Genomic DNA, 57,671 nt, shown 5'->3' with positions numbered 1-57,671 from the left:
GCGGTAGAGGAAGTAAATGGCATAATCCGCACCAATACCTACAGCCATGGCCGAGATGAGAGAGTTCGGAATATTGAGCGGAATGTCGAGCCATCCCATCACGCCAAAGATCGCAAGAATTGAGAACAGAAGTGGTGTAAGAACAATCAGTCCCGCTGAAATCGAACGGAAAACCAATGCTGAAATAAAGAATACGGCAAATGAAATTTGTAGAATGTTCATGAGCTTGCCGTGAACCATTGTTTCAGTTAAGGCAATGGTCTGCGTCACATCACCACCAAAACTTACTACAGCCTTATCACCCAATTGACCCGCCATATAGGTTTTTAGCGACTCAAGGATTTCTTTAATGCGATGATTACTGCCTGTTTTCAGAAGAACAGTGATCTTGGCATAACGCTGAGTGGTATCAATGTATGAATCAAAATCAGTCGGCTCACCAGACATTGAATACAACAGCAGATACTGAGCAACGACATCTTTGGTTGCAGGAACCTGAAATGCCTGTGGCTGATCAGCATTCATTGCCTGATTCATTCGTTTGATATAGTCCACGATAGAGATGGTTTTACCGACCTCTGGAATTGAGTTTGCGAACTTTTCTGTATTATCAATCGCTTTTAGGATTTCAGGGTTTTCAATACCATCACGAACCTTCGTATCAACCATAATATAAAGGCTGTTTGTGCCACCAAGAGACTGATTCAAGAATCTGTCGTCTTGCTGCATTGGTAAGTCGCGAGCGAAGAAATTACGGCTATCGTTGTCTACCACAATACGGCTCGTGCCAATAGCCAGAAAGACGCCCATTGCCGCAATCGCAGTCATTAACATCATTCGTGGACGAACTGATAAAATGACATCACCAATACGGTTTGGAATCCAATCCCAGATCGGCAAGCCTTTGCGTTTGACCTTCACAACCGAAGGCGGTGGCAACATTGAGCGAAGTGCCGGAATAAAAGTCATCTCAATCACCAGCGTACTGATGATCCCGATTCCTGTAAAAATACCGAATGAACGAATCGTTGGAATATTGAAAGTCAACAATGAGAAGAAACCAGCCGCTGCAATACCACCAGCCAATACCATAACTGGACCCACACGAACCAAAGACTGCACTACAGCTTCGCTATTGGCAGCTTTAGGTTCCATCCCTTGAGCAATCAAACGATCAAAATCTTCATAGTAGCGCTTGAGCAACTGCACAGCGTGCCCTGCCGCAATAGCTAGAATCAGAATCGGCGTAGGCGAGTTAAAGATATCCATTGGCTGTTTGAATAAGCCCATCATGCCCATACCCCATGCCACAGCCAACAAAGCTGTAACGAGTGGCAGAATCAAACCTTGCTTGCTGCGGAATGCTTCAAAGTGCAATAAACCAATCACCAATACAGCAATCGGGAACAAGATGTTGATACGTTTAGAGTAATCTTCAGCTTTATCCAGATACACAGGATTACCACCGACACTGATGGTCATATCTTTAGATTGTTCGCTCTCTACGATTTTGTTGATTGGGCCCATCATCTTTTGGAAGCCCTCTGGACTTTCCTCAAGTTCAAGCAAAATCGCAGCAGTTCGTTGATCTTTAGATACCACTGAATTCATATAGGTTGGATTCAGTGCCAGTAGTTTTTTCAGGTGATCGATATCCTCCTGAGTGACTGAACTACTCGGCAATAGTTTCTTGGCATCGAAGCCTTCTGCATTCGCCTCGATACCTTTTGCTTGACGTGCAGCCAGACTCATCATAGTGGAACGGACCACGCCCGGTGCATTATCCACTTCTTCGGTAATGCGTTTGACTTTCTCCAACACCTGCGGCTGATAAATATCACCCTGCTTTGGAGTAATACCGATCACGACCATATATTTGGAGCCGAATTTCTTTTCAATCAGCTTGGTCGAGGTGATGTACGGATGCCCTTTAGGCGCAAGTGCATCTGGGTCAATAATAATTTTTACACCAGATGCCAGATACGCTAGAGCAAGTGTTAAGAGCATCACCACAGTCAACACAATACGACGATGGCTAAGAATCCAACGTGCGTATTTCTCCATTACTTGTTGAGTCTTACGAGGTGGTTTACTGCTCTCGATAGTTGGTTTATTTTCATTGCCAACCGACTCATAGGCTTCACCCTTTTGAGCCAATGCTTGAAGATTATCAACATCTTTTTTGAACTGAGCGAGTACCATCTTTTTTAGCAGCGCTGGCGGCAATACACCAAAAAAGCTACCTGGTTCTGCCTCAAACACCCATTCAATCCACGTACCTTCCGGATGTGGCTTGAAACGGTAAGTACCAGTGTAGTGAAAGGGTCCTTCCACTACTTTAAACGCATACAATTCGTTCGGTACCAGATGTGTAATTTCACCTTTAAAGGACATTTCACGACCAATAAAGCTAAAACCAATCTCGTACTTACTGCCCACACGCGGAGTACTGTCTAGCAGTTCAGAATGCTTACACGACAATTGCCAACCTGCATCATTGGCCGGGTTTGCAAGGTAGTTAAAAACCTTGTCAATCTCGGCCGGTATGAGGAAAGCATGTTCTATGGTCACCATAGTGGTTCTACCTTCTTGTATTTTTTACGCAGGAATTGGATACATCTGATCAATGGTCTGGGCTACAGCCACGACATTCTCAGCATACATAATTGATGAATGGTCACCAGGCAAATCCACTTGTGTAAACGTTTCTTTGACCAGTTGATCCCAACCTAGACTTTCTCCGAAGTCTTCCTGCTCATCTTTGGCCTTGACCAGTAGAATTGGAAAATCTTCAGGATCTGGGAAATAGGTCTGGAGTGCGATGCCATTCGCCAAATAGGTATCAAAGTAAAGTCGGAAATCTGATGGATCAGCATCTAACGGTAGAACATTGATGGCCTTAGCTTCTTTAAGTACATGATCAAACATTTGATCTGGACTCAATTCACGCAAGTATTGCGCTGGGATCGTTAACTTTTTGCCATAAGGTGCAGCTAAATCACGGGCGAACCAAGACAAAAGCATGGCATCGTCAGCATCTTCAGGCACATTTTCTGGAATTGGAGCACGAGTATCGATCATGACAATACCTGTGACCTGTTGGCCCATTTGACGCAACTGACGACTGATCTCATATGCAATTGCACCACCGAAACACCAGCCACCGAGGAAATAAGGGCCTTGAGGCTGCATCTTTTGCATTTCAGCAATATAGAGCGTCGCCATTTCTTCAATCGCCACTTCCGCAGCATCGGCTTCAATCAGTCCAGGAGACTGAATAGCACGTAAGGTACGGTTCGGATTGAGGTGACGCGAAAGCTCCATATAACAGAAGGTACTGCCACCAATTGGATGGAACAGCCACAGCGGTTGTTCATAAGTTCCACGGCGTAGTTCAATTACAATAGATGGCTTAATTTCTTTATTTTCGCGAATGATTTCACTCAGACTCGCCACAGTGGAATATTGTGCCAACAAAGCAACTGACAGTTCGGTACCGAAAGCCTTTTTAAGATGGTTGACAAGCTTCACAGCTAATAAAGAATGCCCACCTAATTCAAAGAAATCATCGTGTATACCCACTCGCTTGACCGACAAGATCTGTTCAAAGGTAGTACACAATTCGATTTCGATCGGATCACGCGGTGCAACATAATCATTGCTCTGCTCAAAGATCGGCTCAGGAAATGCCTTACGATCCAACTTATTGTTGGCCGTCATTGGAAATTCATCCAATCGGATAAACGCACTTGGCACCATATAAGCTGGAAGATGGATTTGCAGGGTCTTTTTTAAACCAGCAATATCAAGCTCTTGTCCAGTTACATACGCCACCAGTTTCTGGTCGCTGTCAGCTGTGGTCTTAACCAGCACTACCGCATCTGTGATACCGTCGATCTGTTTGAGAACATTCTCGATTTCACCTAGTTCGATACGGAATCCACGAATCTTGACTTGGAAATCTAGACGTCCATGATGAGTCAAGCGTCCATCTGTACGCAGACAGACTTTATCCCCTGTTCGGTAGAGTCGACCGGCATTTGGTAGAGATGGCAATGTTCTAAATTGTGCATCTGTCAATTCAGGTCGATGCCAATAATCAACTGCCAGACCATCACCACCAATCCAAAGCTCACCCATAACGCCTGGCGGAACTAAACGCTGCTGCTCATCAAGGACATAAAGCTGGGTATTCGCCAGTGGTTCACCTAAATCAATATACTTTGCATCGTTGATACGAGCTGCACTAGACCACACTGTAGTTTCAGTCGGGCCATAGACATTCCAGAGACAGCCGACTTTATCCAGCAGTTTTTCTGCAAGAATAGTATCTAGTGCTTCGCCTCCACAGAGTGCAGTCAACCCTCCATTGCCGCCCCACTCGCTATCTAAGAGCATTTTCCAAGAAGCCGGTGTAGCCTGCAAGACATTGATAGACTTAGCATTTAGATAATCTACGAGTTGATTACCATCTTGTGATACTTCACGTGGGCAAACATGCACCACACCGCCGTACATAAGCGGAATGAGTAATTCAAGAATTGAAATATCAAATGCATACGTGGTGATTGCTAACAACTGAGTTTCAGTCGTTACTTGCAATCTATCATTCATAGATAGCAAGAAATTGATGATTGAAGGATGCCCAATACGAACACCTTTAGGCTTACCTGTCGAACCTGATGTGTACATCACATAAGCTATGTCACCAAAGGCAAGCGTCTCGCGCACTTTCTCAAGTGCGACAACACCAGCTTGATTGATATCTAAGCGAGGCACAGAAACGTTAAGAGCATCCATTAACTCGGTTTGAGTCAAGATAACTTTAGGTTCGGCATCTTCAATGATGTTTTGTAGACGTTCAGTTGGGAAGTTAGGATCCAGTGGCACATAAGCTGCCCCTGCCGCCCAGATTCCAAGGATTGCTGCTGGCAATAATGCTGTGCGGTCTAACATGAGACCTACACGATCGCCACGTATAATACCGTGTGCACGCAAATATTCAGCAATACCAGCAATATGTTGACCTAACTCACGGTAGCTAACCGCATGATCGTTCGAGGTCAAAGCATGATGATCACCACGATCATCAATCTGCTTTAAAATCATTGCGAATAGATCATGCTGAGGATAATCAGTCGCCTTTCCACGGAGGGCCTCGAACTGAATGCCATCTTTATAATCAGGTGCGATATTTAACTCAACGATCTTACTTTCTGGATGAGCCACCATCTCAGATAGTACAGCTTGCAGCAGCTGTACCATATTTTCGGCAGACTGCGCAGAAAATAGCTCAGTGTTATATTTCAATACACCAACAAGTTCACCCTGATATTCACCGCCCATTTCTAGCGTAATATCCAACTGTCCTTCTTGCTGACGAACTGGAAAACTTCCTAAAGTTAAATCTTGACCAACCAAAGTAGCTGGGGTCTGGATTGGCAGAAGTAGTTCTTTAAACTCATCCATACCCCCTAGACGTTCCCAGAACATTCCTACCTGAGCCAATGGGTTAATACTGCCATCACGCTTTGGTGAAACAGCCTCAACTACTCTAGAAAAAGCAACTTTTTGATGCTTAAGGCTCTGTCTTAATTGTTCCTGAACTTGCTGGGTAAATTGACGTAAAGTCAAATCAGCATCGATGTCCATCTGGATAGCTATTGTGTTGACGAACTGCCCCAATGCATTACGCAAAGAGCGTTCAAGTCGACCAGCTACAGGTGTGGCAATGACTAGATTATTTTCATTAGAGAGTTTGTGCAGCAGGATATAGAACCCCGATAGCACAAGTCCGAACAATGTGATCTCATAATCTTTCGCCAAGTTTACAAGACCAGATGACACTGATTCAGGTACAAGGAAAGCCAGTGAGCTACCCTTATGCTGCTGTACAGCTGGACGAGGATAATCAAGCGGAATGCTATGCACATGTGGTGCATGCTTCAGTGCATTTTTCCAGAAAAGTAAACTTTCATCAGTATCATCGATTACGCTGCTCTGCTGCTTATCGGCATACTGTGCAAACTCAATTCCGTTTACTGTATCCGATTCTGCAACGAGTCCAAAACGTTTACTAACGTCTCGTAGTAACAGGCCAATTGACCAAAAATCCATGAGCGCATGATGAATCACAACGGCAATCACATAGTGATTTTGTCCACGCTCATAACAATGAACACGCCACAATGGTGGCTGAGTCAGGTCAAATGGCTGCTTGGTATCTTGCTCAACCAATTGCGTCAAATCAGAAGCTTCAATATGACGAGCATCAGAAAAGATGATATTCGGATAGACGCGATCCCAGATGAGTTGCTCAATCCCCTGATCATTGGCAGGCATGCTGACACGCAACAGCGGATAATCATGCATGACCGCTTCCAGAATCTCCATCGGCTTGTTGCCTAATGGTTGATTGACCTTCACATCAAAGGCCACCACCATATTGTAGGCACTGCAAGTTGGTTCAAGACGCTGGATGTACCAAATACCAAGCTGTTCCGCAGAAATCGCATGACGCGACAGAACTTCCGGTTCTAGTCGTGCAAGGTTGTTCATGAAGCAACTCCCTGTTGCAACTCAGAAACAAGATATTCGGCCAACGCATTGATTGTTGGGTAATCCCATAAGAGGGTCGGCTCAAGCTCCAGTTTTGTCAGATCTTCTAAGTCCCCAGATACAGACAAAGCAACGATCGAATCAAGACCATAACTGGTAAATTTTTGATCTGGATCAATCGTCTCAGGCTCTACGCGCATTTCTTTGGCTACTAGCGTACGAATAATTGCGCTCCAGTAAGCTTTATCTTTATTCATGGGGTAATCTCCTCTTTAACCGGTTTGGCATCACGTGGTGCCAGTGCAAAATCGATGACGGATAACATATGGTTAGTTGAAATTCGGTCTAGCAAATCTGCCAATGTACTTTCACGCAATGACGTCATAGGAGGAGCTGTCTGTCCTTCAGCGGCATTTAAGAAAATGATCAGCCATGCACCATCCTGTAAAGCTGGTCTTAGGCCCTGACGGTTAAAGACCCAGAAACCCAACACGGCAATACGAGCAAATAACTCGGCGTAGCTACGAGCAAGACTAAAGCGCAACGTTTCAAGCTCTTTGCTCTGCTCAGAATTTGAGAAGTAATCCTGAATTTTTTGATCCAAAGAACGTTGTTCAACCAGAAGTTGGCCTGCTTGTTCACGTAGCGTAGTGAGTGTCTCAGCAGACAATCCTGCTGTGACATCGGCATCGTTGAGCATTTCGATGATTGTTTCGAGTGATTCCATCACCAAATCACCATCTCGGTTGAAAATCTCAAGCTCGCGGAAATCAATAGCGCCTGTCTCTACCTGCAAGTCAAACAACTGGCGATAACGTGCTTTAGCTTCGGATTGATTGAGATGGTCGGCTTTTTTGCTACGACCTTTATTGGCAGATTTGAGCTGAAAACTCAGACTGTCTAGGCAAACGGTGCTACTACCGTCAAACACACTAACAATCAGATGATCTCTGAATGCTTTCTGATACATTCCATCCGCATACGCATTTCTTAAGAAAAAGCGTGACCCAAGCACTGAAGAAGTGATCTTGGCAAGCGACTCTACATACTCAGGTACTAGTACTTTCACGATTGGTGACCATGTACTGAACTGATTGATACATACGTGCAAACCACGCGCACCAACAAGTGATAACACCTCAGCCGCTAAAAGGTAGGCATAAGCTGTCGCGAGTTGCTCACGTACCAACGGAATACTGATTACTTTTTTGTTATATAACTCGCGTTCAATAGCAAACTCGGTCGCAATGCGTAGCATCGTATCGCCAGCACCTAGAGAGAAGCTACTGCAATATGCACGTGTTACCTGTAGCGTCTTAAGCCCAAGCTCTAGGCCTTGGCCTTCTTCACCGATCAGGGCATCTTTGTGAATTTCAGCATTGTTAAAACCAATACCGCTAATATCTAGACCACGCATACCCACTGTTGGTAGTCGGTTCAGGCTATATGTTCCTTTTGAGGCCATATGACGCTTATCGAGCCAGAATGCGCTTAGGCTACGTGGTCCACGATCGTCCGATGTTTTAGCGATTAGGCTTAAAGAGTCTCCTAAAGTGGCACGGTTAATTGACCATTTTTCGCCATTTAAAACATATTTACTCTCGGTAGATTGCGCTGTCACTTCACTCGATAGCAGGTCAGCGCCATGGGCTTTCTCGCTATAAGCCAGCGCTGGAGCAGCGCCACTCAAAATTCGACTAGCAATGTTCTGGCATTGATTCGCATTACCGCCGATCCAGACAATCACAGACCAAGCATTCGTGCTATAGGTCGAGTTGATAGTTAAATCACGTCGTGCCAGCACGCGATGTAGATATAGCAATTCTTCACCAATTTCCATACGACCTCCAAGCTCTGAAGGTACATAGAAACGGTTCATACCTACCGCATTCAGAAAATCAACAGCACGCTGAGGGTACTGTTCTTTCTCATCACGTTCGATGGCAGCGGACCAAGAAAAATCGTTGTTAGTATCATGTACGGAGCCTAAAATTTGCTCCAGACGAGCAGCAGATTGAAACTGCCGCAAATTGGACGTAAGTGACATGAATTTTCACTCAAATGATTAAAAGGTAAGGGTTTAAAACAAAGCACTTTTCAGACGATTAAAAATCAGCTTGCGCACTTCACGTTCCTTGATCATTGAGTTGAGTAGATTGGAGCTATAACGAATCAGCTGCCCCCGCTGCTCACGATCACGGATGACTTCTAAACCGTTCTTGACATAGTTTCGAGCAATTACCGTTCTACGGTTTGGATGGGTTAAACAGACCAATTGACCGCGTTCGATCTGCTCTTTAATTTTTCTTCTTCTAATTTTGCCGCTCGTGGTCTTATTTATTCGGCCTTGATGCAGTAAAAAGACACCTTCTACAGGCAAGCCAATCTCAGCTGTCACTTGTTCCTTGACCTGAGTTCTAATGGCTTCAAAATTGAGAGTCTTGTCTAGTGACTTCTTCTTGATTTCAAGTACAACCGTAACACCGTCAGAATCAGCAACATTCACTGCTGCAACACAGCCTTTACGAACAGCAGGATGCGCCATTTCAACAGAGCACTCGATATCTTGTGGATAATAGTTCTTGCCACGAATGATAATCACATCCTTAAGACGACCAGTCACATATAGGTCTCCATCTTTGACAAAGCCCATATCCCCCGTTCTTAAGTAATGCAATTGGCTAGGCTGACCCGCTTCATCGACAATAGTCGCGGCAAAAGTTTCCTGATTGACCTCTGGCTTCTGCCAATAGCCAGCTGTCACACTCTCACCTGCCAACCAGATTTCACCAACTTCATGAGCAGCTACTTCTTGATGGGTATGCGGATTGACGATACGGCAATCGATGTGTGCAGAGATCTTGCCACAGCTCACCACTTGTACAGCATTCTGGTCTTGACTGATTTCTACCAAGTGGGCATTTAATTTGTCACGATCAAGTGAAATGGCATTCAGAGGACCGGTTACACCACTGACTAAAAGCGTGACTTCTGCCAAGCCATAACATGGCAAGAAAGTATCTAGCTTCAATTTCGACTGAGTATTAAACTTCTCCATGAAGCGCTGCATAACGTGAGCTTTGATTGGCTCAGCACCATTAAACATTACACGAACGCGACTCAGATCAAGCGCTGCAGCGTCCTCATCAGAGATACGATGCAAGCACAACTCATAAGCAAAGTTTGGCCCACCACTGATCGTGACGCCTTTTTCACTAATGAATTGTAGCCATTTCAACGGTTTTCGAATGAAGTCCAGCGGCGACATAACATAACAAGTCAGTCCCACATAAACGGTCTGTAAAACTGAACCAATTAATCCCATGTCGTGATAAACAGGCAACCATGTCAAGCCAATATCATCCGGCTGCGTACAAAAGGCTTCGGCAATCATGACCTCATTTGCCATAATATTTTTATGGGTAACGATCACCCCTTTAGGCCAACCTGTTGATCCTGAAGTGTACTGAAGGAAACAAACATCATCTTCATCAATAAGCGGAAAATCTTTTTCCACTACATCACGCTGCAATTGGGCATCAACGGCATGTAATATTAAGCTTTCATTTTGAGCCTTTAATGTGATCAGACCTGATAGCTCAAGAATCTTTTTTGTTGTGAGTACTATCTTTGGCTCACAGTCATTCATAATATTCAAAATATTAGAAAAACCATTACGATTAAACGGTAAGCTGACTGGTACTGCGATGATTTTAGCTTTTAGACAAGCAAAGAACGAAACGATAAAGTCTAGACCAGGTTCAAATAGCAATACTGCACGATCGCCACTATTTACAAGGTTTAGTAATATCTGAGCTTGATATTGAACTCGCTCGTTCAGATCTGCATACGTCAAAGCTTGAATACCACCCGACTGGCGCCCCAAATACTCGAAAGCTGTCTTAGCTCCATTTAATTTCGCGTGGGATTCCAAAGTTGCAATGATATTATCCGTACACATTACAGCCATAACTTACTCCGATTAATTATAATTAACCCTTCAAAGAAACCTGTTGTTTCAGAAATTCAACTTCTAGCTGGGGGTTTTAATAAAAATGAATATACTTTTTGTTTAAAATATAAATTCACATTATATTTTATGTTCGGGTGTTTTTTATTACACCTGTAAGTGTTAACAGGTTAGGCAACTTTTATTTAAAATTAAGAGCTTAGTTCTCTTTTATAATCATTTTTATTCAGTTAAAGATTACAAATTCTTGTAATTAATTAAACTTAAAAACCTACCCTAACAAACTCGATTTAGAAAATGTCAAGCCAATATTGTTAAGTTTATCTAAACCACAAAACATATTGAGTTCGAATTTTCATTTTTTCTTAACTTTAGGTTCGTATTTTAGATAAAATTTATGATTTTACTGGTTATATACAATCTAACTAAAAACCACATTTAATTCCAGAACTTTTAGCACCAATAAAAATCTTAATTTAATTATACTTAAGCTTTGATTAAATACTTAAAACTACATATATACATAAGTTGTGAAATTTATCTTACTATCCGACCATAAAAAATAAAAGTAAAATTAGAATTAAATATGTTAAAAAGAACTTTTTTTAATTTTGATAATTATTATATCTCAAATAAAAATTAAATTTAAAAAAAATAATTAAATTATTTATCTTTATTAAAATAAATAATTTTTTAAATTTAATTTAAAATATACATCACAACTATTTAACTTTAATATTATTTTTATTATAAACTTAGTTTTACAATAGTCCTAACATTACAGCACGAATTGCTGCTGAAATTTTATTATTCACATTTAGTTTTTGCATTGAATTACTCAGATGGAAATTTATGGTTCTTTCACTTACTCCAAGAATCTGTGCAATCTCAGCTGACGTTTTACCCTCAGCCGTCCAACGTAGTACCTCTTTTTCTCGGTTCGTTAAATATAGATTAAACTGAGAGAACTCAACATCATTTACAATTTTAGCAATGCTGGAATGCACAGTTTGAGTTAGCCAATACATATTTGTATATTGTGCCTTTTGTTCTTTTTCAGATAATTGGTCGCTGGATCTTGCCAAAGTTAGCATTCCACGTGTCCCAATGAAATCACGACTTGACTGTGCCCAACCAACATTTAAACCATAAGAACGCGCTTCCTCCCAGAAGTCTTTCTCTACTTGTGTATGAGTGTATTGACTTGACCAGACAAGAGGTTTCAGTGAAACCATACAGTGCTGAACAGTTGGGTCGACCTTAACATACTGCTGTTCCACATAGCGTTGCTGCCATGCTTGAGGATAATTATTCAGCATAATTGTTTTTGGTTCAGCAATAGATAATGGTGACTGCATACCATAAGCACAATAATCAAATCCAAGCTTTAATGCTGTCGATTTGACGACTTCAAATAATTGGTATTCATCTTGCACGATCAAAAATGCTGATAATAAATCCTCTTGCCAACTTTCCATTTGCTCTCATTAGACTCCGGCCAAAAATCATTTTTTGTTCAGTTTCATCTTATGAATCCAAGCAATCAAATTGAAGTATAGGCCTTATCTTTTACCCTTATTCCAATAAAGCGCTGCGAGAATCTAAAAGATTTTTAGGTACTAAAATATTTTGAACACCTATTCCTCTTTTATTGATTTCTCAATTGCAGATTTTGAATTCATCATTCAATTAACAACACTTTTAAGCCTAAATGGGTGCAAATTCTTCAGATAAACTAAATTTCTAAAAGCTTTTAAGGTTGTTATATTTCAGGTGCAGATTATGCTTGAAAAAAATTTTTTATAGGATGCATTTTATTCCAAAAAATAATTATTTTTAAATAAACACTAAGACTCCACTACTTATTATCAATGAGATATTTTTATTAATTTAATTTAATAATAACTTCTAACAACACCTAAAATTATGAAATTTTACCATTTATTATATATAGAAACTAAAAGCATCTACAATAATTTAAAAAAATCAAATAATTACACCATAATCTGTATTGCTTATGATTATCCTTTCAATAATGAGAATAGATAATCCATATAAAGTTCATCATCGGTCGTATGATTTCGTAAATTTCAACAAGTTATTTTCGACTAAAGAACTAAAGTTACTCTATTCTCATATAAGTAAATCTTAATATCCAAGCACCCCTCTAATAAGGTCAGCTTAACGATATAGGCCATGGAATTATCTTTAACCTGTTAAATATGACAGTATTTCATTGGCAATAATTTATGTTATTTATCAGTAGAATTCCATTTTAGGTTACTTAAACAGGTAGCATGGTCAGCATACCCACTCACTTTCCAATCTCAGCAGATGGTTTTATTCGGATGAATGAAAACCAGCTTATGAACCACTCTCTCCGACACATCTTATCCATTGTTGAATCAATACAAATCGAAGATTCACAAATTTTTTATTACGGTTTTACTGAATGGGCAACACTAAAGACCCCTGCTTTAAGTACTGGATGGGACTGGGTATTCATTGAGCAAAATGGAGCCGCTAGCTTAAAACGAATTGGCCTGCCGAGAAGCAATATCATGATTGTTGATGTATCTGGTACAGATATTGGATTTGATGTGACTGGATCATTAATCGAGAAGAAAATCGACAGCCTGTTCTGGGAACAGTTCATTTATGCCCAAATCAATACAAGATTAATAAAGTCTAAATTGAGCCCTAATTTCTCCTAGCAACCTGTAAATTTTTACAGTTACCGCCTTCCTAGGTGTTCAGTAAAGTCACATCAAAAATAAGTGGAAGCACTTGTAATGAATATTATTGCTGGATTTCAAAACAATTTTTCAGAAGGCTTATATACCAAATTTAAAAGTTACCGCTACAAGGTGTTTGTTGAACATTTGGGATGGGAGTTAAACTGTCCACATAATGAAGAATTAGATCAATTTGATAAAGTCGATACAGCTTACGTTGTCGCTCAAGACAGAGATTCCAATATTATTGGTTGTGCCAGATTACTACCTACAACTCAACCGTATTTACTGGGTGAAATATTTCCTCAATTAATGAATGGAATGCCTATTCCCTGCTCACCAGAAATTTGGGAACTCTCAAGGTTTTCTGCCGTAGATTTCTCGAATCCACCGACCACAGCGACTCAAGCAATATCATCACCTGTTTCGATTGCCATTCTGCAAGAAGCAATTAACTTTGCAAGAGAACAAGGTGCCAAACAACTTATTACCACCTCTCCTCTTGGGGTAGAGCGGTTACTACGTGCTGCTGGGTTTCGTGCCCATCGTGCAGGCCCACCAATGACGATTGATGGATATGCTATGTTTGCATGCTTGATTGAAGTTTAGTATCTAGCAAATTAGTAACGTATTGAAAAGCTGGGGCGTAAAAATAGAAACGTAGTACTTGAACCTCTTTTTTTTGTTCCAAATATCAGAAGAAGTAGTCGAAAACTAGTTCTCATTGGCTGGCTATAAAATATTTTTAATTATATTTCTTATAATCATTTACTGCCTGAGCTAAGGCCTGAATTCCCTCATCAATTTTATCGGCAGTAATAGATCCAATGCCTAGCCTTAAAAAATGTTGATGTTGATCTGTACTTAGAAAAAATGGCTGACCAGCCTCCACAAACACCCCTACATTAGCTGCGTATTGGGCCAGAACAGTACAATTGATATCACTTTGGGTATCAATCCAACATGCCGAGCCACCATTTAATGAATAAACTTTCCACGTAGGAAAGTAATGATGTATTGCTGTTATTAACTGCTCTCCACGATATTTATGGAGCTGAAATTGTCGGCGTAGCATACCATGGTAATAACCTTGATCAATAAAAAGGGCAAATACTCTTTGATTAAAAACATTGGGGTGCCGAAGCATTAGACGACGCAAATGACGCAATTCATTAATGAGTTCAGGGGCTGCTACGATGTATCCTAAGCGTAAACCTGGTGCTAGAGGCTTAGATAAACTCCCGATATAAACTACTCTCCCATGCCGATCTAAACTTTTTAATGCAGGGATCGTAGTATTTTGAACCAAAACCTGTGCATCGTATTCATCTTCTATAATGATACTGTCTTGCTGCTCCGCCAGTTGTAAAAGCTTTTTACGGCGTGAAGGAGACATAGTGATACCTGTTGGGCATTGTCGCCCTGGCGTCACATAAAAATAATCACAGCCCACAGCATTTGTTAGAGTAACGCCTTCATGATCGACCGCTAATGGCACAATATTTGGTGTATGCAACATAAAAATATTTCGTGCATCAGGATAGCCAGGGTCTTCTATACCAACACTTTGTTGTTCTTTAAGTAGTAGTGCTGCCAACATATACAATGCATGCTGGCTTCCTACCGTAAGTAATATTTGATTTTCTTTGGCCATAATTCCACGGGTCGGTAAAATATGTTGCCGTATTGCATTTATAAGGAAAGTATCATCACCTTGTTGTGTAATATCCCTTGCCCATATCGATGCATCTTTAGCTGATAAAGCTTTAAGAGCACACTCACGCCAAGATGAAGCCGGAAAACTTTCAAAGTCAGGCTGACCATATATAAACGGGTATGGGTAACTCATCCAATCCGCAGGCTTATTAATATGCCTTTGAGCTGATGGGCGAAGACAAAAGCGTGAAACCCATTCTGTAGATTTTGATGTTGTTTTTATCGTTTTGCTTTCACTACTATCAATTTGGAAGCTGGGATGCACAAAATGTCCACTACGTTGCCTAGACTCTAAAATACGTTCAGCTACGAGTTGTTGATATGCAATAGTCACAGTATTACGACCAACTCCAAGTTGATCTGCCAAATAGCGACTTGATGGAATAGCCATACCTGGCTTGAGATAACCTTGTACTAATGCAGTAAACATCATACGGCAAATTCTTCCCTGTAAATTGAGTCCACTTTGCTCAGTCTCTGCAAAGAATACGTTCCATATACTTGGTGCTACTGAGCTTGTTACAAACTGATCTCTTTCCATAGTGCATTTCTCGACCTATTTTGAAGCCAAAATGCTTAACGTGGTGCATTTTGCCTCTGAAGACCTATGATTTACCGAAATCTGGCATCATAAATACAAATGCAAGACCTATTCCAATATATAAAAAATCTAAAAAAAATAATAAATTTTAAATATTTAAATTAATTTAAATCTGGCTCCATCAAAAACTTAAATCTGGTACTACGGCGAATTGCTCTATTTCACTACAGTTTAATCATCAAAATGGATTCGTATGTATTTGGAGTTAAAAAGATGAAACAAACTCAACTTTTGCAACTAATCACTGACTTTTCTACAGCATGGAATAAACACGATGTAGAGCAACTCATGGACTGTATGCATTCTGATTGTTGTTTTGAAACAGTTGCAGGTGATGAGGTATACGGTACACGTATTCAAGGACATGAATCTGTTCGTCAAGCATTTGAAAATACTTTTAAAAGTTTCCCTGATGCACAGTGGCTTAATGGTAAACATTGGTTGAGCGAAGATGCGCTATACGGAATTTCTGAAACTACATTTACAGCATCAACCCCTGAAGGTGGAAAAATTGAAGCCAACATGGTTGATGTTTTCACCTTTAAAGATGGAAAAATTTTAGTCAAAAATGCATTCCGTAAAAATCGCCCTGTGCAAGCAGTCGCTTAAGGAGCCTGCCCATGAATCATTCAGTACAACAATTAACTTCTCTAGACAAAATAGTTGATCCAATATCTGAACCCATTCATCGTGGCTTTAAAATCTACAACGCTAAATTTGATCCGTTGACAGATAAAATCGTAACTGGCAACGAACAATACGCACCAACCTACTGGGTTGCAACGGCTGGAACACCTCCCGATGATGATGGCCCATTATCAGGTGATACAGAGGCCGACATTGTCATTATTGGTGGCGGTTTTACTGGTCTTTCAACTGCTTTAACTCTTGCAGAACAATTTGGCACTGCGCCATTAGTTCTTGAAGCAAATCGTAGTGCATGGGGTTGTACAAGCCGAAATGGTGGACAAGGTCAAAATGCTTCTGGTCGGTTATATCGTTCACAATGGATCGAAAAATGGGGACTAGATATAGCCAAACGTTTAGATGCAGAAATCCGCGAAGGTTTTGATTATTTTAAACATCTGGTAACTGGTATTGAATGTGATGCACAAGATGGTGGGCATTTATATATTGCTCATCGTGCAAAAAAACTGGCTTTTTTAGAAAACGAAGGCAAAGTCATGAAAGATGTGTTTGGTTATAACACTCGTATGCTAAGCCGCGAACAACTTCACGAAGAGTTTGTTGGAGACCAAGAAGCTGCCGGTGCGTTACTCGAACCTGATGGTATTGGTGTACATCCATTAAAATTAGCTTTTGGATATTTAAAAAGAGCGCGTGCTGCCGGCGCGAAAGTACATACCTCAAGTCCTGTATTAGATTGGGAAACACGTAATGGTATTCATTATCTACGTACCCCCCATGGCACAGTCAAAGCTAAACGAGTCGCTGTAGCAACAGGTGGTTATACACCTAATGGTTTGCATCCAAGCTTGTCTGGCAAAATCATGCCAATTTTATCTAATTCTATTGTCACCCGTCCTTTAACAACTGCTGAGCTTAGAGAAGCAGGCCTACATAGTACAACCTTCATTACAGATACTCGCACTCTACGCCACTATTACCGCTTATTACCTGATGGTTCAGTACAGTGTGGCAGCCGAAGTGCTTTAACAGGAGCCGATGCAAATAACCCTGTACATCTAGAGCGTTTAAAAGAAGGACTCTATCGCAAGTTCCCAAGCTTGCGTGGTATACCGATTGCATATTCATGGTGGGGCTGGGTCGATGTCAGTCATGACATGATGCCACGGATTGTACAGCCTAATCCTGATGAAACTATCTATTATGCAATTGGCTATGGCGGCAATGGCGTATCTTTTTCAGCAATGGCAGGACGCCGTCTTGCAGAACGAGTAATGGGCATTCAACGTCCACAATTTGATCTACCTATTTATCAGTCACCATTACCTTCACATTTATTTCGACCTTTTAGACGGTTGGGGCAAGCCTTGTTGTACCGCTGGTATTACTTAAAAGACGAAATGCTTTAAGTGTTATTCAACGATCAGCCTAACGATACGGTTATAAAAATTATGAGGGGAGTCAGCCATGTATGATTCAGATTCAAACCAAGATTTAAAAAGTAGCTTAAAGCCACGCCATGTCCAGATGATGGCGCTTGGTGGTGTCATTGGTATGGGGCTATTTGTAGGTAGCTCAGTAGTGATTCAATCTGCTGGCCCTGCAGCCATTCTTTCATTTCTTATCACGGGTATATTAATCATTTTAGTGATGCGTATGTTGGGGGAGCTAGCCACTGCTTCACCGGTAACAGGCTCCTTCTATGCTTACGCTCGATATGCTTTTCAAGATTCACCATTTTTATCTCGCCTCGCTGGATTTATGACAGGCTGGATGTATTGGTATTTTTGGGTAATCGTGATTGCCCTTGAGGCAATTGTTGGAGCTAAACTTCTCGCTTACTGGTTACCTGATATTCCCCAATGGATCGTGAGTCTGGTTCTGCTCGTTCTATTAACCGCAACCAATTTGTTCTCTGTCAAATCTTTTGGTGAATTTGAGTTTTGGTTTTCATCTATAAAGGTTGCAGCAATTGGGGTATTTATTTTCCTTTGTTCATTATATTTATTTGGTTTCTGGCCAAACCATCAAGCTTCAGGATTAGGTGAATTATTAAAGCATGGTGGCTTTATGCCAAATGGTTGGATTCCTGTGTTATCAGGTGCAGTTGCGGCTACTGGTTTTTATTTTGGTGCTGAAATTGTCACAATTGCTGCAGCAGAAACAAAAAATCCAGAGCAGTCTGTTGCTAAGGCAACTCAATCTGTTATCACTCGTGTGTTGCTCTTTTATGTTTGCTCAATCTTTTTAGTCGTATGCCTTGTGCCGTGGAACAGTCCTGATATCACAACACCTTATGTAAGTGCACTTAAAGTACTCAATATCCCTTTTGTTGCAGACATTATGAATGCTGTCATTTTAGTTGCGGTGCTAAGTTGTCTAAATTCAGGAGTCTATGCTGCAAGCCGTATGTTGTTTGCTTTAACCAAAAATGGTGATGCCCCTCGTGCCTTAACCAAATTGTCTAAAAATGGTGTCCCAGTTCGTGCCATCTTATTCAGCACACTATTTGGTTATATTTCCATTTTAGCTTCGTATTTTTCACCTGAGGGCATCTTTCCTTTCTTGGTCGAGTCTTATGGTACGGTAGCTTTATTTGTTTATATCATCATTGCCCTTTCTCAAATCCGTTTACGTCGTCACCTAGAACGTGTTGCCTCTGAACGAATTAAAGTTCGTATGTGGTGTTTCCCATACCTCAGTTATGTTGCCATTATTGGTATGGTTTGTATCTTTGCCGCAATGTCCCTCATTCCAAGTTTACAAAAAGCGTTCTGGTTCGGTATTGCTAGTGCTGCGATTTTATTCTGCATTTTTATGATTCGTGACTATGTGGAACTACTTAAATTACGTAATCAACACCCCAAGTTAGATAATCTCGTTCCTGCGAAGCATAACAAAATCTAACCTCCTCTCGTTTACATGACCTGTCTTTTAGATAGGTCGTAAATCTCTTTTCAGGAATAAGCACATGTTGTTGAAAGATAAACTCGCTGCTTTTGCAGTGGTGTTCATCTGGGGCATTAACTTTTATTTTATGAAAGTTGGTGTGAGTGAAATTAGCCCCATGATGTTAGGATGTTTACGATATATTTTAGTTCTAGTCCCCGCTCTACTTTTTATTCGTATTCCACAAGTCGGATGGAAATGGCTCTTGGCATATGGGTTTATTAGCAACTTTTCTCAATTTGCTTTTATGTTTAGTGCTATTGCCACAGGTATGCCTACTGGACTAGTTGCTTTAGTTGTTCAATCACAAGCCTTTTTTACAGTGATGATTGCTGTATTTCTTCTCAAGGAGCAAGCATCTTGGAATCAATGGTTAGCGATCGTTATCGCATCATTAGGACTACTACTGATTGCATTAGGTCAACAGCATAGTCATATCCCTTTATTAGGTTTGATACTCGTTTTGTGTTCAGCATTCTCTTGGGCATGTGGAAATATTGTTATAAAAAGAATGGGTTCCATTAATCCAATCGGGTTAGTCGTTTGGGGAAATATTCTTACACCTCTTTGGTTTTTATTATTCGCTATCCAAGATATTGGTTGGCAAGGTGTCATTGTAGACTGGCAAGCCTTAACATGGCGTGGTCTGGGAGCTGCTGCTTTCTTAGCTTATTTCGCAACAATTATTGGATATGGGTTATGGATTTATTTGCTTACACGTTATCCAGCAGCCAAGATTAGTCCACTTTCGTTATGGGTTCCTGTCATTAGTATGATTTTTGCCACTATTTTTTTAGATGAACATTTAAACAACTGGCAATGGTTTGGTTCTATTGTTGTGATGTTAGGTTTAATGGTTCATCTACTTGGACAAAAAATCAAAATGCATTTGATTGGAAAAAAGCCACTTCACCCCTAACACAATATATTTGTATAAAAAGCAATCTCATCTCTGCAACAGCTATATATCGTCATTATCTTAATTTTATAAGCTTACCCTAATAGAGGCCTAAGAAAAACTTAGGCCTATATCCTCCCAAATAGCTCAAGAATGATCTGAAGCATTCGTATTAAGATTTAAATTTTTAGGCTTTGTTTGATGCTTATCTATTACAAAGCTTTGATCACGTGGCATAAATGAAGTTGATATAATCGCAACGATAGCCATAGATCCAATATAAATCATAATTAAATATGGATTACCCTGCCCGATACTTAAAAGTTTCGTTGCAATTAACGGCGCTAAACCACCACCAAGCACACCTGCTAACTGTACCGAAATTGAAATTCCGCTATAACGAATTTCTGCTGGAAATTGACGGGCAAAAAGCTGAGCTTGCGGCGCATACATAATTGGGAATACAACACCAATTGCTAAAACAATGGCTGTCCAGACTAATACCGGATCTTTGGTGTTGAGCATGGTAAAAAATGGATAGCTGTAAAGCGCCAGTATGCATAGACCAAACATAAACATATTGCGTTGGCCAACCTTATCAGACAAATGTCCACACAACGGCGTCATAAATAAAATAACTATTGCACCGCAAATGGTGGCAAACAAAATGTCTTGGCGTGCGATTCCAAGTTGCGAAGTGGTATAAGCCAATGTAAAGGTTGAAGCAATATAGAACCATGCATTTTCGGCAGCACGCGCCAAAATAATGGTGATGAGTTGCTTTGGATGATTTTTAAAAACTTGCAAGGCAGGAACTTTGACTTCTTCGGACTGCTGTTTTACTTTTTCAAAATCTGGTGACTCTGGTACTTTTACCCGAATGTACCAACCCACTGCCAGTAAAATAATGCTGGCAAGAAATGGTAAACGCCAGCCCCAGCTAAACAATGCTTGCTCAGGTAATAACGACACCAGTCCTAATGCAATCGAGGCTAGCATTAAGCCACCACCCGTACTGGCTTGTGGTAAACTTCCCCAAAAACCCTTACCGCCTTCGGGAGCATGTTCAACGGCCATAAGCACCGCACCGCCCCATTCACCACCCATAGCCATACCTTGAATGAATCGTAAGACAACCAAACCAATTGCAGCCCAGTATCCAATTGATTCGTAAGTCGGTAATAAGCCAATGAGTACCGTTGGAATTCCCATGAGCATCAGAGTCAGTAGTAACATCGATTTACGGCCAATCTTGTCACCAAAATGACCAAAGACTAAACCACCAAGTGGACGGCCAATAAAACCAACGGCATAGGTAGCGAATGCCGCAAGTACACCTGTAAGTGGGTCTAAGTTAGGAAAAAATAGCTTGTTAAAAATCAGCGCTGCCGCCGCACCATAGATAAAAAAGTCATACCACTCAATGGTAGTGCCGACCATGCTAGAGATGCCTGCTAATCGATGTGGCGACTTTTTAGGATGTGAACCGTTTCCATGTATTGATTGCATCGTAATATCCTTTTTAGATTTTCTTGTTTTATCTTTTTTATGCTTATGACCAACCCTGACCATAAGCATTTTTAGGTCTCGCTTTATCTCCTTAAGCTTTTTAGAGTTGCGTAATAAGGCTTAGCTCAATTTTTCTAAAATTGGCTCAAATTTCGAATTACGTTCTTGCCACTGTGGTTGTTTGTCTTTATCGACAATGAGAGCACGGACACCTTCAATAAAGTCACCATGCTCAAACCAGATATCCTGTAAATCACGTTCAAGCTGCATACACTGCGGTAAAGAAAGCCCACGCCCTAAATGTTGCAATTTCAAACTGGTTTGTTTGGCTATAAATGAGCGCTGCTGCAAAATACTGAGCATCTTACTTGCCCAAGTCTTTAAGCTTTCATCTTGTTCATTTTCAAGACTTTGCTCAATTTCATCTAAATGCTGATATCCGAAGTGTTTACGAATACCTTCAGCCAATTGTTTGAGTTCACTTTCAGCAGGGCGAGTAATAAATCGGGTAATGATGCGTTCAATTCCCTCTTTACTTAAACTTGGCGCTTCAACCAGAGCATCTTGCAAAGCTTGTAACTGCTCGCTTGGCACATGGTAGTCAATTAAATCGAGATAGAGCGCATCGCTGCTGCTGATCTGCTCGCCCGTAATTGCCATATAAACGCCAATATCATCAAGGCGAGACAGGAAATGCGTTGCGCCAACGTCTGGGAAAAAGCCAATCGCTGTTTCAGGCATGGCAAATCTGGACTTTTCACTGCTCACAACAATGTGACAAGCTTGAGCCAAGCCAAATCCGCCACCTAAAACATAGCCATCAAGCAAGACGATGACTGGCTTTGCATATTCACGCAGTATATCTAGCATTTTATATTCGGCACTAAAGTAGCCTTTGTAATCAGCCGTGCCATTTTTATAACTGTCGTAGAGATAGCGAATATCGCCACCTGCACAGAAGGCTTTTGGGCTATTTGACTTAATTAATACTGCCTGAACAGCAGCATCATTTCGCCACAGTTCCAATTGGGCACCAATACTTTTAATCATGTCTAGCGACAATGCATTGAGATGAGTCACACGGTCTAAGGTAATAATGCCCAACTTACCTTGTTGCTCAATCATTAAGTGATTTTCTGTATTCATTTTATTGATCTCTTACTGATTTTTAAAATTTGGTTTTCGTTTTTCAACGAACGCCTGCATTCCTTCTTTTTGGTCAAATGTTGCAAATATTGAATGGAACATGCGTCTTTCAAAACGCAAGCCTTCAGTCAGATTCACTTCAAAAGCTCGGTTGATGGTTTCTTTAAGCATCATATTTGCTGTTAAAGAGCGTGCCGCAATTTTTTCAGCTGCTTGCAAGGTTTGTTCAAGTAATTCTTCTTTGCTAAACACACGTGCAACTAAACCACTTTGCTCTGCTTCTACAGCGCCCATTTGACGAGCTGTAAAACACATTTCCATTGCTTTGGCTTTACCAATGGCATGGGTTAAGCGTTGTGTACCACCAATACCAGGAATTACACCTAAAGTGACTTCGGGTAAGCCAAACTTGGCGTTTTCAGCACAATAGATAAAGTCACACATGAGCGCCAGTTCACAGCCACCACCTAACGCATAGCCGCTGACTGCTGCAATTAGAGGTTTACGGCGCTGTGCAATACGGTCTGCAAGATGGAAAAAGTCATCAAAATAAATATCAGGAAATGCTAAATCAGCCATTTCTTTAATGTCTGCACCTGCGGCAAAAGCTTTTTCAGAACCTGCCAATACCATGCAGCCAATTTCGCGGTCTTTTTCGAGCTGATCTAATGCCTGATTAATTTCACAAATTAATTCGCTGTTTAAAGCATTGAGCGCTTGAGGGCGATTTAATGTAATCAGTCCAACCCCATTACGCTTTTCTAATAAAATACTTTGCCACTGCATTATTTATTCCTTGTTCTGATTTTATAGACTACGTGCAATCACTAAACGTTGGATATCACTTGTGCCTTCGTAAATTTGACAAATACGCGCATCACGATAAATACGCTCAATTGGGAAATCTCTGAGGTAACCATAGCCACCAAACACTTGTAGTGCGCTCGAGCACACACGCTCAGTCATTTCTGAAGCAAATAACTTAGCCATTGAAGCTTCGTTGAGACACGGTTGACCTGCTTCTTTTAAACGCGCTGCGTAGTGAACCAGTTGTCTCGCTGCTTCAATTTCAGTTGCCATGCTAGCAAGACGAAACGCGATGGTTTGATGCTCAAAAATTGGTTTTCCAAAAGTAATACGCTCTTTGGCATAACGAGTCGCCTCTTCGAGCGCCGCACGTGCTAAACCGACTGCTTGTGCAGCAATACCAATACGTCCACCTTCTAAATTGGCAAGAGCGATTTTCAAGCCCTCACCTTCTTTACCTAGCATCAGGCTTTTATGAACGCGTACATCGGTCAGCGCAATCTGACAGGTATCTGACGCATGCAGACCGAGCTTTTCTTCTACACGAATCACTTCATAGCCCAGTGTTTCGCGTGGGACTAAAAATGCACTAATGCCCTTTTTACCTGCGCTCGGATCGGTCACGGCAAACACGATAATGACACCGGCATTATCACCCGAGGTAATAAACTGCTTAGCACCATTTAAGATGTAATCATCGCCATCTTTCACCGCTCGGGTTTTAATGGCTCCCGCATCCGATCCTGTATGCGGCTCAGTTAGGGCAAAAGCACCGATCATTTCACCTTGTGCCAGAGGTTTTAAAAAGCGCTCTTTTTGCTCGTCGGTACCAAACTTTAAAATAGGCACACAACCAACCGAGTTATGTACACTCATGATGGTCGAGGTTGCACCATCTGCCGCCGCAACTTCTTCGAGTGCCAATACATAGGCTAAGTTACCCGTGTCTGAACCGCCCCATTGCTCTGAAACAAGCATACCCATAAAACCGAGTTGCCCCATTTGAGCCAGAGTCTCTTTTGGGAAAGTTCCGTCTCGGTCCCAATCGCTAGCATGAGGCTTAATTTGTTCTTGGGCGAAACTTTTCGCCATGTCACGGATAAGTAATTGTTCTTCGGTAAATTGCATTATTATTTCCTTTACCCTGCTTTAGCTTGTTGTTTAGCAATTTCTTGATTACGCAATAAAAAGCGCTGAATTTTGCCACTTGGAGTTTTAGGTAATTCACTCACAAATTCAACTAAACGTGGGTAAGCATGAGCAGAAAGTCGTCTTTTAACAAACTGACTAAGTTCTTCAGCAAGTGTTTCTGATGGTTGAGTAGTCGCGGATAAAATCACGAATGCCTTAACCACTTCGGTACGGTCTGGGTCAGGCACACCAATCACTGCTGCTTCAATGACAGCATCATGTTCAAGCAGAGCACTTTCTACATCGAATGGTCCAATCCGATAACCCGATGTGGTGATTACATCATCACTGCGTCCTACAAAGCTCATACTGCCATCGGCATGTAACTCGGCAGTGTCGCCCGTTAAGTAGTAATGACCAACAAAAGGCGATTTACGGCTTTCTTTATAGCCACCAAACCACATCATTGGAGACTGGCTAATATCTACTGCCAAAATTCCTGGTGTGTCTGGCGGAAGTTCTTCACCTTGTTCATTGACAATCGCAACACGATAGCCCGGACTTGGGAAACCTGCTGAACCAGCATGAATTTCATGTTTTAAACCATGATGATTACACACCACCATACCGACTTCAGTTTGCCCATAGTGGTCATAAATTGGAGCATCAAGGACTTGTTTAAACCAGCGAATGACTTCAGGATTCAGCGGCTCACCGGCACTGCTTACTACACGGAACTGACCTTTTAACGGCGCCATTTGAGCTGGATCTGCTGCCATCATCATACGGTAAGCCGTTGGAGCACCTGCCAAGTTGTTAACTTTATAGTCTTTCACAATTTGGCATAGGCTATCTGTGCTAAAACCGCCTTCATAGAACAAAGTAGCATGGCCCAAGAATAACGGCCCCGTAATCGCATAGTACAGACCATACGCCCAACCCGGATCGGCAATATTCCAGAATGAATCTTCTTCTGTTAAACCAATGGCATCTTGCATATATCGCCCAAAGGCAATCAGTGCTTTTAAGGGCACTTCCAATGGTTTTGCAGGTCCTGTAGTGCCTGAAGTAAACATGAGCAGGAAAGGATCTTGGATGCTACGCATCACCAGATCACATTGATCAGACTGCTGTTTCACTTCATTCCAAAAGTTAAAATCACCTGCTTTAAGCGGAGTACCTTGTGCATCGGCCACCGTCACAATTGCAGGACAATTTTCAATTTCATCAAGCTTGCTACGGTTACCCATATCGGTCACCACTAGCTTACTTTGTGCAAGCTGAATGCGGTGTTCAATCGCTTTTGGGCCAAATGCTGTGAATAGAGGTTGATAGACTGCACCAATTCGCCAAGCTGCCAAAATGGTTACAATCAATTCAGGTGTTCTTGGCAATAAGCCGGAAATACGGTCACCCGTTTTCACACCTTGTGCTTTTAAAAAGTTGGCAAATTGACTCGACCATTCTTTTAGCTCACGGAAGGTATATTGTTCTTTACGGCCATCTTTTCCTTGCCAGTACAGCGCGATTTTGTCGCCATCTGCATGTCGATCACAGCATTCATAACAAGCGTTCAGTGCATCGAGTGAACCTGACAACATCTGTTTAGCAGTGCTTTCCAAATCGAAAGCCTGTACAGCATTTTGATAATCCATCATATCTTTTCCCTCAGTCCGGATTTGTTGTTATTCACGACAGGGTTTGATTTATTGGTTTAAAGCCATCCTTTGGCTTTACCGTTATGCCTCTTGTGGCAGGTATTGCTGAATAATGCTCGAAAAATCGAGATTGGCATTACCACGCATACACATTTGCTGATAGAGCTGTTGCACCATGCCACCTAATACCACTGGCTGTTTGACTTGGCCCGCGGCCTCTACAGCAAGTCCTAAATCTTTTAGCATCAACTGAGTCGCAAAGCCGTCTTGATAGCCGCGAGATGCTGGCGCATTTTCATTAATATGCGGCCATGGGTTACATACATCCGAACTCCAGCAACGACCGCTTGAGGTGTTAATGACGCCTGCCAATGCTTGTGGGTCGATGCCTAACTTCACACCAAGCGCCATACCTTCAGCCACCGCGGCCATTGAAATACCTAAAATCAGGTTGTTGCAAATTTTGGCAATTTGGCCTGCACCGACATCACCACAATGAACAATATTTTTGCCCATGTGGCTGAGCACTGGTTTTACTTCGTTAAAGGTTTGATCATCGGCACCTACCATAAAGGTTAAAGTTCCAGCTTGAGCACCAATGGTTCCACCAGAGACTGGTGCATCACAGATTTTAATATTTTTGCTATGCGCAACAGCCGAAATATCTTTGATGGTTTGCGGGTCAATGGTACTGCTATCAATGCATAAGCTGCCTGCTTTTAGCACCTCCAATACACCATTTTCACCCAAGTAAACGTCTTTAACATGCTTTGCTGCAGGCAACATGGTAATGACTACATCAGCTTGTTTCGCTGCTGCCTGAGGGCTGTCGCAGACTATGCCACCTGCCTCGGCGAAGTGCTGAATAGCAACTTCACTGAGGTCATAACCATACACTTTGATTCCGGCTTTTAGTAGGTTATGGGCCATTTTGCCGCCCATATTTCCTAGACCGATAAAGGCGATATTCATCCGTGATCCCCTTAACGTAAACTAATGGTTGTGTTTACACCGCCAACTTCATGGCTATCTTCAAACCAACGGCTAGTAATGGTTTTGGTCTGGGTATAGAACTGGACAGCCTGTTTGCCGTATGGCCCCAAATCGCCGAGTTTAGAACCTCTTGAACCTGTAAAACTAAAGAACGGCACAGGTACAGGAATTGGAATGTTGATACCGACTTGACCAATATCAATTAAGTTTTGGAAAGTACGTGCAATGGCACCGCTTTGTGTGAATAGACCTACACCGTTTCCAAATGGATTAGTATTGATAAGAGCAATCGCTTCATCGAGTGTATCTACACAAATAATCGAAAGTACTGGACCAAAGATTTCTTCTTTATAAATACGCATGTCGGTATTTACGCCACTAAAAATCGTCGCACCGACAAAGTTACCCGACTCATAGCCTTGTACTTGCACATTACGACCATCAAGCAGAAGTTCTGCACCTTGCTCAACACCGCTATTAATTAAATCAAGCACACGCGCTTTAGCACGTTTTGAAATGACTGGGCCAATGTCAGTATTTGGCTCATGGCCTGCGTTTACTTTTAAGGTTTTCGCTTTTTCAACTAACTCTTGAATCCATTGTTTGCTGTCGCCAACCATGACTGCAACAGACAATGCCATACAGCGTTGCCCAGCAGCACCAAAAGCTGCACCCACCAACGCATTTAAGGTTTGCTCTTTATTGGCATCTGGCATGACAACCACATGGTTTTTTGCCCCCATCATTGATTGCACGCGTTTGCCATGTTGCCCTGCAAGATTATAAACATGTGTGCCAACCGCAGTTGAACCCACAAATGAAATCGCTTTAATGTCTTTATGGGTACACAAGCGGTCAACCACTTCTTTGCCACCATGCACAACGTTGAGTACGCCTGCTGGAATACCTGCTTGAATCGCAAGTTCAACCAGCATCATGGTTGATAACGGGTCTTGTTCTGATGGTTTTAAAACAAAGGTGTTGCCGCACACAATTGCCATTGGGAACATCCAAAGTGGAATCATGGCAGGGAAATTAAACGGCGTAATACCAGCACAGACACCCAAAGGTTGCTGCAAAGTATATGTGTCTACGCCACGTGCTACACCTTCGACATATTCGCCCATTTGTAAAGTGCCGATCGAACAGGCATGTTCAACCACTTCTAAACCACGCTGAATATCACCTTCAGCATCGGCCAAAGTTTTGCCTTGTTCAGCAGTCAATACCTGTGCAATTTCCTTCATGTTGGCACGAATTAAGTCTTGTAACTTAAGCATAATGCGCATACGTGCCTGAATTGGGGTTTGACGCCAAGAAGCAAAAGCATCTTGTGCGGCTTGAATAGCAGCATCAACTTCTTGAACTGTAGCAAATGGTACGCGACCAATCACTTCCTGAGTGGCAGGGTTAACAATGTCTTGCCATTCCTGTGTTTTAGATTCGATAAACTGTCCGTTAATAAGTAATTTAGCGGTTTCCAATTCGATTTTTTGGATTGTGTTCATAACCTCTCCGTAGGCCATATTTTTATTGTGTTCAGTTATTAGAAAATACTGATCTATGTATTTTCTTTATTCAGGTTTCATTTGAGACTAACAAAGAAAGCTTTGACCACCAACGCAAATTCATGCACGATTGTTGTGCAAATATGCACAGGGACAATAACAAAAATGAAAGTGGATTGGGATCATCTACAGTTTTTTCTGGTTTTGGCTCGCACTAAAACCTTAACCAATGCTGCACGTATTATTGGTGTCGAGCATAGTACGGTGGCTAGACGAATTCAGGCTCTAGAACTTGCTTTGGGTACGACGTTGTTTAAACGTGAAGCAACAGGCTATGAGCTGACACTCGAAGGCATGGCACTTGTTCCTCGAGTTGAGCAAATGGAACAAGCTTTCTTACAAATTGAAAAACCACATCAACCTTTGCAAGGTCGTGTGCGAATTGGCACACCTGAAGGTTTTGGCACTGCGTTTTTAGCACGTTTACTGGCTGAGTTCTCCATTCAATACCCACTGCTCACCATCGACCTGATTCCAGTGCCCAAAATGATTAAGCTCTCACACCGTGAAGCAGACATTGTCGTGTCGATTGAGCGCCCAACCTCGGGCCCTTATATCATTACCCGCTTGTCAGACTACTGTTTAAAAATTTATGGCAGCCAAAACTATCTAGCGCAAAACCCACCGATTCGCGGTTTAGAAGATTTAACTCAGCATCGCTTTGTAAATTATATTGATGATCTGGTGTATAGCCCTGAGCTGTACTGTTTAGAACGGCTCCCATTAAAGCTGAATGCTAACTTTCGCAGTAGCAGCATTTTGGCCCAGCAAATTGCGGTCAGTGCGGGTGCAGGGCTTGCGATTTTGCCGAAGTTTTTAGCAAACGATAAACCTGAACTCGAAGAGCTATTAGAGCAACAAGTTCGTTTTACCCATACCTTCTGGATGCTGACCTTCGTTGATTTACAGCATGAACCGCGCATTAAACTGGTCTGGGATTATTTACGTAAACAAGCAGATAAATATCAACACTTACTGGTTGATTAGACATCTCAATAAAAAAGCCAATCAATCATGATTGGCTTTTTGGGTAAATCGAGAAAGGATAATTAAAAAACTTCTCGGCCTAGTTTTTTCATACGCGGTTTATAGAATGCATAATAGGTAATGCCCAAAACCACCAACCATACTGGGCTAACATAGAGTGCTTTTAATGTATCTGGCTCTAGTGCCAAAATCACTAAAGTGAACAAGAAAAATGCAATAACCACATACGCCATTAACACGCCACCCGGCATTTTAAAGGTTGATGCAGCGTGAAGCTCAGGACTCAACTTACGGTAACGTAAATAGCATGCCATGATCAGAAGCCATACACTAATGAATAGAATCACACAGAGTGAACTTGCCAAAGTAAATGCTTCCATCGTGTTTGGAACAAAGTACTGAAGCACTGCCCCACCCATAATGAAAATACATGAGAAGATTAAACCATTTGAAGGTACGGCACGTTTTGATAAACGTCCCAATGCACTTGGCGCCTGACCATCTTTCGATAAACCGAACAGCATACGACTGGTTGAAAACACACCGCTGTTCATTGAAGACATCACTGAAGACAGCACCACCAAGTTCATGATGATGGCTGAAACAGGAATACCCGCATTTAAGAACAACTCAACAAATGGGCTTTTATCTGCACGAATGTGATCCCAAGGTGTTACTGACATCACCACAAAGAGTGCCAACACATAGAATAGAATAATACGTACAGGAATCGCGTTAATTGCCTTCGGTAGATTTTTCTCTGGATCTTTGGTTTCAGCAGCTGTTGTACCAATCAGCTCAACACCAATAAAGGCAAATACGGCAATCTGGAAACCTGCCAAAAATCCGCTTACGCCTTTTGGAAATATGCCGCCATGCGACCACACATTACTTACACTCACAACCTCACCATGCGGAGCTTGAAAATGAGTAAGGAGCATATAACCACCGACTCCAATCAGGCCAATAATGGCCAAGATCTTAATGAGTGCGAACCAAAATTCAACTTCACCAAACAACTTCACCGTAAGAAGGTTAAGCCCTAAAATGAATAGTACACAGCCTGTACTAATCATGGCCTGTTGCATGGGTGAGAAACTGGCGCCTTCAGGCAGCCAGAAACTTAAATAGTTAATGACTGCAGACAAGTCAGCAATACCGACCAGTACCCAGCCTAACCAATAAGTCCAGCCTATATAATAGCCAGCCCATGGTCCAATCAAATCATATGCCATATCGACAAATGATTTGTAATGTAAATTGGCAAGCAGTAGTTCGCCCAATGCGCGCATCAGAAAAAAGAACATACCACCAATTATCATGTAGATAACGAGGATTGAAGGACCTGCGAGGGAGATGGTTTTGCCCGAGCCCATAAATAGGCCGGTTCCAATTGCACCGCCAATTGCAATCATTTGTAAGTGGCGATTATTTAATTTCCGTTGTAAATGATCAGGGGAGCTTGCCTCATCGGGATGATGAACCATTGTCATATTAGAAGTCCTTTTTATATTTTGCTTAACTTAAAATCAGCAACCTATAGGGAGAAAAACGAACCGTATATCGTGGGTTGCTGAGTCTATACCTCAGGACAAGATGTTCAAGTATATTTTTTCCTTAATTGATAAATCGTTTGTCCTGTTTTTTTAAGTCACATTATTTATGTACTGCCTTCACGGCAATTTTAATTAATCGATCTGGGTACTCCAGATTAGCCGAAGTTTAGCATGTGATAATGCTATATGTACTTTGCCAACACCCTCCAAATTGCACTTATGAGTTAAAAATAAACAATATTATTCCGATAAAAAATCCAAGAAAAATAAAAAAAGCCAATCATGATTGATTGGCTTTTTAATAAAATTTAATGATCGTTGACGAATTCACGTCCTAGCTTTTTCATACGTGGTTTGTACAACATATGATAGGTAACACCTAAAATGACTAGCCATACTGGACTGACATACAAAGCTTTTAAAGTATCTGGCTCTAGCGCCAAGATAACCAAAGTAAAAAGCATGAATGCCAAAACCACATAACTCATCCAAACGCCACCCGGCATTTTGAAAGTCGATTTTTCATGTAATTCTGGACGTAATTTACGATAGCGTAAATAGCACACCATAATGAGACTCCAGACACTAATGAATAGAATCACACACAGTGAACTTGCCAAAGTAAATGCTTCCATGGTGTTTGGAACAAAGTACTGAAGCACTGCCCCGCCCATAATAAAAATACATGAGAAGATTAAACCATTTGAAGGTACGGCACGTTTTGATAAACGCCCAAATGCACCCGGTGCCTGACCGTCTTTTGATAGACCAAAAAGCATACGGCTAGTTGAAAACACACCGCTGTTCATTGAAGACATTACCGAAGACAGTACCACCAAGTTCATGATGATGGCTGAAACAGGAATACCCGCATTTAAGAACAACTCAACAAACGGGCTTTTATCTGCACGAATGTGATCCCACGGGGTTACTGACATCACAATGAATAGTGCCAACACATAGAACAGAATAATACGTACCGGAATCGCATTAATCGCTTTCGGTAAGTTTTTCTGTGGATCTTTCGTTTCGGCAGCCGTTGTACCTACCAGTTCCACCCCGACAAAAGCAAATACAGCAATCTGGAATCCTGCCAAGAAGCCTTCTGTACCTTTCGGGAATAAACCGCCGTGTGACCAAACATTACTAATGCTTGCAACAGCGCCTTGTGGAGCTTGGAAATGGCTGAAAATCATGTAGCCACCCACTCCGATCAGACCAATAATCGCCAAGATCTTAATCAGTGCAAACCAGAATTCAATTTCACCAAATAGACGTACTGTTAGGAGGTTAAGGCCCATGACAAACAATACACAGCCTGCACTAATCATGGCTTGTTGTGTTGGAGAGAAGCTTGCTCCATCGGGCAACCAGAAGCTCAAATAGTTAATGACCGCTGAAAGGTCCGCAATACCGACCAGCACCCAACCTAACCAATAAGTCCAGCCCAAATAGTAACCGGCCCAAGGACCAATCAGGTCATGAGCCATATCAACAAAAGATTTGTAATGCAGATTTGCAAGGAGTAACTCACCCATTGCACGCATTAAGAAAAAGAACATTCCTCCAATAATCATATAGATCAAAAGGATTGAAGGACCTGCGAGGGAGATTGTTTTACCTGAGCCCATAAATAGGCCGGTTCCAATTGCACCGCCAATAGCAATCAGTTGTAAATGACGGTTAGACAGTTTTCGTTGCAGATGATCAGGAGAATTTTCTGCATCTGAATGACGAGCCGTTGTCATATTAAAATTCCTTTTTGAATTCCTTTGTTAAGATCAGCAACCTATGGCGAAAATTGAACCGTATGCCATAGGTCACTGAATCTGTTCACCAAAAAATGACTGGATAAACCGTATCTATCTTCCTTCTGTTAGATACATCATCATTTTTGGAGTAAAAACGAATTACTTTTGTGCTGCCGTCACGGCAATTTCAATTAACCAATTTGGATTGACCAAATCGGCCTGAATTGTGGCACGCGATGGAGCAACACACCCTTTTAACCAGTCAACCCAAATTGCATTTACGGTTGAAAAGTCAGAAAGATTTTTTAAATAGAGCTGCGCAGAAAGCAAACGAGATTTATCGGTATCAGCAAGTGCCAAAAGTTCATCAATCGTTGCAAGAATTTCACGAGTTTGGCCTGCCACGTCTTGCTCGGTATTTTTAGGTACCTGACCTGACAAATAAACCACTTTGTTAAAAACAGTCACGGCGCTCATGACTTCGTTAGTGTTAATCTTTTGTATATCTGAATTAGACATTCGGATTTCCTTATACCTGATTAATAAATTGAACACGGGCAGTAACAGCACACATCAGTTCATAACCCACCGTACCGGATGAAACTGCGACATCATCTATAGGTAAAACAACGCCTGTACTTGATTGGCCCCAGAGCACCACTTCACTGCCGACTTTGGCACTCTCAATGCCGGTTAAATCGACTGCCAACATATCCATGCTGACACGGCCAATTGTACGAGTGCGCACAGAGTCCACTAAAACAGGCGTACCTGTTGGTGAAATACGTTGATAACCATCGGCATAGCCGCAAGCGACGATCCCAATCGTCATGGGTTGCTCTGCCACAAAGTTTGAGCCATAACCGACGCTTTCATTCGGTTCTAAATGCTGAACGGAAATAATTTCACTGCGTAAGCTCATGGTCGGTTGTAAGCCCCAATCCGCAATACTATGGGTCGGGTAATCTGGTGAGCTGCCATAAAGCATGATGCCGCTACGGGCATAATCTGATTTGAGCTGATCTTGATAGCGCAAAATTGCTGCACTATTGCTTACCGACCTTTCACCCGGTAAATCTTTAATAATTTCTTCAAATGCAGTAATTTGATAATCAATGCCCTGCTGGCCGAAACGATCGCCATCTGCATCTGAAAAATGCATCATGTGCGTAATCTTGGACACATTTGCCAAGTTATTTAAACGTTCCCAAGCTTGAACATAGTGTTGTGGTTTAAAACCAAGACGGTTCATACCACTGTTCATTTTTAGGCAAACATCAAATTGAGCTGGATAAGGATGCTTTTCTACCCACTCGATTTGCGCTTCACTATGAATGGTGAAACTGAGTTGATACTGCACACAATCGAATAAGTCTTGAGGAGAAAAAATCCCTTCGAGCAATAAAATTGGACCTGTCCAACCTAGAGCACGAATTCGTTTTGCTTCATCAAGATCAAGTAAGGCAAAGCCATCTGCTGCTTTAAATGCTTCATAAACACGTTCAATGCCGTGTCCATAAGCATTGGCTTTTACAACGGCAAAGACCTTACTGTTTGGCATGGCCTTACGTACCACCGCCAAGTTATTTTGTAAGGCTTGACGGTGGATCACTGCGGTAATAGGACGAGGCATGATTTACTTTCCTAACGTCCGTTATGCAGCATGTGCGTGTGAATAACGCTGAATTGAAAGGCCATCGGTACTGATATCAGTCTTATGATTCAATACGATGTCACTGATTAATTTTCCTGAACCACATGCCATGGTCCAACCTAAAGTACCGTGACCTGTATTCAAGAACAGATTTTTAAAGCGAGTCGCACCAATAATTGGAGTACTGTCTGGTGTCATTGGACGTAGACCCGTCCAGAAAGACGCCTGTGCCATATCACCGCCCGGGAACAAGTCCTGAGTCACCATTTGCAAGGTTGCACGGCGGTCTTCGTTTAGACCTAAATTGAAACCGCTTAACTCTGCCATTCCACCTACGCGAATACGTTGGTCAAAACGAGTAATCGCAATTTTGTAGGTTTCATCAAGCACTGTAGATTGCGGAGCAAAAGCAGGGTCAACAATAGGAATCGTCAACGAATAACCTTTGACAGGATATACAGGTAACTGTAGATCAAGTGGTTTCAAGAAATCACGTGAATAACTACCAAACGCGAGTACATAACGATCTGCGGTTAAGACCTTACCATTGACCTGAACACCCTTAATTTGATCGCCTTCAACAATCAACTTTTCTACGTTTTGGTTAAACTGGAAGTTAACACCCAACTCTTTAGCAATTTGAGCTAAAGCATTGGTAAATAAATAACAGTCACCTGTCTCGTCATTTGGTAAATGTAAACCACCAACGAGTTTATCTTGTGCATTTGCCAACGCTGGCTCTACACGACCAAGTTCGTTGCCATTTAATAATTCGTAGCTTACGCCGCACTCTTGTAGCACGCTAATATCGCGTTGAACCGCTTCCATTTGTGCTTCTTTACGGAATAACTGCAACGTGCCTTTTGCACGGTTTTCGTAGTTAATGCCCGTATCTTTTCTAAGTTCACGTAAGCAGTCACGGCTGTATTCAGCCACACGCATCATACGTTCTTTGTTTACAGCATAGCTTTGTGGATTACAGTTTTTTAGCATTTGCGCCATCCACTGTAACTGCCACATGCTGCCATCTAAATTAATCGCAAGCGGTGCATGGTGTTGGAACATCCATTTCACAGCTTTAAAAGGAATTCCTGGTGCTGCCCAAGGAGTCGAATACCCAGGCGAAATTTGACCTGCATTACCAAAACTTGTTTCTTCAGCAGGACCTGACTGGCGATCAAGAACAGTGACCTCAGCTCCTTGTTGAGCTAGATAATAGGCACTTGCCACTCCAATAACGCCGCTACCTAAAACAATTACGCGCATTTCCACTCCCTCACGCACACCAGTTTATTTCACTAGTATATTTCTGCTTCAATAGTTTATTTCACTGTTTTTCAGGCTATAATCTAGGTAAATTTATGTTTTTCTCACGAGAATTTTAAAAAAAGAGGAAATATCTATGCGCCCCCTAGATCGTATAGATCGCATGATTCTGGACATTCTGCAGCGTGAAGGACGAATTGCGATTAGTGAATTGGCATCGAGAGTCAACCTATCGACCACCCCCTGTTCAGAGCGTGTAAAGCGTCTCGAACGCGATGGCATTATCATGGGTTATTACGCCCGTTTAAACCCAGCTTACGTAGACCGCAACCTTCTCGTCTTTTTAGAAATTAAGTTATCTGCCAAATCAGGCGATGTATTTGATCAGGTGGCTAGAGACCTCGTTGAGATTCCTGAAGTACTCGAATGTCACCTCATTTCAGGTGAGTTTGACTATCTTGTAAAAGCGCGCTTAAAAGAAATGAGTGCCTACCGCCGCTTATTAGGAGATCTTTTAAAGAAACTCCCCGCTTCAGCATCGTCACATAGTTATGTAGTCATGGAAGAAGTTAAAGAAACTCTATATCTAGATGTGAGTAAGTAAAGCGAGGCCACTATTGAACTCGCTTTACCCACATTTTGAACATTAGAAATATTTTAAAATCGAAATATGTTTATTTTGATGTTTGAACTTCGAGAACCATTTAACAGCAGGATAAAGCGCAAAAGACAGCACAATTGTGATTAACCACAGCATCCACACATGGCTGACCGACAAATAACTTCCATAGTTAGCTCCCCATATACTGAGTGCAAACACATACATCAGTTTCAGCACATATAAATGCAATAAGTAAAAGAACATAGGCACCGAGCCAAACACGACCAAGGGTTTTAAAAATGAATATTGCTGCATACGTTCAAAAGCAACGAGCACAATCAAACCGATCCCAACATTTAGCAAAATAAATAACAAAGAAGGTGGATATTTGGTGACATTAAAAAAGCTCATAAGGCTCAGTTGTAATGACTCAAAATGCTGCCACGGTTGGTCACCATAGACGTTGATAAAACGCAATAAAACAAATAGTCCGATACTTGCTAAACCAAAGCTGAGTAAAGCGCGACCTCTTTGCTTTGCTATATATTTTGAACTAAAGAACTGACCTAGCGCATAGCCCAATAAAATTACCCCTATCCAAGGTAAAACCGGGTAACTTGTACGTAGCTTAATACCCGCAAACTCAAGCCAACCACGTTCATGTAAGACAAACCATATATTCTGTAGGATGCCTTGTGGGAAGTGCACAGAATCGAGTAAGTTGTGTCCAAAAATAATGACTAACGCTACACCAGCAAGCACTGGCAAAGGCAAACTTACACAGCAAGCCAGCACCACCATACTAATACCGATCGCCCAAATCACCTGTAAGTAAATGACTTCAGGTGGAAAAGTCGCTGTCCATGCAAAATTCACAAGGGTAAGCTCTAACACAATTAAAAATAAGCCGCGTTTTAATAGAAAGGCACGCGTTTGTTGTAAGTCCTGTTTTTTGGACTGAAATAAAAATGCAGAAATACCGGTTAAAAGTACAAAAACCGGAGCGCAAATATGTGCCAATAATCGACTGCCAAATAATGCTGGTTCTGTTACTGTTACGTCCATTGGATCGGTAACTTGTTTATGTAAATAGAATGTTTCTCTTACATGGTCGAGCAACATAATCAGGATGACCAAACCACGCAATGCATCAATCGACTGTAAACGTTCAATATTTTTTTCTATAGGCATAGCAGTAATCAACAAAATAATGTAACGTTATACTATTACATTATAGTTCTTTTGTCTTTCATGGCTGATTATTTATGCAACACAAATTAGGATTGTTGTCTTCGTTAGGGTTATCTTTTATATCAACATTCTCTTGGGGTGACGAAACCTCAACAGTACTTGAGACCATACGTGTTCAGGCTGAAAGTACCCAAGAAGGTGTGAGCCAAAATAGCTCGGCGACTAAATTTACTCACGATGTTTTAGATGTCCCTTTTAACCGTGCTTATGTTTCAAAACAAATGATGGAACAACAAGACGTTCAACGAATTGATGACGCATTAAGCTTGGTGAGTGGGGTTTTTCATCAAAACAGTTTTGGTGGCGGCTTTTGGGATAACTATTCCTTCCGTGGTTTTAGTACCGATCCCAACTTAGGTGCTTCCATGATCCGTAACGGTTTGACTGTCAACCGAGGGATTAGTGCGCCAAAAGATGTCGTAAATATTGAATCTTTAGAGTTTTTAAAAGGCCCAATGGCTGCGCTATATGGTCGCGGCGAAACAGGAGGTTTGCTTAATCTCAACAGTAAAAAACCACAGTGGGAAAGCGAAAGCGAAGTTAACCTACGTGCCAATACCCAAGAACAATATCGTATTAGTCTGGAACACACGGCGCCTATTAACGATGAAATAGCCTATCGTATAGCAGTGGCTCACGAAGATAACCAAAGCTTCCGTGATCATGTCAGTAGTGAACGTTGGTTCTTTTCACCACAGCTCACATGGAAAATTTCAGACCAAACACAACTCGACTTTGACAGTGAATTTACAGAGCATAAAGGAACCTTTGACCGTGGTGTCAGCACCGTCAATCACCAGTTTGTGATGGACCCGAAAACCTTTACAGGTGAACCTGACGACGGCGATTTGAAAATAAAAGATTACTTTTACCAATTACGTCTGAGCCACGAATTTAACCCTGACTGGAAGCTAAATAGTGCTGTCAGTTATAAAGACGCCAAAATGGTCGGCTTTGCAACCGAACCTCGCCGTATGCAAGCCGATGGCCGTACGTTAGAGCGTCAACGTCGCTATCGTGATTATACAAGTCAAGATGTGCTGGCTCAGACAGAGTTACTTGGCAAGGTTGATACTTCGTGGGCTCGCCATGAAATTTTACTTTCAACCGAGCTTGGTCAACTCGACTATAAACAAAACCAGCTTCGTCGTAATCACAGTGCTGGCATGCCTAACACAATTGATATTTACCAACCTGAATATGGCAAATATTTACCAAACCTAGCACCGTTTACCGATACCAAAGAACAGCAGCGTTACTTTGCGCTTAATGTACAAGACCAGATCTTTTTTAATGACCAGTGGAGTGTGCTATTTGGTAACCGTTTTGATCAGGTCGAGCAAGACTTTAAAAATCATCTGACGCAGACTGAAAGCAACCAGACACTTCATCAAAATAGTCCGCGTTTCGGAGTAAATTTCAAAGCCTCTGAGCAATGGGCGTTTTATACAAACTATGGCCGCTCATTTGCCATGAATAGTGGTATGAACCGAAACGGTCAGACTTTTGCCCCTGAAAAAGGCGAAAGCTATGAGGTCGGCACCAAATATAAATTGAATGACCAAAGTGTGCTGAGTCTCGCTTTGTTTAAAATGAAAAAACGAAATGTACTTACAACCGACCCAATTGACAGTAACTTTCAAACCGCAGCAGGCGAAGTGAGTAGTAAAGGAATTGAGTTTGACTTAAATAGCCAAATCACTGACCGTTGGTTCGTCAATGCCAACTATAGCTATACCGATGCGCAAATTGAAAAAGACCAAGACTTGCCAAAAGGCGCTCGTCTGAGCAATGTGCCAAAACACCAAGGTGCTGTAAGTACCAATTATGAGTTTCTACAAGAAGGCTCAACAAAAGCAGGTGTAGGTGCCAACCTTACTTATGTGGGCGAACGTAGCGGACATAACCTTGATAATGGCTTTAATTTACCAAGCTATACCCTCGTGAACTTAAATGCTTACTATGCCCCATCGGACCGCTTACGTTATCAGCTGAACGTAAACAATCTGTTTGATAAAACTTACTATGTTTCAAGCTACAGCGATTTATGGATTCAACCAGGTGAGCCACTAAATGCTTCAATTTCGGCACAGTGGAAGTTTTAATTCATCTATAAAATAAAAAAGCCCGAATTATTTCGGGCTTTTTTATTAGAACATGCCATTTTCATTCACAAGCGGTTCAGGCTGCATTTGCCCGATATCCCAAAGTTCAGCAATTTTTCCATTTTCAAAACGGCAAATATGAACCACAGCCACAATGGTAGGTTTGTCATTCATTTGCATTTCAAGTTTCGAATGTACGGCAACCAAAGTCCCATCTTCAATGACATGCTGAACATCAAAGACTTTGTTGGGATTTTCAGCCGCGCTTTCACGCATACCTTCCTTCAACGAAGTTGCATCACTCGCATAATAAGGGTTGTGATGCTTGAAGTTAGGCGCAGTGTAATTGCTGTAGGCTTCATCAACTTCGCCTGCTGCGGCAAGTTCTAAAAACCGTACCGCAATTTGTTTTTGAGATAAGTTCATGAGTATCTCTTACTCTTTTTAGACCTTATTGTAAGAGGTCGTCTTCTTCACTTTCTTCCTCAAAGACATAAGCCATACAGCCCCATCCGTCATATTCGCCCTGAAATTTTTCAGCGATGCTGGCAAACCATTCCTCTAAGTCAACAATGTCTGAATACTCAGGTTCCATATTCACGAAGATGGTGATCACCCATTCGTTTGGCTCAACAGAGTCATCTTGGAAAAGTGAAACTTTTTGTTCTTGGTAAAGTAAATAGAGTGCACATTGCTCTGCATTTTTTTGATCTTGAAATGCAATAGAAAATTCAATTTCATGCAGCTCGGTTAAATCATCCCCATCTTCAGCCATTTGCCAAAGTACATTGCCGTTATCGTCATCTGGAAATTGTTCGTAGTCACGAGTCATAAAGTGATCCTTGTTGTTGTCGCAGTATTAATATTATTCGGACTTAGAATACCCGACTTTTATTGCAGTTTGGGTATATATTCCGTTCCCAATTGCATCAAATTGAATTTTTAATTGTATGTAAATTTTAAAAAGGCACTTGGGATTGAATGACTACATCTGTGCCTTTGAATGGATGCTGAAAAGCCAGATAGGCAGCATGTAAAGCCATACGGCTTAAATGAAAACGTTTAGGTTCAGGATGATATAACTTGTCGCCCATAATTGGATGTCCAATGTGCATCATGTGCACACGCAGCTGATGTGAACGCCCTGTGACTGGTTCAAGTAACACTCGCGTTTGATCTGTTTTCTGGTCATAGGTGAGAGGCTGAAACAAGGTTTTGGCATGCTTACCTAATTCAAAATGTACAATCTGTCTTGGGCGATTTTCCCAGTCAGTAATGAGCGGAACTTCAACACTGCCCTCTTCTGTGACTTGGCCTTGCACCAACGCAATATAATGTTTTTTGACTGTTCTGGCCTGAAACATTTTACTTACCGCAACTTCTGCATCACGGTGCTTGGCAAACATAAGTAAGCCCGACGTCGCCATATCTAAACGATGCGTCACTTTAGCCAAAGGGAACTTTTCTAGCACCCTTAAATAAGCACTGTCATGATGCTCAGGTAAGCGACCCATCACAGACAACAATCCCGCAGGTTTATCAACCACAATTAAATCGTCATCTTCAAATAAAATTGAAAGCGGATCTTGTGGTGGAGCGTAAACAAAGTTGTCGTTTAAAGGCATGGTCGTAGAAACAGCAATGGAGCATGGCGGCAAATCATAAAGAAATTTGAGACCTACCGCAAAACAATCTATAAGCTTTCATCATGTTCCACGTGAAACTCGAAAAATCTTTATCGCTTTTTATTCATTTCAGCTAAAAGATCAAGCTGAATTTCTTGAATATGCGCAAGCCTTTCCCACTGATGCGATAAAAGATGGTCCATTTTTTCATGCAAATGACGAATCTCAAGCTCGGCTTTTAAATTAATTTGATAGTCATGTTGAGAGCGCAAACGATCTTTGGCTTCTTGACGGTTTTGACTCATCATAATAATAGGCGCCTGAATTGCCGCTAAGCATGACAAAACCAGATTAAGCAAAATAAATGGATAAGGGTCGACAGGACGTACCACCATCACCACTGTATTTAGAATAATCCAGCCTATTAAAAAGATGGCAAAGCAAATCAGGAAAGCCCAACTACCACCAAATGTCGCAATCTTATCTGCCAGTTTTTCCCCAAACGTCCATTTTTGATCAAAGTCAGATTCGGTATCTCGGCTAATCAGCTCATGGCGTTGCATGCTGCCAATCACTTCGTTTTCTAAATTAGTTAACTCGCCTTTTTCGGAGCGTAATAGTGATTGAACGTATTTAATTCGATAATCTGCCAGATCTGCTCGGCAAATAAAGCTTGAGTAATTCCAATCTGGATGATCTTGAATAATTTCCTCACTAATGACATTCCGAATGACTTCACCCGAAACCAGATCTTTTAACGGGAAATTCTTTCCGCATACGGCGCATTGGCGACACTGGTTTTTATTCTCCATTTTATACAGCTCGCAATTATGATCATAGGGATATTATATAGGTGATTTCAGGCGACAACATCGCAAATAAAAAGAATGCTTTAACCCAATATTTGTAAAGTTGCTGGCACTATTTTTCGATGTGCAGGAATCACAGGAACCATGTAGAGTCTTCCAAGCCAATTTTTAATATGTACTACTGTGGTTATGGTGAGTACTTGCGTCTTCTCATTCTTATAAACAGATAAAGTCACATTTAAGTGCTTGTCATCGTCTCCAATCACCAACTCATTTTCGGTACGCTGCCGTAAGGTAAAAATTCCAATTCGGTCGCCTGCGACATACTCATTTTCTTTTTTATTCGAATCAATTTGCTTAAAACTTCCTAAGTCTTTAAGCCCAATCTTTGAGGTAATTTTATTACGCATATTCATGCTCCACTCTATCCACGCTGGAGTGTGTTGAAATAACTTAATAAGTTGTTGAAATACGTTCAGGTCGGGCTGACCCAGCACAATACTCCACGAGTCGTGGAAGTAAGCATTGTTCAATTGAGATGAGATTTTACTGTCGCCAGGTAAAGCAGAAAGATAAGGCTTATTCATTAAATTATATTCTTGTAAAGTATCGTTTTTATTATAGAGAATTTTTTAGGGTGTCAAGGGAAAACATCTATGGTTTACTTCAACAATTATAACTTTGTAAGTTAGAACCTTATGCCTATAAACTTTTGATCTATAGCGTCCTAAGCCGAATCGAGACCTTTTGGGTGAGTACACACTAACGTTATACGTTTTGGTGCATGCTACTCTTTTCGATCCCTATCACACCCTTGAGATATAGTTTAGCCAGCACCCTGCGGGATTGTTTTTCTAAGAAAAGCGAATTTTTAATATTTTTGGGAATTTTTACGCCATTATACAAATTTAAAAGAATTTATTCCCATTTAGCCATAATTAGTTATATTTAAATTCCACTTTATTTGTATTTTTCGGTTTATTTTACCAAAGAATTAACTGTTTTGAGCAATTAGGCACCAGACTATAAAAAGAATCTAACGCCAGTAAAGTATGATTTATCTATGTAGAATCTCTTGTGTTTAGGTCACAAGAGAACTCTACTTTTCATTCCAGCTATTTACACTTATTCGTTATATTAAACTTTGGAGATTCGTTGAAACTCACTAAGGTAAAGCTTCTATCGATGAAGTTTTCTGTATCTGCATTAGGAGCATGAAAAAACCACTCTGAAATACCATTATTTTTTAAAATAACCTCAAAGTTAAAATTACTTCCCATATTCTTATCTTGGAAATACACCTCATACTCATTAGGTTTAATTTTCAAAATTTTAGTTACTTTATAAAATGGTTGATCAGGGGTATCAAATGAGAATTTAATGGACTGATTCTTTTGATTAAAACTTACAGAATTAATATTCGTAGAGCTTTCTTTCTTATTCGCCTCCACAGCACACTCATAGATCCATTTCTCTGGTTTATCCTTATAAATATAATAATGATTCCTTGCTTGAAACTTTGAAAAAAACTCATTCACAGTATTAGCAAAAGAAAGACTAGGAAAAACTAATAAAACATATAAGAAAATAATCCTCATCTACAAACACCTACACTCACACTATTCTTAACATTACTTTTAGCTATAGTGAAAAAATATAAATTTTTCATCCTTTTATTTCCTAAATAAGTATCCCATCCAGACCATTCAAAACCAACTGACTTAATTAATGTTTTTCATATTTTTGTCTTGTTCTTTCTACATTATTTTTAGATTTAATTTTTTCGCTTGAATACATTATAAAAACATATTATAAACTATTTCTAACCAAATAATTGGTTTTTTGGAACTTTATAATGAACAACAATATTATAATTTTTGGTTATGGAACAGGTATTTCCAAAGCCGTAGCACATAAGTTTGGTAAAGAAGGCTATAAAATCGGTTTAGTGGCACGTAATGCTGAAAAACTCGAAAAAGCCATTTTAGAACTTAAAACACAAGGTATTGAAGCTTACGCTTTTACATGTGATTTAGCAGTTCTTGAAGATATACCAAACCTAATTAAACGCATTAAAGATCAATTAGGAGAGATTAAAAATATTCATTGGAACGCTTTCCATGATATTGAAGGCAATATCTTAAAAACCCCTCCACTAGAGCTTACTAAAAGCTTTCATATTCGTGTTTCGAGCTATATTGCGACGGTACAAGCTTGCTTACGTGATTTGGAAAAGAACCACGGTAGCATTTTATCGACAAATGGAATTTTTGCTTTCGATGCAGTAGGCATCGACTTAGTTGCTAAAGAATACTCATCGTTAGCAACCACCGCTGCTGCTCAATACAAAGCCACCAATTTGCTTGCTCATAGTCTTGCTGACTCAAATGTTTATGTGAGCCAAGTGATTGTAAATGGCTTTATAGATGGAACCCCTGAAGCGAAGGATAAAACCTACGCGGTGCATCCAGAAACAGTTGCAGATCAGTTCTGGTACCTACACCAGCATAAACAAGAAACTGTTTCTCTTTGTGGAGAAGCTATTCAAGCTGCTTAAACCATTTCTTATGGCAGAAAAAGCGTAATCAATTACGCTTTTCTTAACTTTTTAAATTGATGTGTGTATACACCAGAATTCTTTAATTATTTCTCATACTCTGAAGGATCAATTTTGTATTTTTTAAATAAAATTGAGCGCACGGAGCCTTTTATACTTTCATCATGTTTAATAATTAAATAAATATCTTTTTTAGTTAGAGAAACTTCTTTTAGTAAATCTGGCAAGTCTGCTGACCTGATAGCACTGACTTCACTAGGTTGCTTCAAAATATTCGGATCTTGTTTTTCAAACTTAAAATCTATACCTTGTAAGTTAAAATAGACCATAACTCTTCGATTTAAAGAATCACTATCATCATATAGAACTGTGCCTGCTGGAAGGATTGTATATGATGAATAGTTATCGAAATTTGATGCTATTCGTAAGGGTTTCTCTAAAATATGAATTTCGGGTGCTTTTGTACGACTCCAGAAGTAATAATTTAATAAAGACTGTATGATAAAAAGTAAAATTAGTACGGTAATTAATAAATTTTTTTTCATATCCTCTTCTTATTAAAAATATATTTTATTATTTAACTACAAATTCATAGGTGTTATCTAAATTCCCATCACCACTAGCATAAAAACCTGCATATACATGAATCGTAAAAGTTCCCTTATATTTTGGGACTCCAGAAATTTTTAAATTGTTATAAGCATCCGCTTCATTTTCATCTATTGGGCTAATAGAGATATTCATATCACTAGGGAAATTGGTTTCAACTTCAAAAGAATATGGTATCACTCTACCACCTGATATGTTTAATTGCTGATTGTATGCCTTACCTACATAGGCTACTGGAAGCCTTTCAGGCTCAATTGTATATTCGTGACCACACCCTGTCATAACTAACAATAGCGCACCCAAAGTTACTAATTTAAGTTTCAGATTTTTAAACAAGTTATTTTTCTTCCCATACAATTAGAAATTTTTCTGATTTAGAGACATTACCAATCATTGCAGAGAAAATGGCTTGGCATTCTAAATTGATTTTTTTAACTGAACTGATATCTACAGGTTCACAGCTTCTATTATCATTATTTGAGCAAAATTCTACAGATACATCAATTTGGTTATTCTCAAATCTATCGATATCCGCATCTAATGTTTGCTGATGATCAATCATATTTTCACAAATAAACTTTTTTGATGATGATCCTTTTATTTTATTTAAAACTTCCTTATCTTCAATTTTCATAGCAAAGTTTAATTTTTCATTACTTTTCCTAGTATGTTCTATTGTGAAATTTGAAATTTTTTCACTACATCCGCTTAAAAAAATTAGCCCTGATAGGTAAAGAAATTTTTTCATTAAAAACTCTATTGGAAATTGGATTTTCTTATAGCTTCTTTTGATATTAAAATATTATCTGCTACAACTTTACTAGTTTGTAATAAGCCCCCAAAAATTACTCTACAAGAAATATTGCTACTTAACAATTTTTCCAATTGATTCTTATCGATACATATATTCATGGATTCATCTTCGCAGACTTTGAAGTACCCAGATGAAGTATATTTTCCATTTTTTAACTTTTTTCCCTCGAGTGAGATAGCACCTACAATAAGATAATTTTTAATATTATCGCATTTAAAATTTGAAGATTTATACTTACTTTCTTTATAAATCTTATTTAAATCATCATTTGTTTCTAAATTAAATTTAAAAATATCACCACTCATACCATCCAGACGTGAGTAAGTTAAATTCTTAAGGGGCATATCCTTAAAATTTTCTTTCTCATTTTTGGCTAAAGGATTACAACCTAACAATGATAGAGTCGATATAATTATTACAACATTTCTCATAAACTATTTATCAATCTGTAAAACATTTTTATTTAGAATCAAATTTGTAAGTATATTCCTTTTTAAATTTACCATCACCACTACAATAAAATTCTGTTGAAATATTTAGGGCGGCGGTGATCCAAACTACCCGAACATGTAAATAAACCCGCTTTGGCGAGTTTATTACATTTCTAGTTCTCAACTTAATAAATTACAGATCAACTTTAGCACCAACACTTAATTTTATTCAAAATTAGCATTCGTCAACTTTGCTTTATTTGATTGATAAGCATCATTTGAGTAATTTTTTCTTAATTCAATTCTACATTCAGTATCAATTTTTGCTTTTTTAATATCGACTGAACAATCATCATTTTTACATATTTCGACATGTGCCATATATTTATATAATTGATTATTAATTTCTTCTGAATCTAAGTCTACTCCACCTCTTACTATAAACTGATTTTCCAAACAATTTAGCTTAGAAATAGGAAATTCATTTTTTTCAGAAATTTCTTTTAAAGAAGAGGAGCTTGTAACAAAACCTTGGTATGTTGTTTCTCCACTATACATAGACTGTAAATATTTAAATTTTCCAAAATTAATATCGGTAGATTGATAATCTATATTTTTAGAAGTACAACCAAATAATAAAAATATCCATATACATGATAAAAATTTCATTTTACTTGAACCTTTTTTTAATTCGGCTTGCAATATTTGTTCTGGTGATTTAGAAAAGAACCACGGTAGCATTTTATCGACAAATGGAATTTTTGCTTTCGATGCAGTAGGCATCGACTTGGTTGCCAAAGAGTACTCATCGTTAGCAACTAGCGCTGCAGCTCAATATAAAATTACCAACACATAACTCTAAAATTTGTTAACTTAGCCAAAAAAATATAGAGAAAATAACTATAAAAATCATAAAAAATGAAGAGATCTTAATATAAAACCATAACTTTTGATGATCTTTTATAACTAACATACAATTTTCATAATTAAGCCCACTAAATATTAAAAATTTTCTTTTTACAAAAAAATTAGAAAATTTTTCTCCAGAAAAAAAACTAATAATATTAATCATAGTAATAGCAACTATAATAGACTCTATATTAGCAACATCTAAAGATTTATTTTTATATATATGTGATCCGTAAACTAATCTTTTTAAGCTACTAGATTTGTTAATATATTTCGATGCCAATTGGTGTAATATCGCCCACAAAACCACACTTACAAGCAATAGAATAACTATAATATCTTTGGTGTTCATTTTAATCTTTCACACCCATACTCTACAACCGCCTGTCCTGTAACACCACCGAAATAACCGTCAGCTAATGTTACACCTAAATTAACATTATCAAAGAAAATACTTAAAAATTTTATCTTTGTTTACCAAAACAATACTCTTTATATTAAAAATATTTATCTAGGACATAAGAAAAACCTCCAAACAGAATAAATAAAATTCCTGACAAATAAATTACATATTGGATATTAAAAAGCAAAGTAAAATTTTTTAACAATTCTTTTAATTGATTTTCTTCCATTGGATAATAAAAATCTTTTTTATAAATCTTTTTAAACGATACACCATATTTTATATTTAAGATTTCACGCCAAAAAACAATAGGCAATACACTAATAAAAAAACAATTAAAAGGCTCTAAAGGAATTTTAAAATTCCTTTCATTATCAAAAATAATTTTACATATTCCTTTTAAGTTATAAGAAATATAAATGTATTGAATAAAATAAAGTATAAAAAATAGAATTAGACATAAAAGGCTAATAAATACTAAGGGCATAGTTTCTATAAATAATAAAAATTTATTCATAATATTTTTTTACTTGCTAATAAAATCATAACTTTGTTCCCCTATGTAGCCACCAATTTCACCCCCTGCCCAACCAACTAAAGCAGATGCTCCAGCAGCAACTCCGAGTACAATTAAAGATGTACCTCCGCTAGCAACCGTTAATACAATAAAAGCAAAGTGCACCACCAGCCAGCCCTCCAGCAAGTTTAGAGGTTTCTACAACGGTTGTTCTGGTATTTTCTAGGTATCTAATTACTAAATATTTAATTTAAAAAAATTTTATCAAAATACATGCTACTATCATAAATATAGTCCAAAGTATTACTGATAAATATATTATATATTGAATAACAAAAAATTTAGGAAATTGATTTAACATTTTATTGAGTTGAGATTTACTCATTGGATAATAAAACTCTTTCCCATAAAGTTTTTTAAAATTTATTCCTTTTTTTATATTTAATATTTCACGCCAAAAAACTATAGGCAATACACTAATAAAAAAACAATTAAAGGGTTCTAAAGGAAATGTAAAGTGTTTTTCATCACTAAAAATAATTTTACATATTCCTTTTAAATTAAAAGAAATATAAACGTATTGCAACAAATAAAAAAAGATAAATAGAAATAAAAAGATAAATGAAACTATCGCACACAAAAACTTATTATCTTCTATAATCAAATTAATAAAATTATTCATTTAATTTATTTACTCTTCGACAATATCATAAATCTTCTCTGCCCCCATGCTGAAAAATCAGACAATCCTCAACCAACTAATGCAGATGTTCCAACAGCTAGCTCTAAAATAACATTATCAATGAAAATTCTTCAAAATCCCTCAGATTCTAGAGAGGAAAATTTTATCAAAACAGTTTATTTTTGCATATTAAAAAAATTTCTCTAAAATAAACACCGAAACCAAGGCTATACCTGAAAATATTCCAAAAAAATAAATAGCATATTGATTATAAAAAAATATTGGAAAATTTTTTATTAATTTTTTTAATTGATTCCTTTCTACTGGATAATAAAAATTCTTATTATAAAGTTTTTTAAATGATCTCCCATATTTTATATTTATAGTTTCACGCCAAAAAACAATAGGTAATACACTAATAAAAAAACAATTGAATGGCTCTAATGGTAATCTAAAGTGCTTTTCGTTATTAAAAACAATCCTGCATATTCCTTTTAAATTAAAAGAAATATAAATGTACTGAATAAAATAAAGTACAAAGAAGAAAAACAAACATGAAAGACCAATGAATACTAATGGCATCGTCTCTATAAATAAGATAAATTTATTCATAATATTTTTTTACTTACTGAAAAAGTCATAGGCTTTTTCTGCTCCAATTCCTGCACCTTCGCCTACTCCCCAACCAACTAATGCAGATGCTCCAGCAGCAACTCCGAGTACGATTAAAGATGTACCTCCGCTAGCAACAGTTAATACAATAAAAGCACCAAGTGCACCACCAGCCAGCCCTCCAGCAAGTTTAGAGGTTTCAACTACAGTTGTTTTGGTTTTTTCCTCAGGTTTTGCACTGGCAATCGCATCACCAGCATTATAAATATCTAAGGCTAAAAATAAATATCCTCCGCCTTTTATAACCTTACTCATTTTTCCTAATTCAACCATTTTCTCAACATATTCCTTCATTCCCCCTTTGTAAGTTGTACCCCTCGCTAGAGAAGATTGATTAATGATACGTCGCATATTATTAGTTTTAATAGACTGATCCCATTTAAAAACCCCTTTTGAATATTCATGATCTAGCTGTCTGTATAAGTCTTTATATTTATTTCTGAATGCTTTAAAGTTCTTAGGATTAGCCAAACCTGAGCCCTTAGCTTTTTCTTCAGCCATTTTTAGTGCTAATTCACCATGAATTTTATTCATTCGAGTCACGGTACCTTCATGGAATGCTAAAGTTGCATCAACTCCACCTTTAGCAATTGCTCCCCAAGCAATACTGCTGTCATCTGAAGGCTTGTCAAATTTTTGAACTAGAGGATGATTATTGTTTTCAAAGATATTTTTATTTGTTAGTTGAGTTCGATTGTCTGCCAGAGCATCATAAAGAAACTCATAATTTTGAGCGAAAAATTGGTCATTAAAATTTCTATCCCTTTTCATTTCATCTAATTTTTTCTGAGCTTCTTGGGCCTCTTTTTTATATTTTGGCAATTCTTTGGCTGTTGTAGAGTTTGATAAAATAATAACTTGACCAGGAGTTAAGATAAGTATGGGCGCCATATTTTTAATATGAGGATTATTAGCACGAAGAACATCCCAATCAGACGATGTCAAAGGCTTCTTAAATACACGCTTAGACCAATCAGCCATGGTTTCAGACTTTTTAATAAGATACCAAGCTACCTCACCGTCATTAAGATAAATTTCTTTAATATTTTCTTTAACTTTCTTTGTAATTTCAGTGGTTGTTTTAAGCGAATAAACGCTATGCTTTTTTTTATCTGAATATGCCTTTACAGAAACTTTCTGCAAAAGTTCTCCACGTAGATAAATTTCATAAATTAAAGTGGTATTTAAATTATTTATCTGAGTCCAGCTTGTTAACCCTTCATCATTAAATCGACCATCAAAAACTATTTTCTTCTTAGTAGTATTGGTCGTAACAACAAATTTATAAGTTAAATCTTTTAACTTTAATGGAGCTTGGACATTAAGCTTTAAACGGCTGAAATATGCACTCATTCCTCGGCTCCAGCCTCTTCTTCCTCTGCTTGTTCTACTTCATTCATCATAATTCTTGCAGTCACATTCTTTGACGCTGATGTTGTTTTCAGCTTCATAAACCCATCTTTATCTGTTGTCCCTTTATGAATATTTCCCTCTTCATCCATTAAGATATAAGGCTTTCCAGACATTACCTGATTTTCTTTATTCTTAACCAAGTACTGAAGCACAAAAGGATTATCAGCTTCAGGCAACGCAGGAACATTCGCATTTACACTCCCGCCCCCCATAAACTTATGCTGTCCAGCCTTCACCTCAAATTTGCCACCTGTGGTCATAAAAATACCCGAACCAGTAATTCTGACTTGAGAGCCGCCTGCGGTGAGCACAATTTCCTTGGATGCGGTCGCTTCGATTTTGTCTTCGGTCGAAATTATCTGAACAGCTTTACGGGCAATTAAATCAGCGCCTTCGCCTTGCGCCTGTATCTCGACTTTACCTTTGCCTGCATAGAGTCTTGCCCCTTCTTGCGCTGCAAAAAGGCTAATTTTATTTTGGGCATGTGCGATCAGGTTCTTTTGTGTAGATAGGTTAATGCTATCGCCCGCAGTTTGGTTGAGCTGCCCATCTGCACTTAAATGAATGTCTTCATTACTCGCGACCGCAATACTATTTGGGCTTGCCAGTAGCATGATCGCATCTTTGAAAGTTTTGGCTTTTGCGTTGTCTTGCTGCTCAAGTTTTTCAATAAAAGATTTTAGGTTTTCTAAATGTTCTAAGGGGTCAGTTTGCTGATTTTTAGCAACTTCACTGAGTGCCTTGGCATTGCTAAGCCCACCTTCAATTTGTTGTTTGGCCTCAGCTGCGTCTAGATGTACGCCTTGAGCTTGGTCTTGTTTATGAGTACTAATAAGTAAACCACTGCCAGCTCGTACCGCGCCCCACTGGTCAGTTCTAAGTTCAAAACCTTCTCCACGACCGTCGCTTTCCGCTTTGTCTTTTGGATGGCTTAAGTTACCCAAGTTGAGCTGACTGGCCGCATGGCTGCTTTGTAGCTGGGCACTGATTTGCCCTGTCGTGTCATCAAATCGTAGCTGGTTAAAGCCTTTACCGTCGACTTCTTCAGAGCGGATGCCGCTGAGCTTTTTAGTGTCAGGTAATTGACCTTTCTGGTCGAACTGGGTTGGATGGCGTTCAGCTTCGTGAATGCGTCCCACCACAAATGGGCGATCAATGTTGCCATCAAAGAAGTCAATCACCACGATCTCGCCGACACGTGGTAAGAAGCGTGCACCATACCCTGCGCCCGCCCACGGGGTCAGCACATCGACCCAAGCAGAGTCGGTGTCATTGTCATTACTGCCTGCTCCACCGTCATGGCTATGGTCGTCAGCTCGAGTAAACAGGAAGCGGACTTTAATACGTCCCCACTGGTCGACATGAATGCTTTCGCCTTCTAGTCCCACCACTTTAGCTCGCTGTGGGTAAGCTGCTGGTCGGTGTTCTAGCGGGTTATATTCAGGCACAGCTTTAATGTTGCGTCGAACGACATTGAGTTCAGCAAAATGGCACTGCTCAGGATTTTGCGTGTCGAGTTCAGTTGCCTTGAGTTTGTTTTGTGGTAATAGGCGTTCGATTTGCTGTTGTAATTCTTTAGGTAAATTATTCTGGTTGTAGTAGTGCTTGCTTAAGATCAAGAACTCTTTATCGGCACTGTCATGCTGGTCGAGTTCCGGATGGTCATTGAGTTCAAACCAGTAACCCACCTGTGCATCGCGGACATTACCTGAAACGGTAAATTGTTTAGAACTCAGGTGATGGTAAGCATTGATGTTCTGATTGAACTGTTCAATCTGGCTATTGCCTGAAGCGGTGGCTTGATCTTCGCCTTTTAAGTCCTGCATCCACGCGGGGCTAACGTGCCATGCATCTTCGAGGTTTAGACTAGCATTATCATAGTGTTCACTGTGCTTTTGGGTACCTTGTACGCTGCCACTACCTTCTTCTTGTTGTAAGGCATCGGCTTGCCAGCGTTGAATATGTACCGACGTCGGCTGTAAGCTTCGCTCAGCTTTAACTTGGGTAATGGTATCGAACTGTTCTGTCGCACTGCTGCGTTGGTAGCGTAAGTTACGACGTTCAAGGGCTTTATAGTTTTGATTTTCATCAATCAAACGTAGCACTTGTGGCTGAATAGATGCATTCGGGTCAGCGACTAAAAGCTGTGATTCATCTATAAGCCAATTAATGCCTTCACTACGCCACAGGCGAGTTAAAAAGTCATAATCGCTTTCGTTTGACTGCATCACAAATGGACGCACATCGTAGTCTTTGGTTAAGCCAGATGTATCAAGGGTTAAGCTTGAAGCAAATAACGGACTTTTACCTTGCCATTCTTTAAACAAAATTTCGCTAATATCGCGCACGCTTTTGTTCATAAACACGCGGCTATTGCGGCGTTTATGCCAGAGTGCGGTTGGGTCTTTTAAGGTGAGATTATAAATGGTGAGTGAGCCGTCGCTTTGCCCTTGGCTTGCTTCGGTAATAATACCTGTCGTTCTAAAAAATTGGCCCATGTCAGTGACCTGATCGATAGCAACCTGACAGCCAATAAATTGTTTTAATGCAATATGCGCATTTGTAGACAGGCACAATAATTCAGCTACACTACCCTGATTAAGGGTATGTTCGCCTTCAATACGTTGCAAGAAGACTTGCTGATTTAAAGACTGATTTGAGAACTGGATATGAACAGCACGATTTTGTGAAACAAGGCCTAAACGTTCCAATATACTCGACACACTCATCTGCATTTTTATTATCAATCAAACTTATATTTAAGCCCTATTTTAATTAAAAAAAGACTAATCTGTCTATATATACTCATTTTCAAAATGTAACTAGGCTCAATATGCTATTTTTACGTTACCCACTTATTAAATGAGTATTTAAACAGTAAATCCAAACTATTTTAATTGCTATAAAACACCGAAATATAATTTGAATTTATTATTAAAAATCAATAAAATAAAACCAATTTTTCAAATTAATGAAATTCATAAATATATTTAAATAGAGAAATTACTTAGAAAGACATACCATTGCAAAAAAATGGTTCCAACAAACTGTCAATGTAGGTGATTCGGATACTAAAGAAATGCTTAAAAGTTTAGAATAAAGTATTAAAACTTAATTTTGATCCTGCTCTAATAACTCACCAATTTCTTCACCGTATAACCATTTATTTAAAATTCCATCTGAACTTTCTAGGCCTACAATATCGAGAAAACTTTCAAATGTGGTTGCCACTTGTTCTCGATCTTCTGTATCAAGCGTATCAGGATCGATTTGACTAATTCCATGAGCAAGGATATGTAAAAGTTCTGCTTTAGTTGGCTCATTCTTTTGTTGATAGAGAGTAATAAAAGCTTGCGCAGTCTCAGCAGCTTTGCGATTTAAACTTATAGCTAATGCAGGCTCTTGAACACCCGTATATAGCTCTCCATCTCCAGCAAAATGATCTTGTGTTTTAAACTGTTCTAATTGTTGAATGACAATAGAATTAGAATTTTTAATACTCATTTCGGTTTTATTCTCACTTTTTTGAGCACAAGAAACTTGTGAACTTAAGATAACCATAACTAATACTAAAATTTTTTTCATCTTTCTATTAATTTTTAATTTAAAGACAGTAAATATAAACTAATTTAACCATAAATTTCCATTACTTATAAAACTGTATGGGCCACCTTTTATTCTTTTTCTCAAGCCCACATATATTTCGTATTTAAACTACCCTTCCCATTTTCTAAAAACCAGACAGGTATTTACCCCACCAAAACCAAAGCTATTACTCATGACTGTTTTGAGTTCGGTTTCTCGGCTTGTTTGGACAATATCGAACTTTTTCGCTTCTTCGCGCAGTTCGGTAATATTAATACTCGGCGCAATAAAGTTATTTTGCAGCATTAAAATAGAATAAATGGCTTCGTGTACGCCTGCTGCCCCTAAACTATGCCCAGTCATGGACTTGGTTGAACTGAGTGGCGGGACTTTTTCACTGCCAAAAGCTCGCTCTATGGCCAATAGTTCTGGAATGTCGCCTGCCGGCGTAGAAGTCCCATGCGTGTTGATATAGTCAATGGTGTCAGAGCCGTTTTGCTTGGCTTCTGTGAGTGCCAGTTTGATGCAACGGGTCGCACCTTCACCACTTGGAGCCACCATATCGACACCATCACTATTGGCAGCATAGCCAACCACTTCTGCCAAAATTTTTGCTCCGCGCTTTTGGGCATGGCTTAAAGACTCTAAAACCACCATGCCGCCACCGCCAGCGATCACAAAGCCGTCGTTATCTTTTGAGTATGGGCGTGACGCGGTTTCAGGTGCATCGTTATATTTAGAGCATAATGCGCCCATCGCATCGAATATTGCGGTTTGCGACCAATGATCTTCTTCGCCGCCACCCGCCAGCATCAGGTCTTGTTTGCGGGCGGCGATAAGGTGAAATGCATAGCCAATTGCGTCGGCTGAAGTCGCGCAGGCACTCGCAACCGATTGAGATACGCCTTTTAAGTTGAAAGCACGCGATAGGTTAGAGCTAATGGTACTGGTGAAGTAGCGTGGCGCTAAATCGGGCGATACTTCGCTTGCGCCTTTTTCTTTTAAGGTGTGTAGCATGTCGATGATAGACGCTGTTGAAGTGCCGCCTGTTCCCCCAATCACGCCATATTTTGAGTTGTTGGCAATGTCACTTGCGTTAAGCTCGGCATGTTGTAGCGCATCGAGTGCCGAGTTGTAGGCATACATCGCGCAAACGCCCATGTGTTTTTTTAATTCTGGATCAATATTTTCAAAATTCATTTCGGCAGTGGCGCTCACATGACTTCGAAAGTTCAGTTTTGCATAGACATCGTTATAGCGAATGCCTGAGCGGCCTGCTTTTAAGGACTCGGTTACTGTCTCTAATGTATTTCCAATACAAGAATTAATTCCCATACCTGTGATGACAACTCGTTCCATTCTTATCTCTATAAAAACGACAAAAATAGATCTTAACAACCAAGTTCTTTTTTGGAACTGGCAAAATATTTCTATATTTATTATTTTTTCTCATCGAATATAAATAAAAAATTAATAATAATATTTTTATTTTAAAATTTATTTAATTTTATTATTAAATCAAAAATATTTTAAATATTAAATTGACGTATTTAAAATCACCGATTATTATCTCGTTGCTGGCCTACATTGCCAGTCGGTTTTGACAGACCGTAACTCGTGGCGGATTATAGTTTTACTATAAGTCGTTAGACCCTTGCGTCCCCTTTTCTTTGCGGTAGGACGGATGGGGGACGCCCCGCGCGTGCTGGTTCTACGAGTCCAGTCTGTCAACCCCTATTCGTTCTACCACCATAATCAATTGACGGTGATCTGGTGGTAGGACTCCATAATTTTAACGAGTTGACCATGCCACTTTTCAAACTCATTTTCTCTCTTATTTAACTATTTTATTGATTTAAAATTTAGGTTTTTACGCCTTAATTTTTTAAGTTTATAAACTATTTTTATTTTATAATTTTAATTATTTTATTTTCCCGTATTTATAGGAGGATTAACTTTTATTTAAAAAATCATTTTAATTTCCCAAGCAATTATATTTTTTATTTTAGTTATAGATATAAATACTCATGAGAATAATATGAAAATTTATAAACCCTTTTTGGCTTTAAGTTTCATACTCGGCAGCTACGGCGTTTCGGTTTACGACCCAGAGACTCATCAGGAGTTTGAAAAAATTTGCCTGTCAGGTGGGCATAGCGAGTCGAGTTGTGACTGTATTTACCAGCGACTTGAGCAAGTTTACTCGCCTAAGCTGATGCAGCGCCTTGAATATGTCAGTTTGCAAAGTCCTGTTCTCCCACAGGACTTTGCCCCTACTTTTTTCAGCGTCATGCAACGTTGTGACAAAAGCAGTCTGGGCTAAGCATTGGCTTAGCTCTTTTATCTCTGTGTCGCAATGGTGTTTTACTTTAAATCAGCGCAAAAAATTAAAGTCTGTTGTGGCACAGAGGCCTAAGTTGTTTGATTTGCCGATCTAGATTTTGAAAAATCAGATCAATTGTAAGCGTCCGCTGAACACACCTTCTGAATTCATCCTATAAGCCTTAATTTAGTCCACACTTAAAAACAAGTGGGGACTAAAATTTATGACTACAAATCACCAGACATCCATCGCATCTCTTGCGAA

Annotated in this window: 48 protein-coding genes and 1 pseudogene (1 of these 49 running past the window's edge); 12 read left to right on the top strand and 37 right to left on the bottom strand. The window is 39.7% G+C overall.

The genetic code is table 11. The features are described from left to right. The 6 genes from MSG95_RS14190 to abaR all read right to left on the bottom strand — a co-directional run. On the bottom strand, window positions 1-2,574 hold the 5' portion of the coding sequence (locus MSG95_RS14190; RefSeq protein WP_151819456.1) for an outer membrane lipoprotein-sorting protein. 1,077 nt of this gene lie to the left of the window's left edge; 2,574 of the gene's 3,651 nt are visible here — the first part of the coding sequence; its start codon is at window positions 2,572-2,574; its stop codon lies off the left edge, out of view. 24 nt (window positions 2,575-2,598) lie between these two features. Further along, complete coding sequence (locus MSG95_RS14185) at window positions 2,599-6,558, bottom strand: non-ribosomal peptide synthetase (RefSeq protein ID WP_151819455.1); 3,960 nt, start codon at window positions 6,556-6,558, stop codon at window positions 2,599-2,601. Then, on the bottom strand, window positions 6,555-6,815 hold the full coding sequence (locus tag MSG95_RS14180; protein WP_001030690.1) for an acyl carrier protein: 261 nt from the start codon (window positions 6,813-6,815) through the stop codon (window positions 6,555-6,557). The genes MSG95_RS14185 and MSG95_RS14180 overlap by 4 nt, the downstream gene beginning before the upstream one ends. Beyond that, entirely contained in the window at window positions 6,812-8,587 is a 1,776-nt protein-coding gene (locus MSG95_RS14175) for an acyl-CoA dehydrogenase (RefSeq protein WP_324624829.1), read from the bottom strand. Before MSG95_RS14175 ends, MSG95_RS14180 begins: the two co-directional genes overlap by 4 nt. Window positions 8,588-8,638: 51 nt before the next feature. Beyond that, window positions 8,639-10,528 carry a fatty acyl-AMP ligase gene (locus MSG95_RS14170; protein ID WP_039252862.1) on the bottom strand — a complete coding sequence of 630 codons (1,890 nt, stop codon included), beginning with the start codon at window positions 10,526-10,528 and terminating at the stop codon, window positions 8,639-8,641. A gap of 761 nt (window positions 10,529-11,289) precedes the next feature. Further along, entirely contained in the window at window positions 11,290-12,006 is a 717-nt protein-coding gene (gene abaR / locus MSG95_RS14165; RefSeq protein ID WP_077164369.1) for a LuxR family transcriptional regulator AbaR, read from the bottom strand. Between the two features lie 819 nt (window positions 12,007-12,825). Between abaR and MSG95_RS14160 the strand changes: the two genes are divergently transcribed. Next, window positions 12,826-13,242 (top strand): DUF4902 domain-containing protein, encoded by a 417-nt coding sequence (locus tag MSG95_RS14160; protein ID WP_077165060.1) that lies wholly within the window; start codon window positions 12,826-12,828, stop codon window positions 13,240-13,242. 63 nt (window positions 13,243-13,305) lie between these two features. After that, on the top strand, window positions 13,306-13,872 hold the full coding sequence (gene abaI / locus MSG95_RS14155) for an acyl-homoserine-lactone synthase AbaI (RefSeq protein ID WP_077165061.1): 567 nt from the start codon (window positions 13,306-13,308) through the stop codon (window positions 13,870-13,872). Window positions 13,873-14,008: 136 nt separating this feature from the next. Here abaI and MSG95_RS14150 read toward each other — a convergent pair whose 3' ends face one another. Next, the gene (locus MSG95_RS14150; protein ID WP_077165062.1) at window positions 14,009-15,520 is read right to left on the bottom strand and encodes a PLP-dependent aminotransferase family protein; all 1,512 of its coding nucleotides are present in this window, start codon (window positions 15,518-15,520) and stop codon (window positions 14,009-14,011) included. Window positions 15,521-15,793: 273 nt separating this feature from the next. Between MSG95_RS14150 and MSG95_RS14145 the strand changes: the two genes are divergently transcribed. The 4 genes from MSG95_RS14145 to MSG95_RS14130 all read left to right on the top strand — a co-directional run bounded on the left by MSG95_RS14145 (window position 15,794) and on the right by MSG95_RS14130 (window position 20,096). Beyond that, on the top strand, window positions 15,794-16,189 hold the full coding sequence (locus MSG95_RS14145; protein ID WP_077165063.1) for a nuclear transport factor 2 family protein: 396 nt from the start codon (window positions 15,794-15,796) through the stop codon (window positions 16,187-16,189). An 11-nt stretch (window positions 16,190-16,200) separates the two neighbouring features. Further along, the gene (locus MSG95_RS14140) at window positions 16,201-17,637 is read left to right on the top strand and encodes an NAD(P)/FAD-dependent oxidoreductase (RefSeq protein WP_077165064.1); all 1,437 of its coding nucleotides are present in this window, start codon (window positions 16,201-16,203) and stop codon (window positions 17,635-17,637) included. A gap of 58 nt (window positions 17,638-17,695) precedes the next feature. Continuing rightward, window positions 17,696-19,135, top strand: coding sequence for an amino acid permease (locus MSG95_RS14135; protein ID WP_077165065.1), 1,440 nt, complete (start codon window positions 17,696-17,698; stop codon window positions 19,133-19,135). A gap of 64 nt (window positions 19,136-19,199) precedes the next feature. Beyond that, window positions 19,200-20,096, top strand: coding sequence for an EamA family transporter (locus MSG95_RS14130; protein WP_077165066.1), 897 nt, complete (start codon window positions 19,200-19,202; stop codon window positions 20,094-20,096). A gap of 126 nt (window positions 20,097-20,222) precedes the next feature. Here MSG95_RS14130 and MSG95_RS14125 read toward each other — a convergent pair whose 3' ends face one another. The 7 genes from MSG95_RS14125 to MSG95_RS14095 form a co-directional block, all read right to left on the bottom strand. Continuing rightward, on the bottom strand, window positions 20,223-21,584 hold the full coding sequence (locus tag MSG95_RS14125) for an MFS transporter (protein WP_081410221.1): 1,362 nt from the start codon (window positions 21,582-21,584) through the stop codon (window positions 20,223-20,225). Window positions 21,585-21,704: 120 nt separating this feature from the next. Continuing rightward, window positions 21,705-22,730 (bottom strand): enoyl-CoA hydratase/isomerase family protein, encoded by a 1,026-nt coding sequence (locus MSG95_RS14120; protein ID WP_077165067.1) that lies wholly within the window; start codon window positions 22,728-22,730, stop codon window positions 21,705-21,707. 12 nt (window positions 22,731-22,742) lie between these two features. Continuing rightward, window positions 22,743-23,516, bottom strand: a complete 774-nt coding sequence (locus MSG95_RS14115) for an enoyl-CoA hydratase (RefSeq protein WP_077165068.1) — start codon at window positions 23,514-23,516, stop codon at window positions 22,743-22,745. 21 nt (window positions 23,517-23,537) lie between these two features. Continuing rightward, on the bottom strand, window positions 23,538-24,665 hold the full coding sequence (locus tag MSG95_RS14110) for an acyl-CoA dehydrogenase family protein (protein WP_077165069.1): 1,128 nt from the start codon (window positions 24,663-24,665) through the stop codon (window positions 23,538-23,540). 11 nt (window positions 24,666-24,676) lie between these two features. Beyond that, window positions 24,677-26,326 carry an AMP-binding protein gene (locus MSG95_RS14105; protein ID WP_077165070.1) on the bottom strand — a complete coding sequence of 550 codons (1,650 nt, stop codon included), beginning with the start codon at window positions 26,324-26,326 and terminating at the stop codon, window positions 24,677-24,679. Between the two features lie 81 nt (window positions 26,327-26,407). After that, complete coding sequence (mmsB, locus tag MSG95_RS14100) at window positions 26,408-27,298, bottom strand: 3-hydroxyisobutyrate dehydrogenase (RefSeq protein ID WP_049065474.1); 891 nt, start codon at window positions 27,296-27,298, stop codon at window positions 26,408-26,410. Between the two features lie 11 nt (window positions 27,299-27,309). After that, window positions 27,310-28,827: a CoA-acylating methylmalonate-semialdehyde dehydrogenase gene (locus MSG95_RS14095; protein WP_077165071.1), complete on the bottom strand. Its 1,518-nt coding sequence runs from the start codon at window positions 28,825-28,827 to the stop codon at window positions 27,310-27,312. Between the two features lie 165 nt (window positions 28,828-28,992). Here MSG95_RS14095 and MSG95_RS14090 point away from each other — a divergent pair, with 165 nt between their 5' ends. Continuing rightward, complete coding sequence (locus MSG95_RS14090; RefSeq protein WP_077165072.1) at window positions 28,993-29,874, top strand: LysR family transcriptional regulator; 882 nt, start codon at window positions 28,993-28,995, stop codon at window positions 29,872-29,874. Between the two features lie 62 nt (window positions 29,875-29,936). Here the strand turns inward: MSG95_RS14090 and MSG95_RS14085 are convergent, their stop codons facing one another. The 5 genes from MSG95_RS14085 to MSG95_RS14065 form a co-directional block, all read right to left on the bottom strand. After that, the gene (locus tag MSG95_RS14085; RefSeq protein WP_081400358.1) at window positions 29,937-31,361 is read right to left on the bottom strand and encodes an amino acid permease; all 1,425 of its coding nucleotides are present in this window, start codon (window positions 31,359-31,361) and stop codon (window positions 29,937-29,939) included. A gap of 377 nt (window positions 31,362-31,738) precedes the next feature. Further along, window positions 31,739-33,178: an amino acid permease gene (locus MSG95_RS14080; RefSeq protein ID WP_077164377.1), complete on the bottom strand. Its 1,440-nt coding sequence runs from the start codon at window positions 33,176-33,178 to the stop codon at window positions 31,739-31,741. Window positions 33,179-33,340: 162 nt separating this feature from the next. Next, on the bottom strand, window positions 33,341-33,700 hold the full coding sequence (locus tag MSG95_RS14075; protein WP_049064657.1) for a RidA family protein: 360 nt from the start codon (window positions 33,698-33,700) through the stop codon (window positions 33,341-33,343). A gap of 10 nt (window positions 33,701-33,710) precedes the next feature. Then, window positions 33,711-34,814, bottom strand: coding sequence for an alanine racemase (gene alr, locus MSG95_RS14070; protein WP_077165073.1), 1,104 nt, complete (start codon window positions 34,812-34,814; stop codon window positions 33,711-33,713). Window positions 34,815-34,835: 21 nt separating this feature from the next. Then, complete coding sequence (locus MSG95_RS14065) at window positions 34,836-36,101, bottom strand: D-amino acid dehydrogenase (RefSeq protein WP_049064659.1); 1,266 nt, start codon at window positions 36,099-36,101, stop codon at window positions 34,836-34,838. Between the two features lie 136 nt (window positions 36,102-36,237). On the opposite strand from MSG95_RS14065, the gene MSG95_RS14060 reads away from it, so the two are divergent. Next, the gene (locus MSG95_RS14060; RefSeq protein ID WP_001247568.1) at window positions 36,238-36,705 is read left to right on the top strand and encodes an Lrp/AsnC ligand binding domain-containing protein; all 468 of its coding nucleotides are present in this window, start codon (window positions 36,238-36,240) and stop codon (window positions 36,703-36,705) included. Between the two features lie 42 nt (window positions 36,706-36,747). On the opposite strand, the gene MSG95_RS14055 is transcribed toward MSG95_RS14060, so the two are convergent. Then, window positions 36,748-37,893 carry a DUF1624 domain-containing protein gene (locus MSG95_RS14055; protein ID WP_077165074.1) on the bottom strand — a complete coding sequence of 382 codons (1,146 nt, stop codon included), beginning with the start codon at window positions 37,891-37,893 and terminating at the stop codon, window positions 36,748-36,750. A 74-nt stretch (window positions 37,894-37,967) separates the two neighbouring features. On the opposite strand from MSG95_RS14055, the gene MSG95_RS14050 reads away from it, so the two are divergent. Next, complete coding sequence (locus MSG95_RS14050; RefSeq protein WP_216069816.1) at window positions 37,968-40,058, top strand: TonB-dependent receptor; 2,091 nt, start codon at window positions 37,968-37,970, stop codon at window positions 40,056-40,058. Between the two features lie 45 nt (window positions 40,059-40,103). Here the strand turns inward: MSG95_RS14050 and MSG95_RS14045 are convergent, their stop codons facing one another. The 6 genes from MSG95_RS14045 to MSG95_RS14020 all read right to left on the bottom strand — a co-directional run bounded on the left by MSG95_RS14045 (window position 40,104) and on the right by MSG95_RS14020 (window position 44,090). Then, a complete protein-coding gene (locus MSG95_RS14045) occupies window positions 40,104-40,484 on the bottom strand; it encodes a nuclear transport factor 2 family protein (protein ID WP_077165137.1) in 381 nt (126 codons plus the stop codon). 25 nt (window positions 40,485-40,509) lie between these two features. After that, on the bottom strand, window positions 40,510-40,890 hold the full coding sequence (locus tag MSG95_RS14040) for a ribonuclease E inhibitor RraB (RefSeq protein WP_019457956.1): 381 nt from the start codon (window positions 40,888-40,890) through the stop codon (window positions 40,510-40,512). A 127-nt stretch (window positions 40,891-41,017) separates the two neighbouring features. Beyond that, complete coding sequence (locus tag MSG95_RS14035; RefSeq protein WP_077165136.1) at window positions 41,018-41,683, bottom strand: RluA family pseudouridine synthase; 666 nt, start codon at window positions 41,681-41,683, stop codon at window positions 41,018-41,020. 110 nt (window positions 41,684-41,793) lie between these two features. Next, on the bottom strand, window positions 41,794-42,495 hold the full coding sequence (locus MSG95_RS14030) for a DUF1003 domain-containing protein (protein ID WP_039252821.1): 702 nt from the start codon (window positions 42,493-42,495) through the stop codon (window positions 41,794-41,796). Between the two features lie 80 nt (window positions 42,496-42,575). Next, window positions 42,576-43,079 (bottom strand): DUF2867 domain-containing protein, encoded by a 504-nt coding sequence (locus MSG95_RS14025; protein ID WP_077165135.1) that lies wholly within the window; start codon window positions 43,077-43,079, stop codon window positions 42,576-42,578. Between the two features lie 528 nt (window positions 43,080-43,607). Continuing rightward, window positions 43,608-44,090 (bottom strand): hypothetical protein, encoded by a 483-nt coding sequence (locus tag MSG95_RS14020; protein ID WP_077165134.1) that lies wholly within the window; start codon window positions 44,088-44,090, stop codon window positions 43,608-43,610. A gap of 257 nt (window positions 44,091-44,347) precedes the next feature. Here MSG95_RS14020 and MSG95_RS14015 point away from each other — a divergent pair, with 257 nt between their 5' ends. After that, the gene (locus MSG95_RS14015; protein WP_077165133.1) at window positions 44,348-45,049 is read left to right on the top strand and encodes an SDR family NAD(P)-dependent oxidoreductase; all 702 of its coding nucleotides are present in this window, start codon (window positions 44,348-44,350) and stop codon (window positions 45,047-45,049) included. Between the two features lie 86 nt (window positions 45,050-45,135). On the opposite strand, the gene MSG95_RS14010 is transcribed toward MSG95_RS14015, so the two are convergent. The 4 genes from MSG95_RS14010 to MSG95_RS13995 are packed head-to-tail and all read right to left on the bottom strand — an operon-like array spanning window position 45,136 to window position 46,903. Next, window positions 45,136-45,594 (bottom strand): hypothetical protein, encoded by a 459-nt coding sequence (locus tag MSG95_RS14010; RefSeq protein ID WP_077165132.1) that lies wholly within the window; start codon window positions 45,592-45,594, stop codon window positions 45,136-45,138. A gap of 28 nt (window positions 45,595-45,622) precedes the next feature. Beyond that, a complete protein-coding gene (locus MSG95_RS14005) occupies window positions 45,623-45,940 on the bottom strand; it encodes a hypothetical protein (RefSeq protein ID WP_077165143.1) in 318 nt (105 codons plus the stop codon). A 55-nt stretch (window positions 45,941-45,995) separates the two neighbouring features. Beyond that, window positions 45,996-46,406, bottom strand: coding sequence for a hypothetical protein (locus MSG95_RS14000; RefSeq protein ID WP_077165131.1), 411 nt, complete (start codon window positions 46,404-46,406; stop codon window positions 45,996-45,998). Window positions 46,407-46,414: 8 nt separating this feature from the next. Then, complete coding sequence (locus tag MSG95_RS13995; protein ID WP_077165130.1) at window positions 46,415-46,903, bottom strand: hypothetical protein; 489 nt, start codon at window positions 46,901-46,903, stop codon at window positions 46,415-46,417. A 706-nt stretch (window positions 46,904-47,609) separates the two neighbouring features. On the opposite strand from MSG95_RS13995, the pseudogene MSG95_RS13990 reads away from it, so the two are divergent. Then, window positions 47,610-47,753: pseudogene (locus MSG95_RS13990) on the top strand (short-chain dehydrogenase); the annotation flags it as partial. An 18-nt stretch (window positions 47,754-47,771) separates the two neighbouring features. Here the strand turns inward: MSG95_RS13990 and MSG95_RS13985 are convergent. The 7 genes from MSG95_RS13985 to MSG95_RS13955 form a co-directional block, all read right to left on the bottom strand. Continuing rightward, the gene (locus tag MSG95_RS13985; protein WP_077165129.1) at window positions 47,772-48,164 is read right to left on the bottom strand and encodes a hypothetical protein; all 393 of its coding nucleotides are present in this window, start codon (window positions 48,162-48,164) and stop codon (window positions 47,772-47,774) included. 145 nt (window positions 48,165-48,309) lie between these two features. After that, entirely contained in the window at window positions 48,310-48,732 is a 423-nt protein-coding gene (locus tag MSG95_RS13980) for a hypothetical protein (RefSeq protein ID WP_077165128.1), read from the bottom strand. A gap of 9 nt (window positions 48,733-48,741) precedes the next feature. Further along, the gene (locus tag MSG95_RS13975) at window positions 48,742-48,900 is read right to left on the bottom strand and encodes a hypothetical protein (protein WP_228144404.1); all 159 of its coding nucleotides are present in this window, start codon (window positions 48,898-48,900) and stop codon (window positions 48,742-48,744) included. Window positions 48,901-50,035: 1,135 nt separating this feature from the next. Then, the gene (locus MSG95_RS13970) at window positions 50,036-51,439 is read right to left on the bottom strand and encodes a hypothetical protein (RefSeq protein WP_077165125.1); all 1,404 of its coding nucleotides are present in this window, start codon (window positions 51,437-51,439) and stop codon (window positions 50,036-50,038) included. Next, window positions 51,436-54,234, bottom strand: coding sequence for a type VI secretion system Vgr family protein (locus MSG95_RS13965; protein WP_077165124.1), 2,799 nt, complete (start codon window positions 54,232-54,234; stop codon window positions 51,436-51,438). Before MSG95_RS13965 ends, MSG95_RS13970 begins: the two co-directional genes overlap by 4 nt. A 376-nt stretch (window positions 54,235-54,610) precedes the next feature. After that, window positions 54,611-55,084, bottom strand: a complete 474-nt coding sequence (locus MSG95_RS13960) for a DUF4844 domain-containing protein (protein WP_077165123.1) — start codon at window positions 55,082-55,084, stop codon at window positions 54,611-54,613. Between the two features lie 129 nt (window positions 55,085-55,213). Then, a complete protein-coding gene (locus MSG95_RS13955; RefSeq protein ID WP_077165122.1) occupies window positions 55,214-56,443 on the bottom strand; it encodes a beta-ketoacyl synthase N-terminal-like domain-containing protein in 1,230 nt (409 codons plus the stop codon). A 679-nt stretch (window positions 56,444-57,122) separates the two neighbouring features. Here MSG95_RS13955 and MSG95_RS13950 point away from each other — a divergent pair. Beyond that, window positions 57,123-57,407 carry a hypothetical protein gene (locus MSG95_RS13950; protein WP_077165121.1) on the top strand — a complete coding sequence of 95 codons (285 nt, stop codon included), beginning with the start codon at window positions 57,123-57,125 and terminating at the stop codon, window positions 57,405-57,407. Window positions 57,408-57,671 lie beyond the last annotated feature (264 nt).

It is taken from the genome of Acinetobacter sp. IK23 (assembly GCF_035615275.1).
GTDB lineage: Bacteria > Pseudomonadota > Gammaproteobacteria > Pseudomonadales > Moraxellaceae > Acinetobacter > Acinetobacter seifertii.
Note: the sequence above shows the minus strand (reverse complement) of the source record. Positions and strands in the feature narration are given on the sequence as shown.

Excerpts from the sequence above, each read along its gene's own strand:
- MSG95_RS14185 (WP_151819455.1), bottom strand. The coding sequence starts at position 6,558 with ATGAACAACCTTGCACGACTAGAACCGGAAGTTCTGTCGCGTCATGCG.
- MSG95_RS14180 (WP_001030690.1), bottom strand. The coding sequence starts at position 6,815 with ATGAATAAAGATAAAGCTTACTGGAGCGCAATTATTCGTACGCTAGTA.
- MSG95_RS14170 (WP_039252862.1), bottom strand. The coding sequence starts at position 10,528 with ATGGCTGTAATGTGTACGGATAATATCATTGCAACTTTGGAATCCCAC.
- abaR (WP_077164369.1), bottom strand. The coding sequence starts at position 12,006 with ATGGAAAGTTGGCAAGAGGATTTATTATCAGCATTTTTGATCGTGCAA.
- MSG95_RS14160 (WP_077165060.1), top strand. The coding sequence starts at position 12,826 with ATGGTCAGCATACCCACTCACTTTCCAATCTCAGCAGATGGTTTTATT.
- MSG95_RS14150 (WP_077165062.1), bottom strand. The coding sequence starts at position 15,520 with ATGGAAAGAGATCAGTTTGTAACAAGCTCAGTAGCACCAAGTATATGG.
- MSG95_RS14145 (WP_077165063.1), top strand. The coding sequence starts at position 15,794 with ATGAAACAAACTCAACTTTTGCAACTAATCACTGACTTTTCTACAGCA.
- MSG95_RS14140 (WP_077165064.1), top strand. The coding sequence starts at position 16,201 with ATGAATCATTCAGTACAACAATTAACTTCTCTAGACAAAATAGTTGAT.
- MSG95_RS14135 (WP_077165065.1), top strand. The coding sequence starts at position 17,696 with ATGTATGATTCAGATTCAAACCAAGATTTAAAAAGTAGCTTAAAGCCA.
- MSG95_RS14130 (WP_077165066.1), top strand. The coding sequence starts at position 19,200 with ATGTTGTTGAAAGATAAACTCGCTGCTTTTGCAGTGGTGTTCATCTGG.
- MSG95_RS14125 (WP_081410221.1), bottom strand. The coding sequence starts at position 21,584 with ATGCAATCAATACATGGAAACGGTTCACATCCTAAAAAGTCGCCACAT.
- MSG95_RS14120 (WP_077165067.1), bottom strand. The coding sequence starts at position 22,730 with ATGAATACAGAAAATCACTTAATGATTGAGCAACAAGGTAAGTTGGGC.
- MSG95_RS14115 (WP_077165068.1), bottom strand. The coding sequence starts at position 23,516 with ATGCAGTGGCAAAGTATTTTATTAGAAAAGCGTAATGGGGTTGGACTG.
- MSG95_RS14110 (WP_077165069.1), bottom strand. The coding sequence starts at position 24,665 with ATGCAATTTACCGAAGAACAATTACTTATCCGTGACATGGCGAAAAGT.
- MSG95_RS14105 (WP_077165070.1), bottom strand. The coding sequence starts at position 26,326 with ATGATGGATTATCAAAATGCTGTACAGGCTTTCGATTTGGAAAGCACT.
- mmsB (WP_049065474.1), bottom strand. The coding sequence starts at position 27,298 with ATGAATATCGCCTTTATCGGTCTAGGAAATATGGGCGGCAAAATGGCC.
- MSG95_RS14095 (WP_077165071.1), bottom strand. The coding sequence starts at position 28,827 with ATGAACACAATCCAAAAAATCGAATTGGAAACCGCTAAATTACTTATT.
- MSG95_RS14090 (WP_077165072.1), top strand. The coding sequence starts at position 28,993 with ATGAAAGTGGATTGGGATCATCTACAGTTTTTTCTGGTTTTGGCTCGC.
- MSG95_RS14085 (WP_081400358.1), bottom strand. The coding sequence starts at position 31,361 with ATGGTTCATCATCCCGATGAGGCAAGCTCCCCTGATCATTTACAACGG.
- MSG95_RS14080 (WP_077164377.1), bottom strand. The coding sequence starts at position 33,178 with ATGACAACGGCTCGTCATTCAGATGCAGAAAATTCTCCTGATCATCTG.
- MSG95_RS14075 (WP_049064657.1), bottom strand. The coding sequence starts at position 33,700 with ATGTCTAATTCAGATATACAAAAGATTAACACTAACGAAGTCATGAGC.
- alr (WP_077165073.1), bottom strand. The coding sequence starts at position 34,814 with ATGCCTCGTCCTATTACCGCAGTGATCCACCGTCAAGCCTTACAAAAT.
- MSG95_RS14065 (WP_049064659.1), bottom strand. The coding sequence starts at position 36,101 with ATGCGCGTAATTGTTTTAGGTAGCGGCGTTATTGGAGTGGCAAGTGCC.
- MSG95_RS14060 (WP_001247568.1), top strand. The coding sequence starts at position 36,238 with ATGCGCCCCCTAGATCGTATAGATCGCATGATTCTGGACATTCTGCAG.
- MSG95_RS14055 (WP_077165074.1), bottom strand. The coding sequence starts at position 37,893 with ATGCCTATAGAAAAAAATATTGAACGTTTACAGTCGATTGATGCATTG.
- MSG95_RS14050 (WP_216069816.1), top strand. The coding sequence starts at position 37,968 with ATGCAACACAAATTAGGATTGTTGTCTTCGTTAGGGTTATCTTTTATA.
- MSG95_RS14045 (WP_077165137.1), bottom strand. The coding sequence starts at position 40,484 with ATGAACTTATCTCAAAAACAAATTGCGGTACGGTTTTTAGAACTTGCC.
- MSG95_RS14040 (WP_019457956.1), bottom strand. The coding sequence starts at position 40,890 with ATGACTCGTGACTACGAACAATTTCCAGATGACGATAACGGCAATGTA.
- MSG95_RS14035 (WP_077165136.1), bottom strand. The coding sequence starts at position 41,683 with ATGCCTTTAAACGACAACTTTGTTTACGCTCCACCACAAGATCCGCTT.
- MSG95_RS14030 (WP_039252821.1), bottom strand. The coding sequence starts at position 42,495 with ATGGAGAATAAAAACCAGTGTCGCCAATGCGCCGTATGCGGAAAGAAT.
- MSG95_RS14025 (WP_077165135.1), bottom strand. The coding sequence starts at position 43,079 with ATGAATAAGCCTTATCTTTCTGCTTTACCTGGCGACAGTAAAATCTCA.
- MSG95_RS14020 (WP_077165134.1), bottom strand. The coding sequence starts at position 44,090 with ATGAGGATTATTTTCTTATATGTTTTATTAGTTTTTCCTAGTCTTTCT.
- MSG95_RS14015 (WP_077165133.1), top strand. The coding sequence starts at position 44,348 with ATGAACAACAATATTATAATTTTTGGTTATGGAACAGGTATTTCCAAA.
- MSG95_RS14010 (WP_077165132.1), bottom strand. The coding sequence starts at position 45,594 with ATGAAAAAAAATTTATTAATTACCGTACTAATTTTACTTTTTATCATA.
- MSG95_RS14005 (WP_077165143.1), bottom strand. The coding sequence starts at position 45,940 with ATGACAGGGTGTGGTCACGAATATACAATTGAGCCTGAAAGGCTTCCA.
- MSG95_RS14000 (WP_077165131.1), bottom strand. The coding sequence starts at position 46,406 with ATGAAAAAATTTCTTTACCTATCAGGGCTAATTTTTTTAAGCGGATGT.
- MSG95_RS13995 (WP_077165130.1), bottom strand. The coding sequence starts at position 46,903 with ATGAGAAATGTTGTAATAATTATATCGACTCTATCATTGTTAGGTTGT.
- MSG95_RS13985 (WP_077165129.1), bottom strand. The coding sequence starts at position 48,164 with ATGAACACCAAAGATATTATAGTTATTCTATTGCTTGTAAGTGTGGTT.
- MSG95_RS13980 (WP_077165128.1), bottom strand. The coding sequence starts at position 48,732 with ATGAATAAATTTTTATTATTTATAGAAACTATGCCCTTAGTATTTATT.
- MSG95_RS13970 (WP_077165125.1), bottom strand. The coding sequence starts at position 51,439 with ATGAGTGCATATTTCAGCCGTTTAAAGCTTAATGTCCAAGCTCCATTA.
- MSG95_RS13965 (WP_077165124.1), bottom strand. The coding sequence starts at position 54,234 with ATGCAGATGAGTGTGTCGAGTATATTGGAACGTTTAGGCCTTGTTTCA.
- MSG95_RS13960 (WP_077165123.1), bottom strand. The coding sequence starts at position 55,084 with ATGAAAAAAATTTTAGTATTAGTTATGGTTATCTTAAGTTCACAAGTT.
- MSG95_RS13955 (WP_077165122.1), bottom strand. The coding sequence starts at position 56,443 with ATGGAACGAGTTGTCATCACAGGTATGGGAATTAATTCTTGTATTGGA.
- MSG95_RS13950 (WP_077165121.1), top strand. The coding sequence starts at position 57,123 with ATGAAAATTTATAAACCCTTTTTGGCTTTAAGTTTCATACTCGGCAGC.